This is a genomic window from Pseudomonas cyclaminis (assembly GCF_015163715.1).
In the GTDB taxonomy this organism is placed as follows: domain Bacteria; phylum Pseudomonadota; class Gammaproteobacteria; order Pseudomonadales; family Pseudomonadaceae; genus Aquipseudomonas; species Aquipseudomonas cyclaminis.
Genome location: NZ_JADDUM010000046.1, coordinates 1 through 44,220, shown reverse-complemented (window position 1 = coordinate 44,220; position 44,220 = coordinate 1). Strand labels below are relative to the sequence as shown.

45 protein-coding genes and 1 pseudogene are annotated in these 44,220 nt (G+C 60.9%); 31 read left to right on the top strand and 15 right to left on the bottom strand.

Going from position 1 to position 44,220, the window contains the following annotated elements:
* Positions 1 to 104: 104 nt before the first annotated feature.
* Positions 105 to 1,082 carry a quinone oxidoreductase family protein gene (locus IQK56_RS08105; RefSeq protein WP_122305586.1) on the bottom strand — a complete coding sequence of 326 codons (978 nt, stop codon included), beginning with the start codon at positions 1,080 to 1,082 and terminating at the stop codon, positions 105 to 107.
* A 159-nt stretch (positions 1,083 to 1,241) separates the two neighbouring features.
* Here IQK56_RS08105 and hemF point away from each other — a divergent pair, with 159 nt between their 5' ends.
* Together hemF and aroE are read left to right on the top strand one after the other, a co-directional pair.
* Positions 1,242 to 2,174: an oxygen-dependent coproporphyrinogen oxidase gene (gene hemF, locus IQK56_RS08100; protein WP_122305585.1), complete on the top strand. Its 933-nt coding sequence runs from the start codon at positions 1,242 to 1,244 to the stop codon at positions 2,172 to 2,174.
* Positions 2,174 to 2,992, top strand: coding sequence for a shikimate dehydrogenase (aroE, locus tag IQK56_RS08095; protein WP_150674566.1), 819 nt, complete (start codon positions 2,174 to 2,176; stop codon positions 2,990 to 2,992). Before hemF ends, aroE begins: the two co-directional genes overlap by 1 nt.
* Positions 2,993 to 3,008: 16 nt before the next feature.
* Here aroE and IQK56_RS08090 read toward each other — a convergent pair whose 3' ends face one another.
* The 3 genes and pseudogenes from IQK56_RS08090 to betC all read right to left on the bottom strand — a co-directional run bounded on the left by IQK56_RS08090 (position 3,009) and on the right by betC (position 7,160).
* Positions 3,009 to 4,577: a SulP family inorganic anion transporter gene (locus tag IQK56_RS08090; protein ID WP_150761164.1), complete on the bottom strand. Its 1,569-nt coding sequence runs from the start codon at positions 4,575 to 4,577 to the stop codon at positions 3,009 to 3,011.
* Between the two features lie 138 nt (positions 4,578 to 4,715).
* Positions 4,716 to 5,629: pseudogene (gene choX, locus IQK56_RS08085) on the bottom strand (choline ABC transporter substrate-binding protein).
* 16 nt (positions 5,630 to 5,645) lie between these two features.
* Positions 5,646 to 7,160, bottom strand: a complete 1,515-nt coding sequence (betC, locus tag IQK56_RS08080) for a choline-sulfatase (RefSeq protein WP_193863297.1) — start codon at positions 7,158 to 7,160, stop codon at positions 5,646 to 5,648.
* A 103-nt stretch (positions 7,161 to 7,263) separates the two neighbouring features.
* Here betC and IQK56_RS08075 point away from each other — a divergent pair, with 103 nt between their 5' ends.
* From IQK56_RS08075 to IQK56_RS08050, 6 genes are all read left to right on the top strand, one after another.
* The gene (locus IQK56_RS08075) at positions 7,264 to 8,214 is read left to right on the top strand and encodes a choline sulfate utilization transcriptional regulator (RefSeq protein WP_122305578.1); all 951 of its coding nucleotides are present in this window, start codon (positions 7,264 to 7,266) and stop codon (positions 8,212 to 8,214) included.
* A 31-nt stretch (positions 8,215 to 8,245) separates the two neighbouring features.
* Complete coding sequence (locus IQK56_RS08070; protein ID WP_122305577.1) at positions 8,246 to 8,575, top strand: DOPA 4,5-dioxygenase family protein; 330 nt, start codon at positions 8,246 to 8,248, stop codon at positions 8,573 to 8,575.
* 96 nt (positions 8,576 to 8,671) lie between these two features.
* On the top strand, positions 8,672 to 9,631 hold the full coding sequence (locus tag IQK56_RS08065) for a 2-dehydro-3-deoxygalactonokinase (RefSeq protein ID WP_193863295.1): 960 nt from the start codon (positions 8,672 to 8,674) through the stop codon (positions 9,629 to 9,631).
* A gap of 1 nt (position 9,632) precedes the next feature.
* The gene (locus IQK56_RS08060) at positions 9,633 to 10,253 is read left to right on the top strand and encodes a 2-dehydro-3-deoxy-6-phosphogalactonate aldolase (protein WP_112192839.1); all 621 of its coding nucleotides are present in this window, start codon (positions 9,633 to 9,635) and stop codon (positions 10,251 to 10,253) included.
* A gap of 47 nt (positions 10,254 to 10,300) precedes the next feature.
* On the top strand, positions 10,301 to 11,449 hold the full coding sequence (dgoD, locus tag IQK56_RS08055; protein WP_099586165.1) for a galactonate dehydratase: 1,149 nt from the start codon (positions 10,301 to 10,303) through the stop codon (positions 11,447 to 11,449).
* Between the two features lie 121 nt (positions 11,450 to 11,570).
* Positions 11,571 to 12,875 carry an MFS transporter gene (locus IQK56_RS08050; RefSeq protein WP_122305574.1) on the top strand — a complete coding sequence of 435 codons (1,305 nt, stop codon included), beginning with the start codon at positions 11,571 to 11,573 and terminating at the stop codon, positions 12,873 to 12,875.
* Positions 12,876 to 12,913: 38 nt separating this feature from the next.
* Here the strand turns inward: IQK56_RS08050 and IQK56_RS08045 are convergent, their stop codons facing one another.
* The 4 genes from IQK56_RS08045 to trpB form a co-directional block, all read right to left on the bottom strand.
* Complete coding sequence (locus IQK56_RS08045; protein WP_150761167.1) at positions 12,914 to 14,572, bottom strand: FAD-binding oxidoreductase; 1,659 nt, start codon at positions 14,570 to 14,572, stop codon at positions 12,914 to 12,916.
* A 168-nt stretch (positions 14,573 to 14,740) separates the two neighbouring features.
* Complete coding sequence (locus IQK56_RS08040) at positions 14,741 to 15,181, bottom strand: anti-virulence regulator CigR family protein (RefSeq protein WP_112192842.1); 441 nt, start codon at positions 15,179 to 15,181, stop codon at positions 14,741 to 14,743.
* A gap of 135 nt (positions 15,182 to 15,316) precedes the next feature.
* Complete coding sequence (gene trpA, locus IQK56_RS08035; protein ID WP_150674571.1) at positions 15,317 to 16,126, bottom strand: tryptophan synthase subunit alpha; 810 nt, start codon at positions 16,124 to 16,126, stop codon at positions 15,317 to 15,319.
* A complete protein-coding gene (trpB, locus tag IQK56_RS08030) occupies positions 16,126 to 17,355 on the bottom strand; it encodes a tryptophan synthase subunit beta (protein WP_122305571.1) in 1,230 nt (409 codons plus the stop codon). The genes trpA and trpB overlap by 1 nt, the downstream gene beginning before the upstream one ends.
* 110 nt (positions 17,356 to 17,465) lie before the next feature.
* On the opposite strand from trpB, the gene IQK56_RS08025 reads away from it, so the two are divergent.
* Positions 17,466 to 18,365: a LysR family transcriptional regulator gene (locus tag IQK56_RS08025; RefSeq protein WP_150674572.1), complete on the top strand. Its 900-nt coding sequence runs from the start codon at positions 17,466 to 17,468 to the stop codon at positions 18,363 to 18,365.
* Here IQK56_RS08025 and IQK56_RS08020 read toward each other — a convergent pair.
* Positions 18,362 to 18,688: an ElaB/YgaM/YqjD family protein gene (locus IQK56_RS08020; protein WP_193863293.1), complete on the bottom strand. Its 327-nt coding sequence runs from the start codon at positions 18,686 to 18,688 to the stop codon at positions 18,362 to 18,364. The genes IQK56_RS08025 and IQK56_RS08020 overlap by 4 nt on opposite strands.
* A 156-nt stretch (positions 18,689 to 18,844) precedes the next feature.
* Here IQK56_RS08020 and IQK56_RS08015 point away from each other — a divergent pair, with 156 nt between their 5' ends.
* Entirely contained in the window at positions 18,845 to 19,060 is a 216-nt protein-coding gene (locus tag IQK56_RS08015; RefSeq protein ID WP_032885105.1) for a dodecin, read from the top strand.
* Between the two features lie 116 nt (positions 19,061 to 19,176).
* On the top strand, positions 19,177 to 19,401 hold the full coding sequence (locus IQK56_RS08010) for a DUF1161 domain-containing protein (RefSeq protein WP_150674573.1): 225 nt from the start codon (positions 19,177 to 19,179) through the stop codon (positions 19,399 to 19,401).
* A 58-nt stretch (positions 19,402 to 19,459) separates the two neighbouring features.
* Here IQK56_RS08010 and IQK56_RS08005 read toward each other — a convergent pair whose 3' ends face one another.
* Positions 19,460 to 20,461, bottom strand: a complete 1,002-nt coding sequence (locus IQK56_RS08005; RefSeq protein ID WP_193863291.1) for an LLM class flavin-dependent oxidoreductase — start codon at positions 20,459 to 20,461, stop codon at positions 19,460 to 19,462.
* Between the two features lie 220 nt (positions 20,462 to 20,681).
* Here IQK56_RS08005 and IQK56_RS08000 point away from each other — a divergent pair, with 220 nt between their 5' ends.
* Both IQK56_RS08000 and IQK56_RS07995 read left to right on the top strand, forming a co-directional pair.
* Positions 20,682 to 21,113, top strand: coding sequence for an OsmC family protein (locus IQK56_RS08000; protein ID WP_122305567.1), 432 nt, complete (start codon positions 20,682 to 20,684; stop codon positions 21,111 to 21,113).
* A 208-nt stretch (positions 21,114 to 21,321) separates the two neighbouring features.
* Complete coding sequence (locus tag IQK56_RS07995) at positions 21,322 to 21,561, top strand: DUF1161 domain-containing protein (RefSeq protein WP_122305566.1); 240 nt, start codon at positions 21,322 to 21,324, stop codon at positions 21,559 to 21,561.
* Here IQK56_RS07995 and IQK56_RS07990 read toward each other — a convergent pair whose 3' ends face one another.
* A complete protein-coding gene (locus IQK56_RS07990) occupies positions 21,562 to 21,984 on the bottom strand; it encodes a PA0061/PA0062 family lipoprotein (RefSeq protein ID WP_193862282.1) in 423 nt (140 codons plus the stop codon).
* A gap of 73 nt (positions 21,985 to 22,057) precedes the next feature.
* On the opposite strand from IQK56_RS07990, the gene IQK56_RS07985 reads away from it, so the two are divergent.
* Positions 22,058 to 23,101: an aminopeptidase gene (locus tag IQK56_RS07985; protein WP_122305564.1), complete on the top strand. Its 1,044-nt coding sequence runs from the start codon at positions 22,058 to 22,060 to the stop codon at positions 23,099 to 23,101.
* Positions 23,102 to 23,171: 70 nt separating this feature from the next.
* Here IQK56_RS07985 and IQK56_RS07980 read toward each other — a convergent pair whose 3' ends face one another.
* Together IQK56_RS07980 and IQK56_RS07975 are read right to left on the bottom strand one after the other, a co-directional pair.
* The gene (locus IQK56_RS07980) at positions 23,172 to 23,831 is read right to left on the bottom strand and encodes an HAD family hydrolase (RefSeq protein ID WP_193862283.1); all 660 of its coding nucleotides are present in this window, start codon (positions 23,829 to 23,831) and stop codon (positions 23,172 to 23,174) included.
* Positions 23,828 to 24,370: a gamma carbonic anhydrase family protein gene (locus IQK56_RS07975; protein ID WP_099601826.1), complete on the bottom strand. Its 543-nt coding sequence runs from the start codon at positions 24,368 to 24,370 to the stop codon at positions 23,828 to 23,830. The genes IQK56_RS07980 and IQK56_RS07975 overlap by 4 nt, the downstream gene beginning before the upstream one ends.
* A 102-nt stretch (positions 24,371 to 24,472) precedes the next feature.
* On the opposite strand from IQK56_RS07975, the gene prlC reads away from it, so the two are divergent.
* The 8 genes from prlC (at position 24,473) to IQK56_RS07935 (ending at position 34,637) form a co-directional block, all read left to right on the top strand.
* Positions 24,473 to 26,524 (top strand): oligopeptidase A, encoded by a 2,052-nt coding sequence (gene prlC, locus IQK56_RS07970; RefSeq protein ID WP_341869498.1) that lies wholly within the window; start codon positions 24,473 to 24,475, stop codon positions 26,522 to 26,524.
* Entirely contained in the window at positions 26,521 to 26,796 is a 276-nt protein-coding gene (locus IQK56_RS07965; RefSeq protein ID WP_017528719.1) for a YheV family putative zinc ribbon protein, read from the top strand. The genes prlC and IQK56_RS07965 overlap by 4 nt, the downstream gene beginning before the upstream one ends.
* Before the next feature lie 260 nt (positions 26,797 to 27,056).
* Positions 27,057 to 27,809: a gluconate 2-dehydrogenase subunit 3 family protein gene (locus IQK56_RS07960; RefSeq protein WP_099586179.1), complete on the top strand. Its 753-nt coding sequence runs from the start codon at positions 27,057 to 27,059 to the stop codon at positions 27,807 to 27,809.
* Between the two features lie 2 nt (positions 27,810 to 27,811).
* The gene (locus IQK56_RS07955) at positions 27,812 to 29,596 is read left to right on the top strand and encodes a GMC oxidoreductase (RefSeq protein ID WP_193862285.1); all 1,785 of its coding nucleotides are present in this window, start codon (positions 27,812 to 27,814) and stop codon (positions 29,594 to 29,596) included.
* A gap of 12 nt (positions 29,597 to 29,608) precedes the next feature.
* Positions 29,609 to 30,907, top strand: a complete 1,299-nt coding sequence (locus IQK56_RS07950) for a cytochrome c (protein WP_193862286.1) — start codon at positions 29,609 to 29,611, stop codon at positions 30,905 to 30,907.
* A gap of 80 nt (positions 30,908 to 30,987) precedes the next feature.
* Positions 30,988 to 32,046 carry a PA0069 family radical SAM protein gene (locus IQK56_RS07945; RefSeq protein WP_193862287.1) on the top strand — a complete coding sequence of 353 codons (1,059 nt, stop codon included), beginning with the start codon at positions 30,988 to 30,990 and terminating at the stop codon, positions 32,044 to 32,046.
* A gap of 226 nt (positions 32,047 to 32,272) precedes the next feature.
* A complete protein-coding gene (locus tag IQK56_RS07940; RefSeq protein WP_099586183.1) occupies positions 32,273 to 33,004 on the top strand; it encodes a carbonic anhydrase in 732 nt (243 codons plus the stop codon).
* 85 nt (positions 33,005 to 33,089) lie between these two features.
* Positions 33,090 to 34,637 carry a SulP family inorganic anion transporter gene (locus IQK56_RS07935; protein ID WP_122305558.1) on the top strand — a complete coding sequence of 516 codons (1,548 nt, stop codon included), beginning with the start codon at positions 33,090 to 33,092 and terminating at the stop codon, positions 34,635 to 34,637.
* 68 nt (positions 34,638 to 34,705) lie between these two features.
* On the opposite strand, the gene IQK56_RS07930 is transcribed toward IQK56_RS07935, so the two are convergent.
* Positions 34,706 to 35,353 (bottom strand): hypothetical protein, encoded by a 648-nt coding sequence (locus IQK56_RS07930; protein ID WP_122305557.1) that lies wholly within the window; start codon positions 35,351 to 35,353, stop codon positions 34,706 to 34,708.
* A 368-nt stretch (positions 35,354 to 35,721) separates the two neighbouring features.
* Between IQK56_RS07930 and coxB the strand changes: the two genes are divergently transcribed.
* From coxB to IQK56_RS07910, 4 genes are read left to right on the top strand one after another with little or no spacing between them, the layout of a single operon-like run.
* Positions 35,722 to 36,849, top strand: a complete 1,128-nt coding sequence (coxB, locus tag IQK56_RS07925) for a cytochrome c oxidase subunit II (RefSeq protein ID WP_122305556.1) — start codon at positions 35,722 to 35,724, stop codon at positions 36,847 to 36,849.
* Positions 36,850 to 36,907: 58 nt separating this feature from the next.
* The gene (gene ctaD, locus IQK56_RS07920; protein ID WP_099586187.1) at positions 36,908 to 38,497 is read left to right on the top strand and encodes a cytochrome c oxidase subunit I; all 1,590 of its coding nucleotides are present in this window, start codon (positions 36,908 to 36,910) and stop codon (positions 38,495 to 38,497) included.
* Positions 38,498 to 38,521: 24 nt separating this feature from the next.
* Positions 38,522 to 39,073, top strand: a complete 552-nt coding sequence (locus IQK56_RS07915) for a cytochrome c oxidase assembly protein (protein ID WP_150674582.1) — start codon at positions 38,522 to 38,524, stop codon at positions 39,071 to 39,073.
* Between the two features lie 35 nt (positions 39,074 to 39,108).
* Positions 39,109 to 39,996, top strand: coding sequence for a cytochrome c oxidase subunit 3 (locus tag IQK56_RS07910; protein ID WP_099586189.1), 888 nt, complete (start codon positions 39,109 to 39,111; stop codon positions 39,994 to 39,996).
* Between the two features lie 6 nt (positions 39,997 to 40,002).
* Here IQK56_RS07910 and IQK56_RS07905 read toward each other — a convergent pair whose 3' ends face one another.
* Positions 40,003 to 40,206, bottom strand: coding sequence for a twin transmembrane helix small protein (locus IQK56_RS07905; RefSeq protein WP_193862288.1), 204 nt, complete (start codon positions 40,204 to 40,206; stop codon positions 40,003 to 40,005).
* Positions 40,207 to 40,243: 37 nt separating this feature from the next.
* On the opposite strand from IQK56_RS07905, the gene IQK56_RS07900 reads away from it, so the two are divergent.
* From IQK56_RS07900 to IQK56_RS07880, 5 genes are read left to right on the top strand one after another with little or no spacing between them, the layout of a single operon-like run.
* A complete protein-coding gene (locus tag IQK56_RS07900; RefSeq protein ID WP_193862289.1) occupies positions 40,244 to 41,008 on the top strand; it encodes an SURF1 family protein in 765 nt (254 codons plus the stop codon).
* On the top strand, positions 40,974 to 41,558 hold the full coding sequence (locus IQK56_RS07895) for a hypothetical protein (RefSeq protein ID WP_193862290.1): 585 nt from the start codon (positions 40,974 to 40,976) through the stop codon (positions 41,556 to 41,558). The genes IQK56_RS07900 and IQK56_RS07895 overlap by 35 nt, the downstream gene beginning before the upstream one ends.
* A gap of 10 nt (positions 41,559 to 41,568) precedes the next feature.
* Positions 41,569 to 42,648 (top strand): COX15/CtaA family protein, encoded by a 1,080-nt coding sequence (locus IQK56_RS07890; protein WP_122305553.1) that lies wholly within the window; start codon positions 41,569 to 41,571, stop codon positions 42,646 to 42,648.
* Positions 42,636 to 43,535, top strand: a complete 900-nt coding sequence (cyoE, locus tag IQK56_RS07885) for a heme o synthase (RefSeq protein WP_150674585.1) — start codon at positions 42,636 to 42,638, stop codon at positions 43,533 to 43,535. The genes IQK56_RS07890 and cyoE overlap by 13 nt, the downstream gene beginning before the upstream one ends.
* Positions 43,532 to 44,167 (top strand): SCO family protein, encoded by a 636-nt coding sequence (locus IQK56_RS07880; RefSeq protein WP_112192858.1) that lies wholly within the window; start codon positions 43,532 to 43,534, stop codon positions 44,165 to 44,167. Before cyoE ends, IQK56_RS07880 begins: the two co-directional genes overlap by 4 nt.
* Positions 44,168 to 44,220 lie beyond the last annotated feature (53 nt).

Below are 44,220 nucleotides of genomic sequence, written 5' to 3'. Positions count from 1 at the left end.
CCCGGCTCCCACATTTGACCGCGTTGTCATGAACGACACCGATCAACTGTGGGAGCCGGGCTTGCCCGCGATGAGGCCCTTACAGACTCCAAATATCCATTGCCTTACGGCAACAGAATGGTCGACCCCGTGGTACGCCGCCCCGACAGCTCCGTCTGCGCCTTCGCCGCCTCCGCCAGCGAATACCGCTGGTTGATATCAATGCGCACCTTGCCGCTTTGGATCATCGAAAACAGATCATCCGCCATCGCCTGCAAGTTCGTCGGGTTGTTGGCGTAGGTCGCCAAGGTCGGCCGGGTGACGTACAGCGAGCCTTTGGCCGACAGTATCCCCAGGTTTACGCCATCCACCGCGCCCGACGCATTCCCGAAGCTCACCAACAATCCACGTGGTGCAACGCTGTCTAGCGAGGTGAGCCACGTGTCCTTGCCGACGCCGTCGTACACCACCGGTACCTTTTTGCCGTCGGTCAATTCCAGCACGCGTTTTGCCACGTCTTCCTTGCTGTAATCAATGGTTTCCCAGGCACCGAGGGATTTGGCCAATGCGGCTTTTTCCGGCGAACTCACGGTACCGATCAACTTCACGCCCAGCGCCTTGGCCCATTGGCAGGCCAGGGAGCCCACGCCACCGGCAGCGGCGTGGAACAGGATGGTTTCGCCGCCCTTCAGTTCATAGGTCTGGCGCAGCAGGTACTGCACGGTCAGGCCTTTGAGCATGGCCCCGGCGGCTTGTTCGAAGCTGATGTCGTCTGGCAGGTGCACCAGGTTGGCGGCGGGCAGTACGTGCAGCTCGCTGTACGCGCCGAGCGGGCCGCTGCCGTAAGCCACGCGGTCGCCGACCTTGAATTGGCTGACTTCGCTACCCACCGCATCAACCACGCCAGCGCCTTCCGCGCCCAGGCCGGACGGCAAGGCCGGTGGCGCGTACAGGCCGCTGCGGAAATAGGTGTCGATGAAGTTCAGGCCTATGGCCTCGTTACGCACCCGAACCTGCTGCGGGCCCGGCTCCGCCGGTGTGTAGTCGACATACTCAAGTACCTCGGGGCCGCCATGGGCGCTGAACTGGATACGTTTTGCCATCTGCCTTCTCCTTGGTTCGAACTCGCGTAGCCGCCTATCGAACTCCTAAGCTTGATCTTCGTCAACTGCGACGGCATAGGGTGCAGTGGTATCCTGTGCGCCCATTTGCCGCCGACGCCCAATGGCCTCGCGTAGCTTTGCCCGATTCAAGGTGATGCCATGACTACCCGCACCGAGGCTGTAAAGGCCTACCTGCTTGACCTGCAAGACCGCATTTGCAGCGCCCTGGAAACCTTCGAGACGGACACTCGCTTTATCGAAGACGCCTGGACCCGGCCTGCCGGCGGCGGCGGTCGCACCCGTGTGATCGAAAACGGATCGGTGATCGAAAAAGGCGGCGTCAACTTTTCCCACGTATTTGGCAGCGGCTTGCCACCGTCCGCCAGTGCACACCGCCCAGAGCTGGCCGGTCGCGGCTTTGAAGCCCTCGGCGTGTCGTTGGTGATCCATCCGCACAACCCCCATGTGCCGACGTCCCATGCCAACGTGCGTTTTTTCATCGCCGAAAAAGAAGGTGAAGAGCCGGTGTGGTGGTTCGGCGGCGGCTTTGACCTCACCCCGTATTACGGCAATGAAGAAGACTGCGTTCACTGGCACCGCGTGGCCGAGCAGGCCTGCGCGCGGTTCGGTCCGGACGTGTACTCGCGCTACAAGGCCTGGTGCGATACCTATTTCCACATCAAGCACCGCAACGAGCCCCGTGGCATCGGCGGGCTGTTTTTCGATGACTTGAACGAGTGGGACTTCGACACCTGCTTCGCCTTCATCCGCGCCATCGGCGATGCCTATATCGATGCCTATCTGCCGATCGTGCAGCGCCGCAAGGCCACGGCCTATACCGAGCAGCAGCGTCAGTTCCAGGAATTCCGGCGCGGCCGCTATGTTGAATTCAACCTGGTCTACGACCGTGGCACCCTGTTTGGCCTGCAATCGGGCGGGCGTACCGAGTCGATCCTGATGTCGTTGCCGCCGCAAGTGCGCTGGGGCTATGACTGGAAAGCCGAGGCCGGCAGCGAAGAAGCGCGCCTCACCGATTACTTCCTGCAAGACCGCGACTGGCTCGGCCTTGCCGCGCCTAAGGCGGCCGTCTGATGGATCGTTACGTTGTATTCGGCAACCCCATCGGCCACAGCAAGTCGCCGCTGATCCACCGCATGTTCGCCGAGCAGACCGGCGAACAACTGGACTACAGCACCTTGCTTGCGCCCTTGGAGGATTTCACCGGTTGTGCCCGTGAGTTTTTCCTGCAAGGCCGTGGCGCCAACGTCACCGTACCGTTCAAGGAAGACGCCTACCGCCTGGCCAACAACCTCACCAAACGCGCCCAACGCGCTGGCGCGGTGAATACCCTGAGCAAGCTGGCCGATGGCACGCTGCTGGGCGATAACACCGACGGCGCGGGCCTGGTGCGCGACCTGACGGTCAACGCCGGGTTGAGCCTGCAAGGCAAACGCATCCTGCTGCTGGGTGCCGGTGGCGCGGTACGCGGGGTGTTGGAGCCGTTGCTGGCCGAGCGGCCTGCTTCCTTGATCATCGCCAACCGCACCGTGGCAAAGGCCGAATTGCTCGCCGAACTGTTCGACGACTTGGGCCCGGTGTCTGCCAGTGGCTTCGACTGGCTGCGTGAGCCGGTGGACGTGATCATCAATGCCACGTCTGCCAGCCTGTCAGGCGAAGTACCGCCGATTGCCGGCAGCCTGATCGAACCGGGTAAGACCTTTTGCTACGACATGATGTACGCCAAGGAGCCGACCGCATTTTGCCGTTGGGCGTCTGAGCAAGGTGCTGCGGTGGCGATGGATGGCCTGGGCATGCTGGTGGAACAGGCGGCCGAAGCATTCTTCCTGTGGCGCGGTGTGCGCCCGGATTCGGCGCCGGTGTTGGCTGAGCTACGTCGTCAGTTGGCCTGATACATTTGAACCGCGTTCAGTTCTCGAAATGGAGGGGGCATTTGTCGGCCCCTTCCAGCTTCTTCAGTTCTTCCACCACCTGCGGCCGCGCCCCGCGCAATGTCAGGCTACGCCCCAACCCTTTCAACCGCCGTGCCTCCTGGTGCAGCATTTCCACCCCGGAATAGTCGATAAAGTTGATCTGCTGCGCTTCAATCACCACCCGCTCGCCCTGCAGACTTTGCAGGCGCACTTGCAGGTAATGGCTGGCGCCAAAGAAGATCGAACCGCCGACGCGCAGTACATCTTCGTCACCCTCGCGCCATTGCTGAACCCGAGGTTGCGATGTGCGCTTGAGGTAGAAAAACAACGACGCCAACACCCCCGCATAGATCGCCGTTTGCAGCTCCAGCAGCAAGGTGGCGATGAAGGTCAGGCTCATCACCACAAACTCAGCGCGGCTGACTCGGAACAATGCGCGAATCCCGCGATGATCCACCAGACCCCAGCAAATCAGCAGGATGCTCGCCGCCATGCTCGGGATCGGAATATGCGCGATCAGCGCAGCGCCAAACAACGCAAACAGCGCCACCCACGCCGCCGAAAATACCCCGGCCAACGGCGAGCAGGCACCCGCCTCATAGCTGAGGCCAGAACGGGTAAAGGAACCCGCCGACAGGTAACCCGAGAAAAATCCGCCGACGATATTGGATAAACCCTGCGCACGAACTTCCTGATTCGCGTCGAGCAACTGTTGCGAACGCGCTGATAACGAGCGGGCAATCGACAGGCTGGTCACCAGCCCCAGCATACCCACCGCCACCGCACTGGGCAGCAGGCGCAGGATCATGTCCAGGTCCAAGGGTAACGGGCTGAACGGCGGCAGTTTGCCGATAAACGAACTGACCAACGCCACATGCCCGAACATCGCTGGCCACAGCCATGCTGCGACGCTGCTTAAGGCCAGTGCGATCAACAGCGTCGGCCAGCGCGGCACCAGGTACTTGAGCACTGCGCCCACCAGCAATGTACTCAAGCCCAGGGCGAGCGAGGCGTGGTCCCATTGGCCGCCATGCTCGATCAACGCCAGCAAGCTATTGATCGCTGTGGCCTGGCTCGGCAGGTCAAGCCCCAGCAGATTGGGCATCTGCCCCAGCGCGATTACCACGGCGGCGCCGAGGGTAAACCCCAGCACGACCGAGTGAGACACAAAGTTCACCAGCGCGCCAAAGCGCAGCATGCCGAGTAACCACTGAAACGCGCCCGCGAGGAAGGTCAGCAACAGGATCAGGGTGATGTAGTCCTGTGATCCCGGTACGGCCAGTGGACTGACGCTGGCATACAGCACGATGGAAATGGCCGCCGTAGGGCCACAGATCAGGTGCCAGGACGAGCCCCACAGGCAGGCGATCAGCACCGGAATGATGGCGGCATACAGGCCGTACTCCGGTGGGAGACCGGCGATCAGCGCGTAGGCAATCGACTGCGGCAGGGCAAGCACGGCGCCACTGAGGCCCACCAGCGCATCCCGGCCGACACTGGCGCGGGTTTGGCGTGGGAGCCAGCTGAGGAAGGGGAAGAGTGTGTGGCGGTTGGGCCGGGGCATCACAGGCTCGGATTTAAAGGGTTAAACCAGAATAACATTGGGTTGCCCGTAGCTGCCGTATTGACACCCCGCGTTCTGCGGGGCGCCAACGCAGCCTCGCTTGCGCTCGACAGCTGCTACGGGGGAAGGGGGCAGGCGTTAGAGCTTGGCTTTGACGGCTGCCAGCGCCTCTTTGCCATCCACGGTTTTCACCCCGTCCAGCCACTTATCCAACACCGCCGGATTGGCCTTGATCCACGCTTTCGCAGCCTCGGCATTGCTGACCTTGTTGTTGACCACCTCGGCCATGATGCTGTTCTCCATTTCCTGGGTAAAACTCAAGTTGGTCAGCAGTTTTCCTACGTTCGGGCAGGCCTGCGCATAACCCTTGCGGGTCAGGGTGTACACGCTGCCGGTGTCACCAAAGTACTTTTCCCCGCCTTTGAGGTAGTGCATTTTCAACTGCACGTTCATTGGGTGCGGGGTCCAGCCGAGGAAGGTGACGAAGCGTTGTTTTTTCACCGCCCGTGACACTTCAGCCAGCATCGCCTGTTCGCTGGATTCGATCAGCTTCCATTGGCCGAGCTCGAAGTCGTTTTTCTTGATGATGTCCTGCAACGAGATATTCGCCGCGCGCCGGAGCCGATGCCGTAGATCTTCTTGTCGAACTTGTCGGCGAATTTGTTCAAGTCGGCAAAGTCATGCACACCCGCGTCCCATACGTAGTCCGGCACGGCGAGGGTGAACTCGGTGCCGTCGAGGTTTTTCGCCAGTTGCACCACATCGCCGTTGGCCACGAACTTGTCGTAAAACCCCTGCTGCGCGGGCATCCAGTTGCCCATGAACACATCCACCTGGCCGTCCTTGAGACCGCCAAATGTAATCGGCACCGCGAGGGTGTCGATCTTGGGTTTGTAGCCCATGCCCGTCAGCAGAAAACCGGTGATGGCGTTGGTGGCCGCGATATCGCTCCAGCCTGGATCGGCCATTTTCACGGTGTCACAGCTCGCGTCTGCATACACATTGGCGCTGCCCAGCACCAGCATGCCCACTATCACAGATAACTTTTGCATGGCCTTCCCTCTGTATTTATTGGTTTTGGCAGGGTTGTGGATAACGTGCCTTGCGCTCCAGGTCATCGAGGTCGATATGGTTGCGCATGTACTGCTGACTGGCGTCTACCAGTGGCTGGTGATCCCAGCTCTTCAGCTTGCCTTGGGTCAGCGCCTCGAACACCAGGCGCCGACGGCGTTGGCTGGCGAGCACCTGCTGGTGGATCGCCGGGATGTCCCATTTGGTCCGCGCTTCACTTAAAAACGCCTCGAACAGTGACCGATGCTGCGGTGACTGGCTGAGATCTTCCAGCTCGTGCGGGTCGTTGTGCACATCGAACAGCAGGCAGGGATCGTCTTCGCTGTAGATGAATTTGTAGGCGCCCCGACGAATCATCATCAGCGGGCTGATGGTGCCTTCGGCCATGTACTCGCCGAATACTTCGTCGTGCCCGCCCTGCCCTTGCAAGTGCGGGACCAGTGAGCGGCCATCCAGTGGCAGTTGTGGGTCGAGTTCGCCGCCGGCCAGTTCCACCAGGGTCGGCAGCAGGTCGGCGGTGGACACAGCTCTGGAAACACGGCCCGCGGCAAACTGCCCCGGTGCACAGACCAGCAGCGGCACGCGGGCGGCCATTTCAAACCAGTGCATTTTGTACCAGAGGCCGCGCTCACCCAGCATGTCGCCGTGGTCACCGGAGAACACGATGATGGTGTCGTCGGCCAGGCCGGTGTCTTCCAGGGTTTGCAGGAGCTTGCCGACATTGCTGTCGATGTAACTGCAGGCACCGAAGTAAGCCCGGCGCGCATCGCGGATCTTATCCACAGGCAGCGGCTTGTCCCACAGGTCATAGACCTTGAGCAGGCGTTGGGAATGCGGGTCGAGATCAGTTTGCGCGGGTGTTGTAGGCAAAGGGATGTCGTTGTCGTCGTACAGATCCCAGAATGGCTTGGGAATGGTGTACGGGTCGTGGGGATGGGTCATCGACACGGTCAGGCAGAACGGCTGGTCGCCGTCTTCACGAATATGGTCGAACAGGTACTGTTGGGCCTTGAACACCACCTCTTCGTCGAAATCCAGCTGGTTGGTGCGCACACACGGGCCGGCTTGCAGCACCGAGGACATGTTGTGATACCAACTGGGGCGCACGTCCGGCTCATCCCAATTCACCGCCCAGCCATAGTCTGCGGGGTAGATGTCGCTGGTCAGGCGTTCTTCATAGCCGTGCAACTGGTCTGGCCCGCAGAAATGCATCTTGCCCGACAGCGCGGTGCGGTAACCGAGGCGACGCAAGTAGTGGGCATAGGTCGGTACATCGGCGGGCAAATCCGCCGCATTGTCGTAGGCGCCGATCTTGCTCGGCAATTGGCCGCTGACCAAGGTGAAGCGCGACGGCGCGCACAGTGGGCTATTGCAATAGGCAGCGTCGAACACCACGCCTTGTTCGGCGAGGCGGCTAAGATTTGGCAGCTTGATCGGGGAAGGACCGTAGAACGGCAGCATCGGCGCGGCCATTTGATCGGCCATGATGAAAAGAATGTTCTTGCGCTTCATGGGTTCTCGGCATTCCATAGGCGGTGTTTATGCGAATGAGCATGCGGCCCATGGAAAATGGGGTAAAGCCCATAAAAAGCAATGTCTAGGATAAGCACAGCTTATGTATGAGTCCCTTGGTGAGCTGTCCCTCGACCTGCTGCGCGCATTTGAAGCGGCGGCACGCCATCGCAGTTTTACCGCTGCCGCGATGGAGCTGGGCACCACCCAGCCCGCGATCAGCCAGCAGATCAAGCGCCTGGAAGAACAGCTGGCGGTCCGCCTGTTTGATCGCATCTATCGCGGTATCGAACTCACGGACGCCGGCGCCCTGCTGTTCGAGCATGTGCAGGGTGGCCTGCAGAGCATCAATCAGGGCCTCAGCGCCATCACCCAGCAGGACCAGCACGAAGTGCTGCAAGTGGCCACCGACTTCGCCTTCGCCGCCTATTGGCTGATGCCGCGTCTGCACCGTTTCCACCAGGCCAATCCTCAGGTCGATGTGAGCCTGGTGACCAGCGAACGCAATCACGCGACCCTGCGCAGCGACATTGATGTGGCGGTGCTGTTTGGCGACGGCCGCTTCAAGCAGGGCGACAGCCTGTGGCTGTTCAATGAGGAAGTGTTCCCGGTGTGCAGCCCGCAGTGGCTCAAGGACCAACCCGTGCCACTGACCCTGCAGAATTTGCACGATGTGCCCTTGCTGCACCTGCGCCAGGAAAACAACAGTCAGTGGTTCGACTGGAGTGGTGTATTTCGCGAGTTGGGCATCACCACAGCGCCGACCCCCGGCCAGCTGCGCTTCGACAACTACACCTTGCTGATCCAGGCGGCGATTGCCGGCCAAGGCGTGGCCATCGGCTGGCGCCATTTGGTGGATAACCTGCTGGAGCAGAACTGGCTGTGCCGACCGATCAGCGACACCGTGATCTCACGTTTCGGCTACTACGTGGTACAGCCCCAGCGCAAACGCCGGGGGCAGTTGGTCGAGCGTTTTGTCGACTGGCTGGTGGCCGAGCAGGCCAGCAGCGCGCAGTCGTTGACCGGGCTGGCCCTGCCGTCGATTGCGGTCTAGGATTTGGCGCATATTGGATCCGGAGTCCGTCATGCAACGTATCAAGGGCTATCACGCCCATATCTACTTCGACGCGAGCACCCTTGAGCAGGCGCGCACCCTGTGCGAAGACGCCGCCAAACTCTTTCCGCTACGCATGGGGCGTGTGCACGAAAAGCCCGTCGGCCCGCACCCGGACTGGAGCTGCCAATTGGCGTTCGACGCCGAATACATCGGCGTGGTGCTGCCGTGGCTGGTGATCCATCGCAACGGCTTGGTGGTGTTCCTGCACCCGGATACCGGCGACGATTTGAAGGATCACACCGACTATGCGATCTGGATGGGCGCCATGCGTGACCTGAACTTGTCAGCCTTTTCTTAAATTTAATCCCTAAATATGGGATTGATATTTATATATTGAGACTTTCTCGCCCATAGGTTTATATTCGCCGCATCCGCTCAGAACTCAGGTGAAGCGATGCAGGCGCAATTGATCGCGCTCGATTGGGGGACCAGCTCCCTTCGTGCTTACAAACTCGGCCCCGCAGGCGTGGTGTTGGAACAACGCTCGCTGGCGTCGGGCATCATGCATTTGCCCAGCGAGCCCCGGGATATCGCCGGGGTGCGTTGCAGTGACGGTTTTGAATTGGCCTTTGATGCGGCGTGCGGTGACTGGCTCGACGCCCAACCCGGCGTGCCGGTGATCGCTTGCGGCATGGTCGGCAGCGCCCAGGGCTGGAGCGAAGCGGCTTATCGCAATACTCCGGTCGACGTCGCCAGCCTCGGGCAGGCTCTGCATACGGTGCGCAGCCTGCGCGGTGTCGATGTGCACATCGTGCCGGGGGTGATCGAGCAGGTCGGTTTGCCCAATGTGATGCGCGGCGAAGAAACCCAAGTGCTGGGCGTGCTGCAGGGTTTGGGCGCTGAAGTGTTGATTGGCCTGCCGGGCAGTCACTCCAAGTGGGTCGAGGTCGTCGATGGCCGTATCACTCACTTCGATACGTTCATGACCGGTGAAGTCTTCGCCGTGCTGAGCAAGCACAGCATCCTCGGCCGCACCCAAAAGACCCCCGAAGCCTTCCAGGCCGACGCCTTTGACCGCGGCGTGCATGTGGCGTTGTCCCAAGATGGCCAGCGCGGCGTGCTGTCGACCTTGTTCAGCGCCCGCACCCTGGGGCTCACCAGGGAACTCGCTGGCGACCAGCAGCCCGATTATCTGTCTGGCCTGTTGATCGGCCACGAACTCGCCGGCCTACCGGCCAGTGCCCGCAAGACCCCCATCATCCTGGTGGGCGCCGCGCCGCTGTGCGCCCGCTACCAACGCGCCCTCGCCCTTTGCGGCTTCGCCCATGTCAGCCTGGCGCAGGAAGCCACCGAGTGTGGCCTGTGGCAATTGGCCGTGGCGGCCGGGCTCGTTCAACCTGTATCGGAGGCCTGACATGCTCAAGCAAGCACTCGCACAAAACGGTTTGATCGCTATCCTGCGCGGTCTGCGCCCGGATGAAGCCCAGGCGGTCGGCCAGGTGTTGTATGACGCCGGTTTCCGTGTGATCGAAGTCCCGCTGAATTCGCCGGACCCCTACACCAGCATCCGCACCCTGCGCGACAGCCTGCCCGCCGATTGCCTGATCGGTGCCGGCACGGTGTTGACGCCGGAGCAGGTCGGGCAGGTCAAAGCTGCCGGCGGCCAAGTGATCGTCATGCCCCACAGCGATGCCAAGGTGTTGCGCGCCGCCAAAGCGGCGGGCCTTTACCTGTCGCCGGGTGTGGCCACGCCGACCGAAGCCTTTGCGGCCCTCGCCGAAGGCGCCGACGTGTTGAAGTTGTTCCCTGCCGAGCAAATGGGCCCGGCGGTGATCAAGGCGTGGCTGGCGGTATTGCCGGCGGGCACGCTGCTGCTGCCGGTGGGCGGCATTACCCCGGACAACATGCAGGTGTTTACCGACGCCGGCGCCAAGGGGTTCGGGCTGGGTTCCGGGTTGTTCAAACCGGGTATGACAGTGGATCAGGTAGCGAGCCGTGCCCAGGCTTATGTCGCCGCCTGGAAAGCCCTGAGCTGATATCAAGTTCCGCGCCCCTGGCGCTGCATCTATAAGAGAGATAACAGATGAAAATCACCAAACTGACGACCTATATCGTCCCGCCGCGCTGGTGCTTCCTCAAGGTCGAGACCGACCAAGGCGTGACCGGCTGGGGTGAGCCCGTGGTCGAAGGCCGCGCACACACTGTGGCGGCTGCCGTTGAAGAACTGTCCGACTACCTGATCGGCAAAGATCCACGCAATATCGAAGACATCTGGACCGTGCTCTATCGCGGCGGCTTCTACCGTGGCGGCGCCGTGCACATGAGCGCCCTCGCCGGTATCGACCAGGCGCTGTGGGACATCAAGGGCAAGGCCCTCGGTGTGTCGGTCAGCGACCTCCTGGGTGGCCAGGTGCGCGACAAGATCCGCGTGTACTCGTGGATCGGCGGTGACCGTCCGGCCGACACCGCTCGCGCTGCCAAAGAGGCCGTGGCGCGCGGTTTTACCGCCGTGAAAATGAACGGCACCGAAGAATTGCAGTTCGTCGACAGCTTCGAAAAAGTCGACCTGGCCCTGGCCAACGTGGCGGCCGTGCGTGACGCGGTCGGCCCCAACGTGGGCATCGGCGTCGACTTCCATGGCCGGGTGCACAAGCCCATGGCCAAGGTCCTGATGAAAGAACTGGACCCGTACAAACTGATGTTTATCGAAGAACCGGTGCTCAGCGAAAACTACGAAGCGCTCAAGGAACTCGCGCCGCTGACCAGCACCCCGATTGCCCTGGGCGAGCGCCTGTTCTCGCGTTGGGACTTCAAACGCGTGCTCAGCGAAGGCTACGTCGACATCATCCAGCCGGATGCTTCCCACGCAGGCGGCATCACCGAAACCCGCAAGATCGCCAACATGGCCGAAGCCTACGACGTGGCCCTTGCCCTGCACTGCCCGCTGGGCCCGATTGCCCTGGCAGCCTGCCTGCAACTGGACGCGGTCTGCTACAACGCGTTTATCCAGGAGCAAAGCCTGGGCATTCACTACAACGAGAGCAACGACTTGCTCGACTACGTGCGTGATCCAGGGGTGTTCGACTACGACAAGGGCTTCGTGAAGATCCCCAACGGGCCGGGCCTGGGCATTGAGATCAACGAGGAATACGTGATCGAACGCGCGGCTATCGGCCACCGCTGGCGCAACCCGATCTGGCGCCATGCCGACGGCAGCTTCGCCGAGTGGTGATTTCTGCCTGAAAGAGCACGGTCATGGATGTGGGAGGGGGCAAGCCCCCTCCCACACTTGATCCGGTTTTTTCAGTCGGTTCAGTTTCAGTCCTCAACAAACATAAGAAGAGGCAACCCCCATGCACCCTGAATCCCTCACCGGACAGGCGTCTTTAGTCACGCCTACCCGAAAGCGCTACTTCATCATGGTGTTGCTGTTTATCACCGTGGTTATCAACTACCTCGATCGCAGCAACCTGTCGATTGCCGCGCCGGCGCTGACCAGTGAATTGGGGATCGACCCGGTGCACGTCGGCCTGATTTTCTCCGCGTTCGGCTGGACCTACGCGGCCATGCAGATCCCCGGCGGCTGGCTGGTGGACCGCGTGCCGCCGCGCATCCTCTACACCGCTGCCTTGCTGTTGTGGTCCATCGCGACCGTGATGCTCGGTTTCGCCGCCAGCTTCATTGCGCTGTTTGTATTGCGCATGGCCGTGGGTGCGCTGGAAGCCCCGGCCTACCCGATCAACAGCCGCGTGGTCACCACCTGGTTCCCTGAGCGCGAGCGCGCTACGGCGATCGGTTTCTACACCTCCGGGCAGTTTGTCGGGCTGGCGTTCCTCACACCCGTACTGGCCTGGCTGCAACACTATTACGGCTGGCACATGGTGTTTGTCGTCACCGGTGGCGTAGGTATTTTGTGGGCGGCGATCTGGTATGCGGTGTACCGCGAGCCAAAGGACTTCAAAGGCGCCAACGAGGCTGAAATCCAACTGATCCGCGACGGGGGCGGCCTGGTGGATATGCAGGCGCAAACCGTCAAGGCGCCGTTCAGCTGGGTCGACCTGGGCATTGTGCTGAGCAAGCGCAAACTCTGGGGTATCTACCTGGGGCAGTTCTGCCTCAACTCCACCCTGTGGTTCTTCCTGACCTGGTTCCCAACCTACCTGGTGAAATATCGCGGCATGGACTTCATCAAGTCCGGCCTGCTGGCGTCGCTGCCGTTCCTGGCTGCGTTCGTGGGCGTGCTGTGCTCGGGGATTTTTTCCGACTGGCTGATTCGCCGGGGGGCGTCGGTAGGCTTTGCGCGTAAGTTGCCGATCATTGGCGGGTTGTTGATTTCCACGGCGATCATCGGCGCCAACTACGTGGACTCGACCGCATGGGTGATCGCGTTCCTGGCGGTGGCGTTCTTTGGTAACGGCCTGGCGTCAATCACCTGGTCGCTGGTGTCGACCCTCGCGCCGGCACGTTTGCTGGGCCTGACCGGCGGCGTGTTCAACTTCATCGGCAACCTGGCGGCAATTGCCACGCCGATCGTGATTGGCTTTCTGGCCAGTGGCGATTCGTTCGCGCCGGCGATTACCTATATTGCGGTGCTGGCGTTGCTTGGGGCGTTGTCCTACATCCTGCTGGTGGGCAAGGTGGAACGGATCCAATTGTAAAAAACCGGGCGACCCCAGGGTCGCCCTTCTTTTTTGAGTTACGGCACCGACATCTCGTTGCGGAACACATTCAACGGGTCCCAGCGCCGTTTGGTACGCCGCAGACGACTTTCGATGATCAGATCAGGGAAGAAGATGCTGTACCAATTGGGGTTCTTGGCATTGGCGGGGTTGCCACCAAGGTGCGTCATGTCCAGGTCTGGGTAATTGATGTAGCAACCCTCGAACTCGCTGTTGATCGGCACGCCGCCGGCATTGGCAAAGGCGCTGAAATAAAGCCCCTGGATCCAACGTGCGTGAGTCTGGTCCGAGGCGGTGCTGGCATCGCGCCAATAACATTGCGGTTGCCACTTCAGATAAGAGGAGCGCTGCGCCGCCGACGATTCTCGACGTACTCCCGGAGCGGGCTCATTGATGCGACCTCCAAAGGATTGGATCTGGATCAGACTCTGGGTCAGGTCGTTATCGGGGTCATCCAGGGTTAACGTGTCCCAGATGGCTTGCAGTACCTGGGGCGTGAAAACACCCTTCTGGTACGCCGACTTATACCGCCCGCGCTGGTTATCGCCTGAACCATTCAAGGTTTGCTGGCACGGTAGCCAATCCAGGCGTTGAGCGGCGTCCCGGGCAGCGGGCAAGGCGTTGATGGTGCGCCCGCCAGCGCTGCCTCGCGGCAAATGGATCACGTGAAACGGAACCAGAGATTCGGTGGCGGGTAGTGCAATGGCGGCGAGCATCCGGGTGACGAAATCGTCGAAGGGTGCCTGGTCGTTGAGTTCGCCATCCTTGTCCACGTAGTGAATGCCCAGCGTCAGGTTGCCGGTGTGCTGATGACGCATCTCCAGTTTGGTCGCCAGCCCCCAGGTATCCGGGTTGCTCTGATTGTTGGCAAACCACAGCTGGTAGGCGGCCAACAGGTTGTCGAGTGCCGGCTTGGTCAGTAGCGCCCAGTCCCATTCCAGCACCAGCCAAAGCACCTCTTTGGGTGCGTCCGGCAATGCCTTGAAGTAATAGCTGGTGATGACGCCGAACTGGCCGCCCCCCGCACCGCAGCATGCGGCGAACAGGTTGAGTTCGTCTGGATCCGTGCTGTCACGGGAGACGTGCACCGGTACCAGGCCGTTGCCCAGGGCGTTGGGTACCAGCATGTCGACGCCGTCCAGCCAGTCGCAGACCAGCCCGTGTTTGCGTGACAGCAACCCGTACCCGCCGCCGCAGATATGCCCGCCCAGCCCGACGGAATAACATGAGCCTCCCGGCAGTGTCTTGCCTGCCAGTTTGTACAGCGCGACATAGGCATCCCAGTTCTGGCCGCCGGCTTCCAGGCGAAAGGCATAGCGATAAGGCAAGCCCGCCACCAGTTGAGACCCGATTTGCCCATTCGGGTCGTAGGCCAATTGGTTCATTTGCCCGATATCCAGAATCGACAACACCTCGCCGAATTGTTCGGGCATTTTGTTGGCGACAAATCCCTCGTAGCAGTGGCCGCCGCTGCGCACGGTAATCCGCCCATTGGGAACCGCCAACGCCTGTGCAGCAGCGTCGATGATGTCCTGGGGGCTGTGGCAGAGGTAAATCAGGTTGGCGCCATTGGGTGACGATTGGCCTTGGACGTTGCCCAGTGGCCAGCGCAGGTTGAAGCCTTTCTGCAGGGTTGGATGACGGCGGTCCGAAGCGGTGATGAGATCAAATGCCATGATGTACTCCTAAGAGCCGAAGATGACTTCTGATGCGGCTAACTTAACGACCGGTAGGCAAGGAATGCGGGGCTTGCGAGGTGGTTAGACGGCAATAGGCATGAAGTGCGTTAGGGGGAGCAAAACGCTCACCCCTCAAGCCTAGCGGACATTCGAGAGGTTATGCGGTCAGTTCAGCACACCGTCCAGAATCTCGTAGACGATGCCTGTACCCACGGCAATCAACACCACATCCGGCCCCGAGCGGCGCCATTCGTAACCCTGGTACACCGGCAGGCGGGCCAGGGCGCGGTTGTCCAGGCGTTCGCCGTAATAGCCGCGTGGCAGTGGCTCGCCGCGAACCAGGCGCACATTCGGCGGCGGCGGTGCGCCACGGGAGAACTGGCCATGGTTGTCGTGGATGATCTGGCGCACCGGGCCGAAGTCCTGGGGTGGGCCGCCGCGACGGTTGGCCTGTGGGCCGCGATGGTCGTCGCCCCGTTGCTCGTGCTGGCCTTGCGGGCCGCCACGGTCATCACCTCGCTGGTCAGGCGGCGCGGCTTGCACCAGGGCGCTGGCGCCAAGCACCAGCACGCCAAGACCTGCAATCACGGATTTGGGCATCTTCATCGGGTATTCCTCAGGGCACACAAACAAAAAAGGGACGTCGAACGCGGTTCGAAATCCCTTGGTCTTGCTGTTTAGGCCGTGAAGCGGCGAGTTGATTCCTCTGTATCAGGAACTTTACCTCTGGCTACATGGCGCTTACTTACGGGCGTTACGCACACCTTCCGACAGCGCCGCGCAATGGCTCAACACCCCGTCGATGGCTTGCTGGTCGTTGCTGGCATTGGCGATGTGATCGATCAACGCCGACCCCACCACCACACCGTCCGCCAGGCGAGCGATGGCCGCGGCTTGTTCCGGGGTGCGGATACCAAAACCGATGCTGATCGGCAGGTCGGTATGGCGGCGCAGGCGGGCCACGGCTTCTTCGACGTGCTCCAGGGTGGCGGCACCGGCACCGGTCACACCGGCCACCGAGACGTAGTACACAAAACCGGAGCTGCCGTTGAGGACGGTCGGCAGGCGCACGTCGTCGGTGGTCGGCGTGGTCAGGCGGATAAAGTCGATACCTGCCGCCTGGGCTGGGTCGCACAGCTCGCCGTTATGTTCAGGGGGCATGTCGACCACGATCAGGCCGTCGACACCGGCTTCTTTGGCGTCGGCGATGAATTTGGGCACGCCGTATTTGTGGATCGGGTTGAAGTAGCCCATCAACACCAGCGGGGTGTCGTTGTTGTCTTTGCGGAACTCGCGAACCATCTGCAGGGTTTTCAGCAGGTTCTGCTTGGCTTCCAGCGCCCGGATGTTGGCTAACTGGATGGCTGGGCCGTCGGCCATCGGATCGGTGAAGGGCATGCCCAGCTCGATCACATCGGCGCCGGCGGCCGGCAGGCCCTTGAGGATTGCCAGGGACGTGTCATAGCCAGGATCGCCGGCGGTGACGAAGGTCACCAGGGCGGCGCGGTTTTGTTCTTTGAGTTGGTCAAAGCGCGTTTGCAGGCGGCTCATCAGTGTTTCTCCTGCTTGGAGGACTGTTCCATATGGTGCATCACGGTCTGCATGTCTTTGTCGCCACGGCCGGACAGGTTGACCACCATCAGGTGATCCTTCGGCAGGGTCGGTGCGCGTTTGAACACTTCGGCCAGGGCGTGGGCGCTTTCCAGGGCAGGAATAATCCCTTCCAGGCGGCAGCACTTGTGGAAGGCATCCAGGGCTTCGTCGTCCGTCACCGAGGTGTACTGGACGCGGCCGATGTCGTGCAACCAGGCGTGTTCCGGGCCGATGCCAGGGTAATCCAGGCCGGCGGAAATCGAGTGGGCGTCGATGATCTGGCCGTCGTCGTCCTGCAGCAGGAAGGTACGGTTACCGTGCAGTACACCCGGTACGCCACCGTTAAGGCTGGCCGCGTGCTTGCCGGTTTCGATGCCGTGGCCGGCGGCTTCCACGCCGATGATCTCGACGCTGGTGTCGTCCAGGAACGGGTGGAACAGGCCCATGGCGTTGGAGCCGCCGCCGATGCACGCCACCAGGCTGTCCGGCAGGCGGCCTTCCTGGGCTTGCAGCTGGGTGCGGGTTTCCTTGCCGATCACGGCCTGGAAGTCGCGCACCATCGCCGGGTACGGGTGTGGGCCGGCCACGGTGCCGATCAGGTAGAAGGTGTCGTCGACGTTGGTCACCCAGTCACGCAGGGCCTCGTTCATCGCGTCCTTGAGGGTGCCGGTGCCGGCCACCACCGGGATCACTTCGGCGCCCAGCAGCTTCATGCGGAACACGTTGGCCTGCTGGCGCTCGATGTCGGTGGTGCCCATGTAGATCACGCATTGCAGGCCGAAACGTGCGGCGACGGTGGCGGTGGCCACACCGTGCATGCCGGCGCCAGTCTCGGCAATGATGCGTTTTTTGCCCATGCGCCGCGCCAGCAGGATCTGGCCGATGCAGTTGTTGATCTTGTGCGCGCCTGTGTGGTTGAGCTCTTCGCGCTTGAGGTAGATCTTGGCGCCGCCGCAGAACTCAGTCAGGCGCTCGGCGAAGTACAGCGGGCTTGGACGGCCCACATAGTCGCGCTGGAAGTAGGCCAATTCCTCGTTGAATGCCGGATCGATCTTGGCCGCTTCGTATTCGCGGGCCAGGTCGAGGATCAACGGCATCAGGGTTTCGGCAACGTAGCGGCCGCCGAATGCGCCAAACAGGCCGTTGGCGTCAGGGCCGTTGCGTAGATCGGTCTGGGACTGAGTCATGGGACGCTCCAGGAAAGAAGGTGTGTAACTAACAATGAGGGCCACTTTACCCCTGACGCTCCCGACTGAAAACCGATAAGATCGCCGCGACCTGTCAGGAAAACTCACATATGAGCCGAGACCTTCCGCCCCTTAATGCCCTGCGTGCGTTTGAAGCCACCGCACGGCTCAACAGTGTCAGCCAAGCGGCTGAGCAGTTGCACGTGACCCACGGAGCAGTCAGCCGACAGTTGAAGGTGCTTGAGGAACACTTGGGGGTCAGCCTGTTCATCAAGGATGGGCGCGGCCTTAAACTCACAGATTCCGGCGTTCGGCTACGGGATGCCAGCTTCGAGGCATTCGAGCGGTTGAGGGATGTATGCGCCGAACTGACCCAGGCCAGCGCCGACGCGCCGTTTGTGCTCGGCTGCTCGGGAAGTTTGCTGGCGCGCTGGCTGATCCCGCGCTTGGGGCGCTTGAACTCGGACTTGCCGGACTTGCGCCTGCACCTGTCAGCAGGTGACGGCGACCTTGATCCTCGGCGCCCCGGCCTTGATGCCCTGCTGGTATTCGCCGAGCCACCGTGGCCGGCGGACATGCAGGTGTATGAGCTGACCAGTGAGCGCATCGGCCCGGTGATGAGCCCGCGCTTCAACGGCTACGAACGCCTGCGCCAGGCGCCCGCCTCGTCTTTATGTGGCGAAGCGCTGCTGCACACTACGTCGCGCCCCCAAGCCTGGCCCAGTTGGGCGCAGCAACACGGCATCGAGCCCGGCGCGTTGAAACACGGCCAGGGTTTTGAGCATTTGTATTATTTGCTGGAAGCGGCGGTGGCCGGGCTGGGTGTGGCGATCGCGCCGCAACCGTTGGTGGCCGAGGACTTGCGTGCAGGTCGGCTGGTGGCGCCGTGGGGTTTCAGTGAAACCCCGGCGCACCTGGCATTGTGGCTGCCCAAACGCGCCGCAGACGGGCGCGCCGGGCAACTGGCGCAGTGGCTCAAGGCTGAGCTTTCGCGCCAGCCGGTTAGTTAGTCACCACGCTTGCACAGCAGATAAGCGGCGAGCAGGCCCAAGGCACCGACAGCTAAACCGGCTGTAGTCCATGGGTGCTCTTGAGCGTAATCCCGGGTAGCGACACCGGTTTCGCGGATTTTGACTTTGCTTTCTTCATAGGCGTCGCTGATCAGGTGGCGGGAGTGCTTGAGGGCATTCTCGGCATTGCTTTTCAGGGCCTTCAAGGTTTTGCGCGACTCATCGGACGCATCGTCCTTGAGGCTTTCAAGGGACTTGAGCAGGCTCGAAATCTCGGCTTCCATGCTTTCCAGCGACGCTTTGCGTAAAGAAGTGTTGGCCATGTGGACTCTCCTGAAGTGATTGAGTGGCGTGTGTAGATACCGACTCCAGCGGTTTCAGAAAGTGCAGTAAATCTGAACTTTCGAGTAGGAATGACCGCCAGAAGCAGTACGAACATTGACTGCTACGCTTGCTTAACGACCCTTAGGAGAACTGCCATGAGTGATCACCACACCTACAAGAAAGTCGAACTGGTCGGCTCGTCGACCACGAGCATCGAAGACGCCATCAACAATGCCATTGCTGAAGCCAACAAGAGCATCAAGCACCTGGAGTGGTTTGAGGTGACTGAAACCCGCGGGCATATCGAAAACGGCAAGGTCGCCCACTACCAGGTCACCCTCAAGGTGGGGTTCCGAATTGCCAGTAGTTGATCGGGCGAGTTGAACTTTGCCGGCTGGCCGATTGCCATAACCTGCGCTACAACCAATGGGTGCCGACGCCACAAGCGTCGGCACGTTCTTTTTGATCAGCGCAAGGAAAGTAACGGATGAAGAAGTTCCTGTTAGCGGTAGGTTTGTTGAGCATGGCCGGCACAGCCCTGGCGGCGGGCAAGCCTTGTGACGAGCTGAAAAGCGAAATTGCAGCGAAAATCGACGCCAAGGGCACTTCGGGTTATTCGCTGGAAGTGGTGGATAAAGGCGCCTCGACCGACGCAAAAGTGGTCGGTAGCTGTGAAGGCGGCACCAAGGAAATCGTCTACAAGCGCGGTTGATCCTGTGTTTCAGACATAAAAAACCGACGCAGTTGCGTCGGTTTTTTTCGCCTGGGTTTTAGGCCTTCATCACCTGCGCCAGCAGCTCGTAGGAATGAATCCGGTCGGCGTGTTCATACAGGTCGCTGGTGAAGATCAGTTCGTCGGCGCCGGTCTGCTCGATCAATACCTCCAGTTTGGCGCGGATCTTCGCCGGACTGCCGACCATTGCCAGGCCGAGGAAGCTTCCTACCGCATCTTTCTCATGGGGCAGCCACAGGCCGTCCATGGTATCGACCGGCGGGCGCTGCACCAGGCTCTGCCCACGCATCAACGCGAGGATGCGCTGGTACACCGAAGTGGCCAGATAATCGGCCTGCTCATCGGTATCGGCCGCCACCAGCGGAATGCCGAGCATCACATAAGGTTTATCCAGCACAGCGGAAGGCTTGAAGTGATTGCGGTACACGCGAATCGCTTCGTGCATCAGGCGTGGTGCGAAATGGGAGGCGAAGGCGTAGGGCAAACCGCGCTCGCCTGCCAACTGTGCGCTGAACAGGCTGGAACCGAGCAACCAGACCGGTACGTTAGTGCCGGTGCCGGGTACGGCGATGATGCGTTGGTCGGGTGTACGCGGGCCCAGGTAGGCCATCAGCTCGGCAACATCTTCAGGGAACTCATCGGCGCTGCCGGAGCGTTCTCTGCGCAGAGCGCGTGCGGTCATTTGATCGGAACCCGGCGCACGGCCCAGGCCCAGATCGATACGGCCGGGGTAGAGGCTTTCCAGGGTGCCGAACTGTTCAGCGATCACCAGCGGCGCGTGGTTGGGCAGCATCACACCACCGGAGCCGACGCGGATGGTCGACGTACCGCCCGCCAGGTAACCCAGCAACACCGAGGTGGCCGAGCTGGCGATGCCGTCCATATTGTGGTGTTCAGCCACCCAGAAACGGTTGTAGCCAAACTTTTCCACATGCTGGGCCAGGTCCAGGGAATTGCGCAGCGACTGCGCCACACTGCCATTGGCCCGCACGGGCACCAGGTCGAGGGTCGAGAACTTCACGTCGGACAGCGATTTCATAAGCCTGCTTCTCCAATAGGGGCGCAGGCTTTTTAGACGATCCAAAACCTGCCGCTTCATGTGCATGCTCTATGCAATGAGGGCATATACCCGAGATTCAATAGCTGAGTAGAAATTTCCTACTAGATTGCTAGGTTTTTCCGACAAGAAGATGAACTTTGCCAAGCTGTCTATCCTCAGAACCCTTACTGACGCAAAACCACCGTTCGAGGAGACCGCTATGAGTATCGTTAAAAAAGCATCCGCGCATTGGGAAGGTGACCTGAAGACGGGCCTGGGGTCCATCTCTACGGAAACCGGCGTGTTGCGCGAAGCGCCCTACGGCTTCAAGGCACGTTTTGAAGGCGGCAAGGGTACTAACCCGGAGGAACTGATCGGTGCCGCGCATGCCGGCTGTTTCTCCATGGCGTTTTCCATGATTCTGGGCGATGCGGGGCTTAAGGCTGACAGCATCGACACCGAGGCCGAAGTGACGCTGGACCAGGTCGATGGCGGTTTTGCTATTACCGCGGTGCACCTGATCCTGAAGGCGAAAATCCCAGGCGCGAGCCAGGCGCAGTTCGATGAGCTGAGCAAGAAGGCAAAGGAAGGCTGCCCGGTGTCCAAAGTGTTGAATGCGAAAATCAGCCTGGACGCCACGCTGGTCAACTGACCGCGTAGGTCCACTGTGGGAGGGGGCTTGCCCCCGATAGCGGTCTTTCAGTCATCTAAATGTCGACTGATCCACCGATATCGGGAGCAAGCCCCCTTCCACATTCAGTTCTGCGTTAAATCAGAACTCGTGTTTCCAAACTGTGGTCGAATAGCCATATGCAGCCTAGGCGCACACCCGTGCGCAGTGCATTCAGGGAGCTTCACATATGAAACGTTTTGCCTTGGCGATCATCTGCGGTGTGTTGGCCACTTCGGCCGTGGCCGCGCCGAAAGATTGTGAAGAGCTCAGGAAAGAGATCGAGGTCAAGATCCAGGCTAACGCGGTGCCGACCTACACCCTGGAGATCGTCAGCAAGGAAGAAGCGGATAAGCACGACGTAGCCATGATCGTCGGCAGATGTGAGAACGGCACCAAGGCGATCGTCTACCAAAAAAATAACAACTGATCAGAGGCAGTTCACGCTGCGCTCTTCAGCCAGTAATTGGCGGGTGGCGTTATACAGGCGGATATTCGGCGTGTAGCCCAACGAGCGCCCTTCCAGGCGATAGCGTTGACCCGCCTCGAAATGGTCGTACTGCAGGGTAATGAAGCAGGTTCGCTCGGTCGTTTGGCCAAAACTGCTCAAATTGCCGCCGGTAGGCACTTCAAAATCAAAACGTACCATCAACTCGTGGCCGCCAGGCGGGACTTGGAAGTAGCGCCCATCGGTAAGGTTCTTGCCGTCCAGGCGCTGCGCCATCACCAGCTTGGCGCCCGGCGTTGGCGTGGCAAAATCAACCCATGCTTGTTGCGGATCGGCGGGAGGCACCGGGGTTGACGTACAGGCGCTGATGAACACGGCGGCGGCGCAAAGCAAGAGCTGACGCATGACAGGCACTCGGTGACAGGACGGGTATCTCGGTCAGTATAAACACGAACCCATCACCCAAGAGCAGTCAGGTATGGTCAGGCGTTTTCTTCCAGGGTTGATGGTTTTGCTGCTCAGTGGCTGCTCCAGTGTCAGCTACTACAGCCAATTGGCGGGTGGCCAGTGGCAGCTGTTGCAGGCTCGGGAGCCAGTTTCAGACGTCGTCGCTGACCCATCCCGCCCGCAGCAACTGCGCGACCATCTCGCTCAATCCCAAAAAGCGCGCACCTTCGCCAGCGAACATCTGCACCTGCCTGACAACCAGAGTTACCGGCTGTACGCCGATATTGGCCGGCCTTATGTCGTCTGGAATGTCTTTGCCACGCAGGAATTTTCCCTGTCTCCTGAAAATCACTGCTTCCCCATTGCCGGTTGCGTGGCCTATCGCGGTTATTACAGCCAAGGTGCAGCGCGGGGTGAGGCGGCGTTGTTGCGTCAGCAAGGCCTGGATGTGTCGATTGGCGGGGTGGAAGCCTATTCCACGCTGGGTTGGTTCAATGACCCGATCATCAGTTCGATGATGAACTGGGGTGATGAACGCCTCGCCACGCTGATTTTTCACGAACTCGCGCACCAGCGCTTTTATGTGAAGGACGACACCGAGTTCAACGAATCATTTGCCAACTTTGTCGAGCAGGAAGGCACCCGACAATGGCGCGCCGCCCGTGGTTTGGGGCCTCTGAGCAATTTGACGTTGAAGCAGCGTGACCAGTTTATCCAGTTGATCCTCGACACTCGCAAACGCCTGGAAAAACTCTACGCGCAGCCGCTGTCTGCCGAGTCGATGCGCCTGGGCAAGGCAGCTGAATTCGAGTACTTGCGCCGCGAGTACCGGCAGATGCGCGACAGCCAGTGGGGTGGCGACAAGCGTTATGACGCCTGGATCAACCTGCCGATGAACAATGCGCGGCTATTGCCGTTCGGGCTGTATGACCAGTGGGTGCCGGCGTTTGCGGCGTTGTTTGCACGGGAAGGCGGGGATTGGGTGAAGTTCTATGCAGCGGTGGAGAAGTTGGGCGGATTGCCGGTGGCGCAGCGCAAGGCGGCGTTGAGGCAGTTGGAGGCTGTTCATCAGTAGGGACTCATCGGGGGCAAGCCCCCTCCCACATTTGTTCAACATGTGGGAGGGCTTGCCCCCGATGGCGGCCTCAAGGCTGCTGCAAAAACGCCTGATGCATCTCTGCCAAGGTTTCAAAGTGCCAGGTCGGCGCCTCCGCATTCAACTCTTCAAAGCTGCCAAACCCATAACCCACGGCCGCCGAATCCAGCCCATTGCTACGCGCTCCGATCAGGTCGTGCTTGCGATCACCAATCATCAAGGTCGTGGCCGGGTCCAGGCCTTCCTCGCGCATCAGATGCGCGATCAGCTCGATCTTGTTGGTCCGCGTCCCATCCAATTCGCTGCCGTAGATCACCTTGAAGTGCTTGGCAAAGTCGAAATGTCGGGCGATTTCACGGGCAAATTCCCACGGCTTGGAGGTGGCTACATACAGCTGGCGGCCCTGGCTTCTCAAGTCTTCCAGCAGCGGCGTCACCCCGTCGAACACGCGGTTTTCATACAGCCCCGTGACTTTGAATCGCTCGCGGTAAAAATTCACCGCCTCCCAGGCCTTGGCTTCATCGAAGTCGTAGAACTGCATGAACGCTTGCAGCAACGGCGGGCCGATGAAGTGTTCGAGTTTGCTCAGGTCCGGCTCGTCGATGCCCAGTTTGCCGAGGGCATACTGGATCGAGCGTGTGATGCCCTCGCGTGGATCGGTGAGGGTGCCGTCCAGGTCAAACAACACGGTTTGGTAAGGCAGGCTCATTGGTCAAATCCTTCAGCCAGGTGCAAGTCTTTGAGCTTCACGTAGTTCGCGGCGCTGTAGGTGAAAAAGGCGCGCTCCTTGTCCGTCAGCGCCCGGATTTGTTTAACCGGGCTGCCCACATACAAAAAGCCGCTGTCGAGTTTCTTGCCCGGCGGCACCAGGCTGCCGGCGCCGATGATCACGTCGTCTTCCACCACGGCGCCGTCCATCACGATGCTGCCCATGCCGATCAAGATGCGATTGCCTACGGTGCAGCCATGCAGCATGACTTTGTGAGCGATGGTCACGTCGTCGCCGATCAGCAGCGGGAAACCATCAGGATTGAAGGGGCCTGCGTGGGTAATGTGCAGCACGCAGCCATCCTGCACGCTGGTGCGCGCACCGATGCGGATGCGGTGCATGTCGCCGCGAATCACGGTCAGCGGCCAAACCGAGCTGTCGGTGCCGATTTCGACATCGCCGATCACCACCGCCGAAATATCGACAAAAGCCCCGGCGCCCAGGGTTGGCGTGTGGTTCTGATAGGTGCGAAGGGTCACGATAGCCTCTCTCTCTTCTGCTGATAGCTGCGGTGGGCGTTGATTGTAATTAAGATGGCCCCATCTTTGTTCTTACATGTTTCTTCAGCCAAGGTGCCAACCGTGAGCGCGAACAACCCGCTTCTGCAGTCCTACGACCTGCCGCCGTTCTCGGCGATCCGTGCCGAGCACGTGCAGCCGGCCATCGAACAGATCCTCGCCGACAACCGCGCTGCCATCGAAGGCATCCTGCAAAGCCAGGGTAAAAATCCGACATGGGCCGGGCTGGTACTGGCCATGGACGAACTGAATGACCGCCTGGGCGCCGCCTGGAGCCCGGTCAGCCACCTCAACGCGGTGTGCAACAGCGCCGAATTGCGCGAGGCCTATGAAAGCTGCCTGCCCGCATTGAGCGCGTATTCCACCGAAATGGGCCAGAACCGCGAGCTGTTCCAGGCCTTCGAAGCCCTGGCCAACAGCCCCGAAGCCGCTGGTTTCGACGTGGCGCAAAAAACCATTCTTGAGCACTCCCTGCGCGATTTCCGCCTGTCGGGTATCGACCTGCCGCCTGAGCAGCAGAAGCGTTACGCCCAAGTGCAGAGCAAATTGTCCGAGCTGGGCAGCAAGTTCTCCAACCAACTGTTGGACGCCACCCAAGCCTGGACCAAACATGTCACTGACGAGGCTACCCTCGCCGGCCTGACCGACTCGGCCAAGGCGCAAATGGCGGCGGCCGCCCAAGCCAAAGGCCTCGACGGCTGGCTGATCACCCTGGAATTCCCCAGCTACTACGCGGTGATGACCTACGCCCACGACCGTGCCCTGCGTGAAGAAATCTACGCGGCCTACTGCACTCGTGCGTCGGACCAAGGCCCAAATGCCGGTCAGAACGATAACGGCCCGGTGATGGAACAGATCCTCGACCTGCGTCAGGAACTGGCGCAACTGCTCGGCTTTGCGTCGTTCTCCGAACTGAGCCTGGCCACCAAAATGGCTGAATCCAGCGATCAGGTCCTGAGTTTCCTGCGCGACCTGGCCAAGCGCAGCAAGCCGTTTGCCGCCCAGGACCTGCAACAGCTCAAGGCCTACGCCGCCGAACAAGGCTGCGCCGACCTGCAAAGCTGGGACAGCGGTTTCTACGGCGAAAAACTGCGCGAGCAGCGCTACAGCGTTTCCCAGGAAGCCCTGCGCGCCTACTTCCCGATCGACAAAGTGCTGGGCGGCCTGTTTGCCATTGTGCAGCGCCTGTATGGCATCGAGATCGCCGAGCAGAAAGGCTTCGACACCTGGCACCCGGATGTTCGCCTGTTTGAAATCAAAGAAAACGGCCAGCACGTCGGCCGCTTCTTTTTTGACCTTTACGCCCGCGCCAACAAGCGTGGCGGTGCCTGGATGGACGGCGCCCGCGACCGTCGCCGCACCGTTGACGGCGTGCTGCAAAGCCCGGTGGCCAACCTGGTGTGCAACTTCACCCCGGCTGACAGCGGCAAGCCTGCCCTGCTGACTCACGATGAAGTCACCACGTTGTTCCACGAATTCGGTCACGGCCTGCATCACCTGCTGACCCGCGTCGAGCACGCCGGCGTTTCTGGTATCAACGGCGTGGCCTGGGACGCGGTGGAGTTGCCGAGCCAGTTCATGGAAAACTGGTGCTGGGAGCCGGAAGGCCTGGCGCTGATCTCCGGCCACTACGAAAGTGGTGAGCCGCTGCCTCAGGACCTGCTGCAAAAAATGCTCGCGGCGAAGAATTTCCAGTCCGGCCTGATGATGGTGCGCCAGCTGGAATTCTCGTTGTTCGACTTCGAAATGCACGCCACCCACGGTGATGGCCGCAGCGTGGCGCAGGTGCTGGAAGGTGTACGCGACGAGGTGTCGGTCATGCGCCCGCCAGCCTACAACCGCTTCCCCAACAGCTTTGCGCACATCTTCGCCGGTGGCTATGCCGCCGGTTACTACAGCTACAAGTGGGCCGAAGTGCTGTCGGCGGATGCCTTCTCCAAGTTCGAAGAGGACGGCGTACTCAACGCTGACACCGGTCGCGCATTCCGCGAGGCGATCCTGGCCCGTGGCGGATCCCAGGCGCCGATGGTGCTGTTCGTCGATTTCCGCGGACGTGAACCGTCGATTGACGCACTCTTGCGCCACAGCGGCCTGAGTGAGGACGCGGCAGCATGAGTGAAGGGCCTGTGATCACCAAGAAGCAATTCATCGCCGGGGCGGTCTGCCCGGCGTGCAGCGAGCCGGACAAACTGAAAATGTGGACCGAGGACAGCGTGCCGCACCGCGAATGCGTGGCCTGCGGCTATACCGACACGCTCAATGACCAAGGGTTGTCGGTGCCCAAGGAACTGGGTACGCGGGTCAATACCTCGGCACTCAAAGCGCCGGCGGACCCCAAGGTTCAGGCAGTGCAATTCTTCCCGAACCCGAAGCTGAAAAAAGACTAAAAGCTTCACGCATACCTAGTGTGGAAGGGGGCTTGCCCCCGATAGCGCAGTGTCAGGCAGCCTGAATATTGGCTGACTCGCCGCTATCGGAGGCAAGCCCCTTCCACATTTTTTTGCCTGCGTTTATTCGACTTAGGTCGCTGAATCCGTTCTCCACATCCTTAGCCTGCTATCATTTGTAACCATTGATTGCCAAAAATAGACGAGCCGCTCCCCAGAAGCGACCGAATAAACCCGTGACCACATGATGAGGTGCACCCATGTCTGATCAAGATCAAGACAACCCCCGGCGTGACTTTTTGCGCAAATCCTTGACCTTGATCCCGGTGGTCACGGTTGCCAGTACCGGCCTTGGCGGCTCGATATTGATGGCCACGCCTGAGCCTGCCCAGGCCGCGCCGGCCAAGCCTGCGGCGAGCGACAAGGCCTACGAGCCAAGCTATTTCACCGCAGAAGAATGGGCGTTTATCAACGCCGCCGTCGAGCGCTTGATTCCCGCCGACGCCCAAGGCCCAGGTGCCCTGGAAGCCGGTGCGCCGGAATACATCGACCGTCAGATGAACACGCCGTATGCCAGTGGCGCGCTGTGGTTCATGCAAGGTCCGTTCAACGCCGATGCCGCGCCGGAGATGGGCTGGCAGAGCAAATTGGTGCCCAAAGAGATCTATCGCCTGGGCATTGCCGCGACGGATGCTTGGTCGAAAGCCTTCAACGGTAAAGCTTTTGCTGCGCAAGACAGCGCTACCCGAGACGATATGCTGCGCCGTCTGGAGGCTGGCGGCAGTGAAGTAACGGCGCATTTCGAGGCGGTTCCGCCAAAGATGTTCTTCAACCTGTTACTGCAAAACACCAAGGAAGGCTTCTTCTGCGACCCGATCCACGGGGGCAATAAAGGCATGGTCGGCTGGACCATGATCGGCTTCCCCGGCGCTCGCGCCGACTTTATGGATTGGGTGGAACGCAACGAGCAATACCCCTTCCCGGCTGTTTCCATCCGTGGCGAGAGGGCATAAACGTGGCGACCATCATGAAGAAAGTGGATGCAGTGATCGTAGGCTTCGGCTGGACCGGCGCGATCATGGCCAAGGAGCTGACGGAGGCAGGCCTCAACGTGCTGGCGCTGGAGCGCGGGCCGATGCAGGACACGTACCCGGACGGCAACTATCCCCAGGTCATCGACGAATTGACCTACAGCGTGCGCAAGAAACTCTTCCAGGACATCTCCAAGGAGACGGTGACCATTCGCCATAGCGTGAATGACATCGCCCTGCCCAACCGTCAGCTCGGTGCTTTTTTGCCAGGCAATGGCGTGGGCGGCGCCGGCCTGCACTGGTCGGGTGTGCACTTTCGCGTCGACCCGATCGAGTTGCGCATGCGCAGCCATTACGAAGAACGCTACGGGAAAAATTTCATTCCCAAGGACATGACCATCCAGGACTTCGGCGTCAGCTATGAAGAGCTGGAGCCGTTCTTCGACTACGCGGAAAAAGTCTTCGGCACCTCTGGCCAGGCCTGGACGGTGAAAGGGCAATTAGTGGGTGAAGGCCGTGGCGGCAACCCGTATGCGCCGGATCGTTCCAACCCGTTCCCATTGGAATCGCAGAAAAACACAGTCTCCGCACAGCTGTTTCAGAAAGCGGCTGCCGACGTGGGTTACAAACCCTACAACCTGCCGTCTGCCAACACCTCGGGGCCTTACACCAACCCCTATGGCGCGCAGATGGGCCCCTGCAATTTCTGCGGTTTTTGCAGTGGTTACGTGTGCTACATGTACTCCAAGGCCTCGCCGAACGTGAACATCCTGCCCGCCCTGCGCCAGGTGCCGAACTTCGAGCTGCGCCCCAATTCCCACGTGCTCAAGGTCAACCTCGACAGCACCAAGAAGAAAGCCACGGGCGTGACCTATATCGACGCCCAAGGACGCGAAATCGAGCAGCCGGCGGACCTGGTGATCCTCGGCGCGTTCCAGTTCCACAACGTGCGGCTGATGCTGCTCTCGGGCATCGGCAAGCCGTACGACCCGATCACCAATGAAGGCGTGGTGGGCCGCAACTTCGCCTACCAGAACATGGCCACCATCAAGGCCTTTTTCGACAAGGACACCCACACCAACAACTTCATCGGCGCGGGCGGTAATGGCGTGGCGATGGACGACTTCAACGCCGACAACTTCGACCATGGGCCCCATGGCTTTGTGGGCGGTTCGCCGATGTGGGTCAACCAGGCCGGCAGCCGGCCGATTGCCGGTACGTCCAACCCGCCCGGCACCCCGGCCTGGGGCAGTGCGTGGAAGCGCGCCACCGCCGATTACTACACCCATCAGGTGTCGATGGATGCCCACGGCGCCCATCAATCCTACCGGGGTAACTACCTGGATCTGGACCCGGTGTACCGCGATGCCTACGGCCTGCCGCTGCTGCGTATGACGTTCGATTGGCAGGAAAACGACATCAAGATGAACCGCTTCATGGTCGAGAAAATGGGCAAGGTTGCCCAAGCGATGAACCCCAAGGCCATTGCGGTACTTGGCAAAAAAGTCGGTGAGCATTTCAACACTGCGTCCTACCAGACCACCCACCTCAACGGTGGCGCGATCATGGGCACCGACCCGAAAACCAGTGCGTTGAACCGTTACCTGCAGAGCTGGGATGTACACAACGTGTTTGTTCCAGGCGCGTCCGCCTTCCCACAGGGCCTGGGCTACAACCCTACTGGCCTGGTGGCGGCGCTGACCTACTGGTCTGCCCGGGCGATCCGTGAGCAGTACCTGAAAAACCCCGGCCCACTGGTTCAGGCATAAGGAGCGATGACCATGAAAGCACTTGTTATCGCGACGTTGGCGCTGCTCAGCAGTTGCTCCATAAGCGCCGCCGAAACCGACCTGATCAAGCAGGGCGAATACCTGGCCCGCGCCGGTGACTGCGTGGCTTGCCACACCGCCAAGGGTGGCAAACCCTTTGCGGGTGGGCTGCCGATGGAAACCCCGATTGGCGTGATCTACTCCACCAATATCACCCCGGACAAGACCGGCCTGGGCGACTACAGCTTCGACGACTTCGACAAGGCCGTGCGCCATGGCGTCGCCAAAAGCGGTAGTACGCTTTACCCGGCGATGCCCTATCCGTCTTATGCGCGTGTCAGCGACAGCGATATGCAGGCGTTGTATGCGTATTTCATGAAGGGTGTGGAACCCGTTGCCCAAGAGAACAAGGACAGCGACATTCCGTGGCCCTTGAGCATGCGTTGGCCGTTGGCGGCGTGGCGTTGGATGTTTGCCCCTGAAGTGGCGGATACACCGGCTGAGGCAGCGGCCGACCCCGTTATCGGCCGCGGCGCCTATTTGGTGGAAGGTTTAGGCCACTGCGGCGCGTGCCATACACCGCGTGCCCTGACCATGCAGGAAAAAGCCCTGAGTGCTACCGATGGCACCGCGTTCCTGTCCGGCAGTGCGCCGTTGGAAGGTTGGATCGCCAAGAGCTTGCGTGGCGACCACAAGGACGGCCTCGGCAGTTGGAGCGAGGAGCAACTGGTGCAATTCCTCAAGACCGGTCGCAGTGATCGCAGCGCGGTGTTTGGTGGCATGAGCGATGTCGTCGTCCACAGCATGCAGTACATGTCGCAAGACGACCTGACCGCTATCGCCCGTTACCTCAAGAGCCTGCCGGCGGTCGATCCCAACGACCAGCCGCATGTGTACGACAAGCAGGTAGCCCAGGCGCTGTGGAAAGGCGACGACAGCCGGCCGGGTGCGTCGGTGTATATCGATAACTGCGCGGCCTGCCACCGAACCGATGGCCATGGCTATACACGGGTGTTCCCGGCCCTGGCGGGTAATCCGGTAGTGCAGACGGCGGATGCCACCTCGTTGATCAACATTGTGTTGAACGGCGGCACTTTGCCGGCTACGCACGCGGCGCCGTCGACCTTCACCATGCCGGCGTTTGCCTGGCGCCTGTCGGACCAGGAAGTCGCGGATGTCGTCAGTTTCATCCGTGGCAGTTGGGGCAACAAAGGTGCGCCAGTGAACGCCAGCGACGTGGCCGGCCTGCGCAAGAACGATCTGCGCACCACCTCGGGCGATGACCTGGGGCAGGTCACGCAAAAGCACTGATTCCTGGCTGGCCGCCAAACGGCACTGGTCAGAAACCTCGCGCTCGATACTGTATATAAAAACAGTATCGAGGCGCTTTTATGTCTACGCCGTTGCCGCCCCGTGGCCGGGGCACGGCCACCAACCTGCACAACCGCTTCGCGCCCACGGTCAGCGTGGCCGAGGACGACGGCTGGTACCAGGAAGTGCCCCCGACGCAGGGCACCGAGGTGCGTATTGAGACGGCCAAGACCATCATCACCCGCAACAACTCGCCGGACCTGCCGTTTGATCGCTCGATCAACCCGTATCGCGGTTGCGAGCATGGCTGTATCTACTGCTATGCGCGGCCCAGCCATGCCTATTGGGACATGTCACCTGGGCTGGATTTCGAAACCAGGCTGATCGCCAAGAGCAATGCGGCCGATGTGCTGGAGCAGCAGCTGTCCAAGCCCGGCTACGTGTGCGCGCCGATCAACCTGGGTTCCAATACCGACCCGTACCAGCCCATCGAGCGCGAATACAACATCACGCGACAGACCCTCGAAGTGCTGCTGCGCTACCGACACCCGGTGACCATCATCACCAAGGGTTCGCTGATCCTGCGTGATCTCGACCTGCTCACCGAGTTGGCCCGCCAGCGCCTGGTGGCGGTGATGATCAGTCTCACCAGCCTGGACGATGAGCTCAAGCGCATCCTCGAACCGCGCACCGCCGCGCCCAAGGCGCGGTTGCGAGCGATCCGGGTGATGCGTGAGGCGGGGATTCCGGTGGGCGTGCTGTGCTCGCCGATGATCCCGATGATCAACGACAGTGAACTGGAAAGCCTGCTGACCGAGGCGCACGCCGCCGATGCGCAGAGTGCGGCGTACATGATGCTGCGCTTGCCGCTGGAGGTGGCGCCGCTGTTTGAAGAGTGGCTGGCAGCCCATTATCCGCAGCGTGCGGCCCATGTAATGAGCCTGGTTCGGCAGGTGCGCGGTGGCGAGGTGTATGACAGCCGCTTCGGTGTGCGCATGCGGGGCGAAGGGCCGTTTGCCGATTTGCTGGCCCAGCGTTTCAGCAAGGCGATCAAACGTTTGGGGCTCAATCGCCGTGAAGGATTCAACCTGGATTGCACAGCGTTCTGTCCACCGGGCAGACAGATGACATTGTTGTAGACTGATCAGCAAGAATGCATCTTGCCTGTAGGGATAGTCGCGTTTTGACATCACTGAAACCCGCGATCTAGAGCGGTTCATTCAGTTTGAGTTAAGTTTCGACGGTTACCTTGCTCAGCGAGTGACTGATGAGTCGGCGCCTGGATTTTGGAGTTTTACAACTATTCCACTGGCCGGGCGTTGAACTGTCCTGAACACTCCCCTGCACTAATCAAGAGGATGAATCATGAGTGATAAGGATAAACAGCCGTTGGCTGCGTCGGCTTCAGCCCCTCAAGTGGCGGAGTCCGCCGATGCAGCGCTAAAGCATATCGTCGACGGTTTTTTGCATTTCCATCACGACGTCTTCCCCCAGCAGGAAGAACTCTTCAAGAAACTCGCCACGGCCCAGAGCCCACGGGCGATGTTCATTACCTGCGCCGACTCGCGCATCGTGCCCGAGCTGATCACCCAAAGCTCGCCCGGCGACCTGTTCGTGACCCGTAACGTCGGCAACGTAGTGCCGCCCTACGGCCAGATGAACGGCGGTGTTTCAACCGCTATCGAGTACGCAGTACTTGCCCTGGGTGTGCAGCACATCATTGTCTGCGGGCACTCCGACTGTGGCGCCATGCGTGCGGTACTCAACCCCGACAGCCTGGAAAAAATGCCGACGGTACGGGCCTGGCTGCGGCACGCCGAGGTGGCCAAGTCTATGGTCGAGGACAACTGCGACTGCGCCAACGAAGGCGAGAGCATGAAGGTGCTGACCGAAGAAAACGTCATCGCCCAGTTGCAACATTTGCGTACCCACCCTTCCGTGGCTTCACGCATGGCCAATGGTCAGTTGTATATCCACGGTTGGATCTACAACATCGAGACCAGCGAAATCCGCGCCTACGATGCCGACCAGTCGGCGTTCCGACCGTTGAGCGGTGACGGGCCGATCCCTTGCGCGACGCCTAAAGCGCGCTTCTAAAACACTTCCCTGCCGGGTAATGCGGTGGCTGCCATGGATGCAGCCAGGCTTTACCGCGCCCGGCGAATGCCTCGGGAGAGTCATCATGCGTGCTGCTCAATTGAAAGCTGTATTGCCACGGGAGCTGCTCGCCTCGGTGGTTGTGTTTCTGGTCGCCCTGCCGCTGTGCATGGGCATCGCGATTGCGTCCGGCATGCCGCCGGCCAAAGGCCTGATCACCGGGATTATCGGTGGCCTGGTGGTGGGTTGGCTGGCGGGTTCGCCACTGCAGGTCAGTGGCCCGGCGGCGGGTCTGGCGGTGCTGGTGTTCGAACTGGTGCGCCAGCACGGCATGTTGATGCTGGGGCCGATCCTGCTGCTGGCGGGTTTCCTGCAACTGGTGGCCGGCCGCTTGCGCCTGGGCTGCTGGTTCCGCGTCACGGCGCCCGCAGTGGTGTACGGCATGCTGGCGGGGATTGGCGTGTTGATTGTGCTGTCACAAATTCATGTGATGCTCGACGGCGCGCCCAAGCCTTCTGGGCTGGATAACCTGGCGGGGTTCCCGGCTGCGCTGGCCGAAGCTATCCCGACCCTTGGCGGCGGGCTCGGCTGGCAAGCGGGTTTGCTGGGCCTGTCGACGATGCTGGTGATGTACCTGTGGGATAAATTCCGTCCGCAACCGCTGCGGTTCGTGCCGGGTGCGTTGCTCGGCGTCGGCCTGGCAACCGTCACCAGCCTGGTGCTGGCGTTGCAGGTCAAGCGCGTGGAAGTCCCGGAAAACCTGGCTGACGCCATTGATTGGCTGCGCCCCAGCGACCTGCTGAACCTGGCTGATCCTCAACTGCTGATTGCTGCCTTTGCCGTGGCATTTATCGCCAGCGCCGAAACCCTGCTCTCGGCGGCGGCTGTCGACCGCATGCACAACGGCCAACGTTCCGACTTCGATAAAGAGCTGTCCGCCCAAGGCGTCGGCAACATGCTCTGCGGGCTGGTCGGAGCCTTGCCGATGACCGGCGTGATCGTGCGCAGTTCGGCCAACGTCCAGGCGGGTGCAACCACCCGCCTGTCGGCAATGTTCCACGGCGTATGGTTGCTGGGCTTCGTGTTGCTGCTGTCGAGCGTGCTGCAAAGCATCCCGGTGGCGAGCCTGGCCGGGGTGCTGGTGTACACCGGGATCAAGCTGGTCGACGTCAAGGCGTTCAAAGCCTTGGGACGCTACGGGCGGATGCCGATGTTCACCTATGCGGCCACGGCGCTGGCGATCATCTTTACCGACCTGCTGACGGGTGTGCTGGTGGGCTTTGGTCTCACGTTGGTCAAGTTGGCGTTCAAGGCGTCACGGCTGAAAGTCAGCCTGATCGACTTGCCCCAGGAGGGCGAGATGGAGCTGCGTTTGATTGGTGCGGCGACCTTCCTGAAAGTGCCGGCGTTGACCCAGGTGCTGTCGACGGTGCCAGCGGGGACCACGGTGCATGTACCGCTCAATAACCTGAGTTACATCGACCATTCCTGCCTGGAATTGCTGGAGGAATGGGGGCGGGCCAACGCGGCGAAGGGTTCGAAGCTGGTGATTGAGGCACGAGGTTTGAAGCGACGGTTGGAAGGTAGGATTCGTACGACGACAGGGATCGGCTCCGCGCCATCAATCGGCTGACGGAACCGGATCAACATGTGGGAGGGGGCAAGCCCCCTCCCATATTTGTTCTGTGTCGAATTTAAGATTTAAGCCGGCTGATCCAACGCCAACTCCACCCCCAACTGCCGCGACAGGCACGGCCAGCGCTTCCAGGCGGCCTCGGTGTTCGGGCTTTTCAGTTGCTCGCGATACGCTTCGACCGACTCCAGCGCGAAGTTCTCTTCGTTAAGCATCTCATCCACCGCCAGGTGCACGGCTTCATCCAGCTGGTTGGCGAAATCTTCACCGATCAATTGATGGGCAATCACGTTAGCCACGGTGGTATCCGCCGGAATCAATGGCTGACCGAAATGCTTGATATACACATCGTTGACTTCCTCCACCAGGCGATGGGCCAGGTAGGCCTCGTCCAGGAGGCCGTCCAGGCCTTCGTGACCTGCCAGGATCGCCGGGGGTTGCAGAAAGAAATGCTCGGCAATTTTCAGCACCGGCTTGATCTGGCTTTCGATCCCGGCTTCGCGAGCCACGTCATTGGCGGCATCGAGCAACTCCGGGACGAGGTCGATGTAGGCAGTGACAAAGCGGGTCATGACCACGTTGCGATCACCCTCAGCCAGGGAAATGGCTGCATGCAGGTGCGGCAATTGTTTTTCCAGCTGCAGGGCAAGCTGGCCCGTAGTGGCTTCGTGTTGATGGGCACGGGATATCTGCTCGCGCAATGCGGCGGTGTTCATGAAGGCTCCAGTGATGCAGGCGTAGGAAAAGGGAGAAGTTAAGGTAGCTCGTTTATACGAGCGCCTAAGACGCATTTGTCATAATTATTTCATGGTTATGCACAGGCGTTATATCGAATTGCCATCGTTCGTCGGAAAATCGATTCCGCTCCCGGTTTTATTGGCTCCGGCCGTGCCATTTTGCCTCATTTGTCCCTACACATTGCGGGGTTGCCGTCCCTGTCTATACTCGGATTTGTACGCGATTAGCTGATGACGCCAGACTGCATAAGCAGGCAAGGCTAAGCGGTTGTAAGCAGTATGGAAGCCGCTCCCTTCGACGCAGGTGCAAACCGGCGGGATAACAAGAACGATAAGGGGAACCCGCAATGATGCGACATCCACACGTTTGGATGGGCCTCCTGTTGTGGTCGGTATTCGGCCAGGCGCACGCCGCCTGGACAACGAATATGGCGCCAGGGGCAACAGAAGTCAGTCACGCTGTGTTCGACCTGCACATGACCATTTTCTGGATCTGTGTGGTGATCGGCATCATCGTGTTTGGCGCCATGTTCTGGTCGATGATGGTCCACCGGCGTTCCACCGGTCAGGTCGCGGCCAAGTTCCACGAGAGCACCACCGTGGAAATCCTCTGGACCGTCGTGCCTTTGCTGATCCTGATCGCGATGGCCATTCCGGCGACCAGGACCCTGATCAACATCTACGACAGCAGTGAGTCGGATATCGATATCCAGGTCACCGGCTATCAGTGGAAGTGGCATTACAAATACCTGGGCCAGGATGTGGAGTTCTTCAGCAACCTGGCCACGCCCGCCGAGCAGATCCACAACCAGGCCACCAAGGGCGAACACTATCTGTTGGAAGTCGACCAGCCGCTGGTGCTGCCGGTGGGCGCCAAAGTGCGCTTCCTGGTCACAGCCGCCGACGTGATCCACTCCTGGTGGGTGCCGGCATTTGCGGTCAAGCGCGATGCCATTCCCGGTTTCGTCAACGAGGCCTGGACCCGTGTCGAGAAGCCCGGCATCTACCGTGGTCAGTGTGCCGAACTATGCGGCAAGGACCATGGGTTCATGCCTATCGTGGTCGAGGTCAAGTCCAGGGCCGACTACGACACCTGGCTGGGTGAGCGCAAGGCCGAGGCCGCCAAGCTCAAGGAACTGACCTCCAAAGAGTGGACCCTTGAAGAATTGGTTGCCCGTGGCGACAAGGTGTATCACACCACCTGCGTGGCCTGTCACCAGGCCGAAGGCCAGGGCCTGCCGCCGATGTTCCCGGCGCTCAAGGGTTCGAAAATCGCCACCGGGCCCGCTGCCGATCACTTGAGCCTCGTCTATCACGGCAAGCCCGGCACCGCGATGGCTGCATTCGGCAAGCAGCTCTCGGAAGTGGATATCGCCGCCGTGGTGACCTACGAGCGCAACGCCTGGGGCAACAACAAAGGCGACATGGTCACGCCGAAAGACGTGCTGGCCATCAAACAGGCGGAAAGCAAATGACAGCCCTCATTGCGTTTGCCCCGACCCGCCCCGCCCATTCGTTTGCAGGAGAACGGCCATGAGCGCTGTGATCGATGACCATGGCCACGCCGGTGACCATGCCCACGGCCCCGCCAAGGGGTTGATGCGTTGGGTGCTGACCACCAACCACAAAGACATCGGCACGATGTACCTGTGGTTTGCGTTTGCGATGTTCCTGCTCGGCGGTTCGTTCGCCATGGTGATCCGTGCCGAACTGTTCCAGCCCGGCCTGCAGATCGTCGAACCGGCATTTTTCAACCAGATGACCACCATGCACGGCCTGATCATGGTGTTTGGCGCGGTGATGCCGGCGTTTGTCGGTCTGGCCAACTGGATGATCCCACTGATGATCGGCGCGCCCGACATGGCCCTGCCGCGCATGAACAACTTCAGCTTCTGGCTGTTGCCGGCGGCGTTCCTGCTGCTGGTCTCGACGCTGTTCACCCCCGGCGGCGGGCCGAACTTCGGCTGGACCTTCTACGCCCCGCTCTCCACCACCTACGCGCCGGAAAGCGTGACGTTCTTCATCTTTGCCATCCACCTGATGGGCATCAGCTCGATCATGGGCGCGATCAATGTGGTCGCCACCATCCTCAACCTGCGTGCCCCCGGCATGACCTTGATGAAAATGCCGCTGTTCGTGTGGACCTGGCTGATCACCGCGTTCCTGCTGATCGCGGTAATGCCGGTGCTGGCCGGGTGCGTGACCATGATGCTGATGGATATCCACTTCGGCACCAGCTTCTTCAGTGCGGCCGGCGGCGGTGACCCGGTGCTGTTCCAGCATGTGTTCTGGTTCTTCGGCCACCCCGAGGTGTACATCATGATCCTGCCGGCCTTCGGCGCCGTCAGCTCGATCATCCCGACCTTTTCGCGCAAGCCGCTGTTCGGCTACACCTCGATGGTCTACGCCACGGCGAGCATCGCGTTCCTGTCGTTTATCGTATGGGCGCACCACATGTTCGTGGTCGGCATCCCGCTGGTTGGCGAGTTGTTCTTCATGTACGCCACGCTGCTGATCGCCGTGCCCACGGGGGTGAAGGTGTTCAACTGGGTCAGCACCATGTGGCAAGGCTCGCTGACGTTCGAGACGCCGATGCTGTTTGCCGTGGCCTTCGTGATCCTGTTCACCATCGGCGGCTTTTCCGGGTTGATGCTGGCGATTGCCCCGGCGGACTTCCAGTACCACGACACCTACTTCGTGGTGGCGCACTTCCATTACGTACTGGTGCCCGGCGCGATCTTTGGCATCTTCGCATCGGCCTACTACTGGCTGCCGAAATGGACCGGCCACATGTACGACGAAACCCTGGGCAAGCTGCACTTCTGGCTGTCTTTCGTGGGCATGAACATGGCGTTCTTCCCGATGCACTTTGTGGGGCTGGCGGGCATGCCGCGTCGGGTGCCGGACTACAACCTGCAGTTCGCCGATTTCAACATGGTCTCGTCGATTGGCGCGTTTATGTTTGGTGCCACGCAGATCTTCTTTTTGTTCATCGTGATCAAGTGCATCCGAGGCGGCCCGCCCGCGCCGGCCAAGCCGTGGGATGGGGCTGAAGGCCTGGAGTGGAGCGTGCCTTCGCCGGCGCCGTACCACACCTTCACCACGCCGCCGGAGGTCAAATGAACACCTTTTTGCGATGTGAACGCCATGGCTGAGTCCGTGCCCCTCAAGCGCCTCGTCACCCGCCTGCTGATCCTGGTAGTGGCGATGTTCGCCTTCGGCTTTGCCCTGGTGCCGATCTACGACGTGATGTGCAAGGCGTTCGGCATCAACGGCAAGACCGCCGGGCAGTACGAGGGTTCGCAAGTGGTGGATCCGACGCGTCAGGTGCGCGTGCAGTTCTTATCCACCAACGCCATCGACATGGTCTGGGACTTCTATGCCAAGGCCGACGAGGTGGTGGTCAACCCCGGCGCCGTGACCGAGATGCTGTTCGTGGCCCACAACCCCACCGACAAGCCGATGACTGCCCAGGCCGTACCGAGCATTTCCCCGGCCGAAGCGGCGATGTATTTCCACAAGACCGAATGTTTTTGCTTCACCCAGCAAGTGTTGCAGCCAGGCGAGCGTATCGAGATGCCGGTGCGCTTTATTGTCGATCGCGACATGCCCAAGGATGTGAAGCATTTGACCCTGGCGTACACGCTGTTTGATATCACTGCGCGCCAACCGCCCGTGGCTGCCCACACCGGCGGCTAGCTACTGTTTGCCCCCTCAATCGGGAGAGTGAATACATGTCGAATCATGATACGTACTACGTACCGGCGCAGAGCAAATGGCCGATAATTGCCACGTTTGGGCTGCTGATCACAGTGTATGGCCTGGGTGTGTGGTTCAACGATCTCAAGGCGGCGCGCCCGGAATCCCACGGCCCGTGGATCTTTTTCGTCGGCGGGCTGCTACTCGCCTACATGTTGTTCGGCTGGTTCGGTGCGGTGATCAAGGAAAGCCGCGCCGGTTTGTACAGTCCGCAGATGGATCGCTCGTTTCGCTGGGGCATGAGCTGGTTCATCTTTTCCGAAGTGATGTTCTTTATCGCCTTCTTTGGTGCGCTGTTTTACGTGCGGCACATGTCCGCGCCCTGGCTGGCCGGTGAAGGCTCGAAGGGCGTCGCGCATATGCTGTGGCCAAATTTCGAATTTGCCTGGCCGTTGCTCAACAATCCTGACCCGAAACTCTACCCCGCCCCCGAGGGCACCATCAGCCCGTGGGGGTTGCCGCTGGTCAACACCATCCTGTTGGTGAGTTCCAGCGTGACCATCACCATCGCTCACCACGCACTGCGCAAAGGCCATCGCGGCGCGCTGAAGATCTGGTTGGCGCTCACCGTGCTGCTGGGCCTGGCGTTTCTCGGGTTCCAGGCCGAGGAGTACATCCACGCCTATAAAGAGCTGGGCCTGACGCTGGGCTCCGGTGTGTACGGCGCGACGTTCTTCATGCTCACCGGTTTCCACGGCGCCCACGTGACCATCGGCACGATCATTTTGTTTGTGATGCTGATGCGCGTCCTGCGTGGGCACTTCAACGCCGAGCATCAGTTTGGTTTCGAGGCGGCCAGTTGGTATTGGCACTTTGTGGATGTGGTGTGGATCGGGCTGTTTTTCTTCGTTTACGTGCTGTGAGGTTCCTTACCACGGCGCGTGGGAAACCAGCTGGCCGCTGAAAAATCCCCAGGTGATCAGCGCCAGGGTGATCACGGCCACGACGACACGCACGGTCAAGGCGGTGACGAGGCGATTGGAGTTGCCCTCGTCCTTGACCAGAAAGAACAAGCCACTGAAGAGGCTCACGACAGTTGCGATCAGCATCAGGGCAATGGCTGCTTTGAGCATGGTCGGGCTCCTGGACATTGAAGAAGAGCTGCGGGCAATGAAAACAAGTATAGCCAGCGCCATAAAACAGTTTCGTCCCGGTATTGCGCCGACATTGGTGGTGTTGCTGCTGCTGCCGTTGATGGTGGGTTTGGGGTTCTGGCAGCTGTCACGCGGGCATGAAAAGCAACGCTTGCTCGACAGTTATGCCGAGCGCCGCGTGGCGGCGCCGATCAGCAGTGAACAACTCAATGACACGGTGGATCCAGCGTTTCGCCGTGTGCGTCTGCGCGGTCAATTCGACGCCGATCACAGCGTATTGCTCGACAACCGCATGCGCGATGGCAAGGCCGGTGTCGAGTTGCTGCAACCCTTCCACGACCAGGCCAGCGGCCTGTGGTTGTTGCTCAATCGCGGCTGGCTGCCCTGGCCGGACCGGCGCACCCCGCCCGCCTTCACCACGCCAGAACAGCCGCTGAATCTCGATGCCTGGGTGTACGTCGCTCCAGGCGAAACCTTCCAGTTGCATGCCGACCCGGCGGGCGCGCCATGGCCGCGATTGCTCACCGCGCTGCATCCCGCGGCGCTGTGGGCAGAGTTGGGCCGCAACGGTTTTGCCTATGAGCTGCGCGCTGAAGCCGGCCCAGGCACATACGAAACGACTTGGCCGGTGGTCGCCATGGGCCCGGAGAAACACCTGGCTTATGCCGTGCAGTGGTTCGCCATGGCGCTGGCGCTGCTGGTTCTTTACCTCTACCTCGGATCGCACAACAAGAAGGAGAAGCCCCATGGGAGCGGCCACGAATCGACTCAACATGTCTGACCTGCCCGATCGGCGCAAAGGCCGCTGGCAACTGCTGCTGATCCTGCTGATGGTGATCGGCCCGATGGTGCTGGCCACGTTTATGTACAAGCTGCAGTTCTGGGTGCCGGACAGCCGCAGTTATCACGGCGAGATGATCGGCAATGGCCAGACCCGCGCCGACATTGGCGTGCAGGCGGATGAGCAGCGCTGGCAACTGCTGGTCACCGCGCCCACGGCTTGTGCTGCCGATTGCCAGCAACTGGTGTACCTCGCCCGCCAATTGCAGATCGGCCTGGGGCGCGACGCCTCGCGCGCCAGCCATGCCTTGGCGAGTGCGCAGCTGGTGGGCGCCGACTACGAAACCAGGTTGAAAGCCGAATACCCTCAATTGCAGCGTTACGCGCTGGATGTTTCGACCTTCACCAAAAACGCTGCCGCACCGGGCGATGCGCAGCTGTGGATCGTCGACCCCCACGGCAACCTGGTGCTGCGCTACGACGCCAAGGTCAAGGGCAAGGACCTGCTCAACGACCTGCGCCACCTGCTGAAACTGTCGAATATCGGATAAGGGCACCGTCATGGCCAAACCTGGATTTCGCCTCGCGTTGTTTGCCACCTTGCTGGCGCTGATCGTCGTGCTGCTCGGTGCCTACACGCGCCTGACCCACGCCGGCCTCGGTTGCCCGGATTGGCCCGGTTGCTACGGTTTTATCAGCGTGCCGCAAAGCGAGGCCCAGTTGGCCCATGCCGAGTTGCATTTTCCCGACACGCCGGTGGAGGCCGACAAAGGCTGGGCCGAGATGACCCATCGCTACTTTGCTGGCACTTTGGGTCTGTTGATTGTGTTATTGGCAGCGCGCTCGTGGAGTCACCGGCGTGATCCTGGCCAGCCGGTCAAATTGCCGTTGTTTCTGCTGGCAGTGGTGTTTGCCCAGGCGGCGTTTGGCATGTGGACGGTGACCTTGAAGCTGTGGCCGCAGGTGGTGACGGGCCATCTGCTGGGCGGCTTTGCCACCTTGAGCCTGCTGTTTTTGCTGACCTTGCGCTTGTCCGGCGTGCTGCCCGCGTTGATCGTGCCCAAGCGCCTGCAATATTGGGCGACGGCCGGGTTGGTGCTGGTGATCGGGCAGATTGCGCTCGGCGGCTGGGTCAGCTCCAACTACGCGGCCGTCGCCTGTGTCGACTTGCCCACCTGCCATGGCGAGTGGTGGCCGGCGGCCGACTTTGCCAATGGCTTTCACCTGACCCAGCACATCGGTCCGAATTACCTGGGCGGCCAACTCGACAGCGAGGCGCGCACGGCCATTCACCTGACCCATCGCCTCGGCGCGGTGCTGGTGACCCTCGTCCTGCTGGGCCTGGCCTGGCAACTGCGTGCGGTGGGCATGACGCGGCTGGCGGGCTTGTTGTTGATCGCCCTCGCTGCGCAAATCTGCCTGGGCGTGAGCAACGTAGCGTTCGGCCTGCCGCTGGCGGTCGCGGTCGGGCATAACGCGGGCGGTGCAGGCTTGCTGCTGACGCTGGTGCTGGTCAATTACCACGCTCGAACCAGCCTGGTCAGGGTGCGCAATCAATTGCCGTTCGGCTGGCGATTTATCCCGCGCAAACACGTATCGGGGCTCATCACCCTTAAAGGAGAGATGCCATGGCGACCTTGATCGGTGCGCGTCACGATCAGGCAATCTGGCGTGATTACCTGGAGCTGACCAAGCCGAAAGTGGTGGTGTTGATGCTCATCACTTCCCTGGTAGGCATGTTCCTCGCCACCCGTGCCGGCGTGCCATGGACGGTGCTGGTTTTCGGCAACCTGGGCATTGCCCTGTGTGCCGGCGGCGCGGCAGCGGTCAACCATGTGGTGGATCGGCGGATCGATGCGGTGATGGCGCGCACTCACAAGCGGCCGCTGGCGCAAGGGCGGGTGTCGCCGATGGCGGCGCTGGCCTTTGCATTGTTTCTGGCTGTTGCAGGTTTGGGCCTGTTGCTGGCGTTCACCAATGCCCTGGCAGCGTGGTTGACCCTGGCCTCGCTGCTCGGCTACGCCGTGATCTACACCGGGTTCCTCAAGCGTGCGACGCCGCAGAATATCGTCATTGGCGGGCTGGCCGGCGCTGCGCCGCCGCTGTTGGGGTGGGTCGCCGTCACGGGGCACATCAGCGCCGAGCCGCTGCTGCTGGTGCTGATCATCTTCGCCTGGACCCCGCCGCACTTCTGGGCCCTGGCCATCCACCGCAAGGAGGAATACGCCAAGGCGGACATCCCGATGCTGCCGGTGACCCACGGCGAGCACTACACCAAGGTGCATATCCTGCTTTACACCTTTGCCCTACTGGCCGTGAGCCTGATGCCCTACGTGATCCATATGAGCGGCCCGCTGTACCTGGCGTGCGCGCTGGTGTTGGGTGCACGCTTTCTGCAATGGGCCTGGGTGTTGTACCGTGGCGGTCGGCCGCACGCGGCGATCAACACCTTCAAGTACTCTATCTGGTACTTGCTGCTGCTGTTTATCGCCCTGCTCGTAGACCACTACCTACTGTTGAACCTATGACTCGAACTCAAAAAACCGTCTTCATCCTGGTGGCCATCGTCGCGTTGATCATGGGCCTGACCGTTAACAAAGTGCTCAGCGGCAAAGGCCAGGGCGACCCCACCGCGCTGATCGACGCGGGCATCATCCTGCTGCCGCAAAGCCGGCAGTTGCCGCCTGTGAGCATGACCAATCAGGACGGCCAGCCGGTGGTAATCAACGAGTTGAAGGGTAAGTGGAGCCTGTTGTTCTTCGGCTACACCTTCTGCCCGGATATCTGCCCGACTACCCTCGCCCAGTTGCGCCAGATCAAGAGCGAACTGCCGAAGGAGGCAGTGGATAAGTTGCAAGTGATCCTGGTGAGCGTCGATCCGCATCGCGACACGCCGACCCAGCTCAAGCAATACCTGGGCTATTTCGACCCGCAATTCGTGGGCCTGACCGGCGCTAATGTGGAGGATGTGCAGAAGGTGTCGAATGCGGTGAGCATTCCGTTTATTCCGGCCGATACCAGCAAGCCGAACTACACCGTGGATCACAGCGGCAACCTGGCACTGATCGGGCCGGATGGGACGCAGCGTGGGTTTATCCGTGCGCCGTTGAACAACCAGAAGCTGGTGGCGCAGTTGCCGGGGTTGCTACAGCGCAAGTGAAGACAACACAAAGCAAATGTGGGAGGGGGCTTGCCCCCGATAGCAGTGGGTCA

Bases quoted from the DNA above. Each gene is read 5' to 3' on its own strand.
- IQK56_RS07950 (WP_193862286.1), top strand. From the start codon at position 29,609: ATGAAAGCACTTGTTATCGCGACGTTGGCGCTGCTCAGCAGTTGCTCC.
- trpA (WP_150674571.1), bottom strand. From the start codon at position 16,126: ATGAGCCGCCTGCAAACGCGCTTTGACCAACTCAAAGAACAAAACCGC.
- IQK56_RS08075 (WP_122305578.1), top strand. From the start codon at position 7,264: ATGTATGAGTCCCTTGGTGAGCTGTCCCTCGACCTGCTGCGCGCATTT.
- IQK56_RS08105 (WP_122305586.1), bottom strand. From the start codon at position 1,082: ATGGCAAAACGTATCCAGTTCAGCGCCCATGGCGGCCCCGAGGTACTT.
- IQK56_RS07995 (WP_122305566.1), top strand. From the start codon at position 21,322: ATGAAACGTTTTGCCTTGGCGATCATCTGCGGTGTGTTGGCCACTTCG.
- IQK56_RS07915 (WP_150674582.1), top strand. From the start codon at position 38,522: ATGGCTGAGTCCGTGCCCCTCAAGCGCCTCGTCACCCGCCTGCTGATC.
- IQK56_RS07945 (WP_193862287.1), top strand. From the start codon at position 30,988: ATGTCTACGCCGTTGCCGCCCCGTGGCCGGGGCACGGCCACCAACCTG.
- IQK56_RS08015 (WP_032885105.1), top strand. From the start codon at position 18,845: ATGAGTGATCACCACACCTACAAGAAAGTCGAACTGGTCGGCTCGTCG.
- IQK56_RS07935 (WP_122305558.1), top strand. From the start codon at position 33,090: ATGCGTGCTGCTCAATTGAAAGCTGTATTGCCACGGGAGCTGCTCGCC.
- hemF (WP_122305585.1), top strand. From the start codon at position 1,242: ATGACTACCCGCACCGAGGCTGTAAAGGCCTACCTGCTTGACCTGCAA.
- IQK56_RS08025 (WP_150674572.1), top strand. From the start codon at position 17,466: ATGAGCCGAGACCTTCCGCCCCTTAATGCCCTGCGTGCGTTTGAAGCC.
- IQK56_RS07980 (WP_193862283.1), bottom strand. From the start codon at position 23,831: ATGAGCCTGCCTTACCAAACCGTGTTGTTTGACCTGGACGGCACCCTC.
- IQK56_RS07880 (WP_112192858.1), top strand. From the start codon at position 43,532: ATGACTCGAACTCAAAAAACCGTCTTCATCCTGGTGGCCATCGTCGCG.
- IQK56_RS07960 (WP_099586179.1), top strand. From the start codon at position 27,057: ATGTCTGATCAAGATCAAGACAACCCCCGGCGTGACTTTTTGCGCAAA.
- IQK56_RS08090 (WP_150761164.1), bottom strand. From the start codon at position 4,577: ATGCCCCGGCCCAACCGCCACACACTCTTCCCCTTCCTCAGCTGGCTC.
- IQK56_RS08005 (WP_193863291.1), bottom strand. From the start codon at position 20,461: ATGAAATCGCTGTCCGACGTGAAGTTCTCGACCCTCGACCTGGTGCCC.
- IQK56_RS07895 (WP_193862290.1), top strand. From the start codon at position 40,974: ATGGGAGCGGCCACGAATCGACTCAACATGTCTGACCTGCCCGATCGG.
- IQK56_RS08000 (WP_122305567.1), top strand. From the start codon at position 20,682: ATGAGTATCGTTAAAAAAGCATCCGCGCATTGGGAAGGTGACCTGAAG.
- IQK56_RS07965 (WP_017528719.1), top strand. From the start codon at position 26,521: ATGAGTGAAGGGCCTGTGATCACCAAGAAGCAATTCATCGCCGGGGCG.
- IQK56_RS07910 (WP_099586189.1), top strand. From the start codon at position 39,109: ATGTCGAATCATGATACGTACTACGTACCGGCGCAGAGCAAATGGCCG.
- aroE (WP_150674566.1), top strand. From the start codon at position 2,174: ATGGATCGTTACGTTGTATTCGGCAACCCCATCGGCCACAGCAAGTCG.
- IQK56_RS08070 (WP_122305577.1), top strand. From the start codon at position 8,246: ATGCAACGTATCAAGGGCTATCACGCCCATATCTACTTCGACGCGAGC.
- IQK56_RS07905 (WP_193862288.1), bottom strand. From the start codon at position 40,206: ATGCTCAAAGCAGCCATTGCCCTGATGCTGATCGCAACTGTCGTGAGC.
- dgoD (WP_099586165.1), top strand. From the start codon at position 10,301: ATGAAAATCACCAAACTGACGACCTATATCGTCCCGCCGCGCTGGTGC.
- betC (WP_193863297.1), bottom strand. From the start codon at position 7,160: ATGAAGCGCAAGAACATTCTTTTCATCATGGCCGATCAAATGGCCGCG.
- IQK56_RS07990 (WP_193862282.1), bottom strand. From the start codon at position 21,984: ATGCGTCAGCTCTTGCTTTGCGCCGCCGCCGTGTTCATCAGCGCCTGT.
- IQK56_RS08020 (WP_193863293.1), bottom strand. From the start codon at position 18,688: ATGGCCAACACTTCTTTACGCAAAGCGTCGCTGGAAAGCATGGAAGCC.
- IQK56_RS08040 (WP_112192842.1), bottom strand. From the start codon at position 15,181: ATGAAGATGCCCAAATCCGTGATTGCAGGTCTTGGCGTGCTGGTGCTT.
- trpB (WP_122305571.1), bottom strand. From the start codon at position 17,355: ATGACTCAGTCCCAGACCGATCTACGCAACGGCCCTGACGCCAACGGC.
- IQK56_RS07930 (WP_122305557.1), bottom strand. From the start codon at position 35,353: ATGAACACCGCCGCATTGCGCGAGCAGATATCCCGTGCCCATCAACAC.
- IQK56_RS08010 (WP_150674573.1), top strand. From the start codon at position 19,177: ATGAAGAAGTTCCTGTTAGCGGTAGGTTTGTTGAGCATGGCCGGCACA.
- ctaD (WP_099586187.1), top strand. From the start codon at position 36,908: ATGAGCGCTGTGATCGATGACCATGGCCACGCCGGTGACCATGCCCAC.
- coxB (WP_122305556.1), top strand. From the start codon at position 35,722: ATGATGCGACATCCACACGTTTGGATGGGCCTCCTGTTGTGGTCGGTA.
- IQK56_RS08060 (WP_112192839.1), top strand. From the start codon at position 9,633: ATGCTCAAGCAAGCACTCGCACAAAACGGTTTGATCGCTATCCTGCGC.
- cyoE (WP_150674585.1), top strand. From the start codon at position 42,636: ATGGCGACCTTGATCGGTGCGCGTCACGATCAGGCAATCTGGCGTGAT.
- IQK56_RS08050 (WP_122305574.1), top strand. From the start codon at position 11,571: ATGCACCCTGAATCCCTCACCGGACAGGCGTCTTTAGTCACGCCTACC.
- IQK56_RS08045 (WP_150761167.1), bottom strand. From the start codon at position 14,572: ATGGCATTTGATCTCATCACCGCTTCGGACCGCCGTCATCCAACCCTG.
- IQK56_RS08065 (WP_193863295.1), top strand. From the start codon at position 8,672: ATGCAGGCGCAATTGATCGCGCTCGATTGGGGGACCAGCTCCCTTCGT.
- IQK56_RS07900 (WP_193862289.1), top strand. From the start codon at position 40,244: ATGAAAACAAGTATAGCCAGCGCCATAAAACAGTTTCGTCCCGGTATT.
- IQK56_RS07985 (WP_122305564.1), top strand. From the start codon at position 22,058: ATGGTCAGGCGTTTTCTTCCAGGGTTGATGGTTTTGCTGCTCAGTGGC.
- IQK56_RS07940 (WP_099586183.1), top strand. From the start codon at position 32,273: ATGAGTGATAAGGATAAACAGCCGTTGGCTGCGTCGGCTTCAGCCCCT.
- IQK56_RS07890 (WP_122305553.1), top strand. From the start codon at position 41,569: ATGGCCAAACCTGGATTTCGCCTCGCGTTGTTTGCCACCTTGCTGGCG.